At 72.3% G+C, this 57175-nt stretch carries 48 protein-coding genes and 1 tRNA gene (2 of these 49 only partly in view); 17 read left to right on the forward strand and 32 right to left on the reverse strand.

Translation table 11 applies throughout. From position 1 onward, the window contains the following. Positions 1 to 657: the 5' portion of a rhomboid family intramembrane serine protease gene (locus tag ACIBAG_RS32495; RefSeq protein WP_399110000.1), read on the reverse strand. 162 nt of this gene lie to the left of the window's left edge; 657 of the gene's 819 nt are visible here — the first part of the coding sequence; its start codon is at positions 655 to 657; the stop codon falls past the left edge of the window. 125 nt (positions 658 to 782) lie between these two features. Here ACIBAG_RS32495 and ACIBAG_RS32500 point away from each other — a divergent pair, with 125 nt between their 5' ends. Beyond that, the gene (locus tag ACIBAG_RS32500) at positions 783 to 1112 is read left to right on the forward strand and encodes a hypothetical protein (RefSeq protein ID WP_399110002.1); all 330 of its coding nucleotides are present in this window, start codon (positions 783 to 785) and stop codon (positions 1110 to 1112) included. 119 nt (positions 1113 to 1231) lie between these two features. Here the strand turns inward: ACIBAG_RS32500 and ACIBAG_RS32505 are convergent, their stop codons facing one another. After that, complete coding sequence (locus ACIBAG_RS32505) at positions 1232 to 2653, reverse strand: FAD-dependent oxidoreductase (protein ID WP_399110003.1); 1422 nt, start codon at positions 2651 to 2653, stop codon at positions 1232 to 1234. Positions 2654 to 2680: 27 nt separating this feature from the next. Next, on the reverse strand, positions 2681 to 3715 hold the full coding sequence (locus ACIBAG_RS32510; protein ID WP_399110005.1) for a DUF4349 domain-containing protein: 1035 nt from the start codon (positions 3713 to 3715) through the stop codon (positions 2681 to 2683). 187 nt (positions 3716 to 3902) lie between these two features. Between ACIBAG_RS32510 and hemG the strand changes: the two genes are divergently transcribed. Both hemG and hemQ read left to right on the forward strand, forming a co-directional pair. Next, a complete protein-coding gene (hemG, locus tag ACIBAG_RS32515) occupies positions 3903 to 5384 on the forward strand; it encodes a protoporphyrinogen oxidase (protein WP_399110007.1) in 1482 nt (493 codons plus the stop codon). A 5-nt stretch (positions 5385 to 5389) separates the two neighbouring features. Beyond that, a complete protein-coding gene (gene hemQ / locus ACIBAG_RS32520; RefSeq protein WP_399110009.1) occupies positions 5390 to 6121 on the forward strand; it encodes a hydrogen peroxide-dependent heme synthase in 732 nt (243 codons plus the stop codon). A gap of 322 nt (positions 6122 to 6443) precedes the next feature. Here the strand turns inward: hemQ and ACIBAG_RS32525 are convergent, their stop codons facing one another. The 5 genes from ACIBAG_RS32525 to ACIBAG_RS32545 form a co-directional block, all read right to left on the reverse strand. Then, positions 6444 to 8126 (reverse strand): alpha/beta hydrolase, encoded by a 1683-nt coding sequence (locus ACIBAG_RS32525; protein ID WP_399110011.1) that lies wholly within the window; start codon positions 8124 to 8126, stop codon positions 6444 to 6446. A gap of 122 nt (positions 8127 to 8248) precedes the next feature. Then, a complete protein-coding gene (locus ACIBAG_RS32530) occupies positions 8249 to 9046 on the reverse strand; it encodes a TIGR04222 domain-containing membrane protein (RefSeq protein ID WP_399110013.1) in 798 nt (265 codons plus the stop codon). Positions 9047 to 9148: 102 nt separating this feature from the next. Next, entirely contained in the window at positions 9149 to 9973 is an 825-nt protein-coding gene (locus ACIBAG_RS32535) for a DUF4142 domain-containing protein (RefSeq protein WP_399110014.1), read from the reverse strand. A 423-nt stretch (positions 9974 to 10396) separates the two neighbouring features. Further along, complete coding sequence (locus ACIBAG_RS32540; protein WP_399110016.1) at positions 10397 to 11812, reverse strand: DUF692 domain-containing protein; 1416 nt, start codon at positions 11810 to 11812, stop codon at positions 10397 to 10399. A 421-nt stretch (positions 11813 to 12233) separates the two neighbouring features. Continuing rightward, positions 12234 to 12989, reverse strand: a complete 756-nt coding sequence (locus ACIBAG_RS32545; RefSeq protein WP_399110018.1) for a peptidyl-tRNA hydrolase — start codon at positions 12987 to 12989, stop codon at positions 12234 to 12236. Positions 12990 to 13033: 44 nt separating this feature from the next. Here ACIBAG_RS32545 and ACIBAG_RS32550 point away from each other — a divergent pair, with 44 nt between their 5' ends. Together ACIBAG_RS32550 and ACIBAG_RS32555 are read left to right on the forward strand one after the other, a co-directional pair. Next, positions 13034 to 13960 carry an ATP-binding cassette domain-containing protein gene (locus tag ACIBAG_RS32550; RefSeq protein ID WP_399110020.1) on the forward strand — a complete coding sequence of 309 codons (927 nt, stop codon included), beginning with the start codon at positions 13034 to 13036 and terminating at the stop codon, positions 13958 to 13960. 5 nt (positions 13961 to 13965) lie between these two features. Then, entirely contained in the window at positions 13966 to 14637 is a 672-nt protein-coding gene (locus tag ACIBAG_RS32555; RefSeq protein ID WP_399110223.1) for an ABC transporter, read from the forward strand. Positions 14638 to 14648: 11 nt separating this feature from the next. On the opposite strand, the gene ACIBAG_RS32560 is transcribed toward ACIBAG_RS32555, so the two are convergent. The 9 genes from ACIBAG_RS32560 to zapE all read right to left on the reverse strand — a co-directional run bounded on the left by ACIBAG_RS32560 (position 14649) and on the right by zapE (position 23713). Continuing rightward, entirely contained in the window at positions 14649 to 14828 is a 180-nt protein-coding gene (locus tag ACIBAG_RS32560) for a hypothetical protein (RefSeq protein ID WP_031487047.1), read from the reverse strand. A gap of 39 nt (positions 14829 to 14867) precedes the next feature. Then, entirely contained in the window at positions 14868 to 15731 is an 864-nt protein-coding gene (locus tag ACIBAG_RS32565) for a polysaccharide deacetylase family protein (RefSeq protein ID WP_399110022.1), read from the reverse strand. Positions 15732 to 15821: 90 nt separating this feature from the next. After that, complete coding sequence (locus ACIBAG_RS32570; protein WP_399110024.1) at positions 15822 to 17309, reverse strand: protein kinase; 1488 nt, start codon at positions 17307 to 17309, stop codon at positions 15822 to 15824. 61 nt (positions 17310 to 17370) lie between these two features. Continuing rightward, complete coding sequence (locus ACIBAG_RS32575; RefSeq protein ID WP_399110026.1) at positions 17371 to 18759, reverse strand: PhoX family protein; 1389 nt, start codon at positions 18757 to 18759, stop codon at positions 17371 to 17373. Between the two features lie 90 nt (positions 18760 to 18849). Then, positions 18850 to 19764, reverse strand: a complete 915-nt coding sequence (locus tag ACIBAG_RS32580) for a slipin family protein (RefSeq protein WP_399110225.1) — start codon at positions 19762 to 19764, stop codon at positions 18850 to 18852. Between the two features lie 119 nt (positions 19765 to 19883). Continuing rightward, a complete protein-coding gene (locus ACIBAG_RS32585) occupies positions 19884 to 21341 on the reverse strand; it encodes a SulP family inorganic anion transporter (RefSeq protein WP_399110028.1) in 1458 nt (485 codons plus the stop codon). Between the two features lie 5 nt (positions 21342 to 21346). Beyond that, positions 21347 to 21925 (reverse strand): carbonic anhydrase, encoded by a 579-nt coding sequence (locus ACIBAG_RS32590; RefSeq protein ID WP_399110030.1) that lies wholly within the window; start codon positions 21923 to 21925, stop codon positions 21347 to 21349. Between the two features lie 77 nt (positions 21926 to 22002). Next, on the reverse strand, positions 22003 to 22407 hold the full coding sequence (locus tag ACIBAG_RS32595; protein WP_399110032.1) for a hypothetical protein: 405 nt from the start codon (positions 22405 to 22407) through the stop codon (positions 22003 to 22005). Positions 22408 to 22600: 193 nt separating this feature from the next. Beyond that, positions 22601 to 23713 carry a cell division protein ZapE gene (gene zapE, locus ACIBAG_RS32600; protein ID WP_399110034.1) on the reverse strand — a complete coding sequence of 371 codons (1113 nt, stop codon included), beginning with the start codon at positions 23711 to 23713 and terminating at the stop codon, positions 22601 to 22603. Positions 23714 to 24186: 473 nt separating this feature from the next. Between zapE and ACIBAG_RS32605 the strand changes: the two genes are divergently transcribed. The 5 genes from ACIBAG_RS32605 (at position 24187) to ACIBAG_RS32625 (ending at position 28473) form a co-directional block, all read left to right on the forward strand. Next, the gene (locus tag ACIBAG_RS32605) at positions 24187 to 24927 is read left to right on the forward strand and encodes a pyrimidine reductase family protein (RefSeq protein ID WP_399110227.1); all 741 of its coding nucleotides are present in this window, start codon (positions 24187 to 24189) and stop codon (positions 24925 to 24927) included. A 144-nt stretch (positions 24928 to 25071) separates the two neighbouring features. Beyond that, complete coding sequence (locus ACIBAG_RS32610) at positions 25072 to 25545, forward strand: indole-3-glycerol phosphate synthase (protein WP_399110035.1); 474 nt, start codon at positions 25072 to 25074, stop codon at positions 25543 to 25545. A gap of 228 nt (positions 25546 to 25773) precedes the next feature. Further along, on the forward strand, positions 25774 to 27162 hold the full coding sequence (gene murC / locus ACIBAG_RS32615) for a UDP-N-acetylmuramate--L-alanine ligase (RefSeq protein WP_399110037.1): 1389 nt from the start codon (positions 25774 to 25776) through the stop codon (positions 27160 to 27162). Positions 27163 to 27175: 13 nt separating this feature from the next. Beyond that, complete coding sequence (gene msrB, locus ACIBAG_RS32620; RefSeq protein ID WP_399110039.1) at positions 27176 to 27583, forward strand: peptide-methionine (R)-S-oxide reductase MsrB; 408 nt, start codon at positions 27176 to 27178, stop codon at positions 27581 to 27583. Between the two features lie 143 nt (positions 27584 to 27726). Continuing rightward, positions 27727 to 28473, forward strand: a complete 747-nt coding sequence (locus ACIBAG_RS32625; RefSeq protein ID WP_399110041.1) for a PP2C family protein-serine/threonine phosphatase — start codon at positions 27727 to 27729, stop codon at positions 28471 to 28473. A gap of 47 nt (positions 28474 to 28520) precedes the next feature. Here ACIBAG_RS32625 and ACIBAG_RS32630 read toward each other — a convergent pair whose 3' ends face one another. The 5 genes from ACIBAG_RS32630 to ACIBAG_RS32650 form a co-directional block, all read right to left on the reverse strand. After that, positions 28521 to 29129, reverse strand: coding sequence for a TetR/AcrR family transcriptional regulator (locus tag ACIBAG_RS32630; protein WP_399110228.1), 609 nt, complete (start codon positions 29127 to 29129; stop codon positions 28521 to 28523). A gap of 132 nt (positions 29130 to 29261) precedes the next feature. Then, positions 29262 to 30488 carry an MFS transporter gene (locus tag ACIBAG_RS32635; RefSeq protein WP_399110043.1) on the reverse strand — a complete coding sequence of 409 codons (1227 nt, stop codon included), beginning with the start codon at positions 30486 to 30488 and terminating at the stop codon, positions 29262 to 29264. Positions 30489 to 30667: 179 nt separating this feature from the next. After that, positions 30668 to 31711 (reverse strand): YbhN family protein, encoded by a 1044-nt coding sequence (locus ACIBAG_RS32640; protein ID WP_399110045.1) that lies wholly within the window; start codon positions 31709 to 31711, stop codon positions 30668 to 30670. Between the two features lie 299 nt (positions 31712 to 32010). Beyond that, positions 32011 to 34332, reverse strand: coding sequence for a hypothetical protein (locus ACIBAG_RS32645; RefSeq protein WP_399110047.1), 2322 nt, complete (start codon positions 34330 to 34332; stop codon positions 32011 to 32013). Positions 34333 to 34335: 3 nt separating this feature from the next. Beyond that, a tRNA-Ser gene (locus ACIBAG_RS32650) sits at positions 34336 to 34407 on the reverse strand. On the opposite strand from ACIBAG_RS32650, the gene ACIBAG_RS32655 reads away from it, so the two are divergent. Genes ACIBAG_RS32655 through ACIBAG_RS32665 form a run of 3 tightly spaced genes read left to right on the forward strand, consistent with a single transcriptional unit; the run spans position 34408 to position 36568 of the window. Beyond that, a complete protein-coding gene (locus ACIBAG_RS32655; RefSeq protein WP_399110049.1) occupies positions 34408 to 34722 on the forward strand; it encodes a hypothetical protein in 315 nt (104 codons plus the stop codon). A 16-nt stretch (positions 34723 to 34738) separates the two neighbouring features. Next, the gene (locus ACIBAG_RS32660) at positions 34739 to 35047 is read left to right on the forward strand and encodes an ABC transporter substrate-binding protein (RefSeq protein WP_399110050.1); all 309 of its coding nucleotides are present in this window, start codon (positions 34739 to 34741) and stop codon (positions 35045 to 35047) included. Positions 35048 to 35068: 21 nt separating this feature from the next. Next, complete coding sequence (locus tag ACIBAG_RS32665) at positions 35069 to 36568, forward strand: glycoside hydrolase family 3 N-terminal domain-containing protein (RefSeq protein WP_399110051.1); 1500 nt, start codon at positions 35069 to 35071, stop codon at positions 36566 to 36568. Between the two features lie 27 nt (positions 36569 to 36595). On the opposite strand, the gene ACIBAG_RS32670 is transcribed toward ACIBAG_RS32665, so the two are convergent. Next, positions 36596 to 37888: a glycosyl hydrolase gene (locus ACIBAG_RS32670; protein WP_399110053.1), complete on the reverse strand. Its 1293-nt coding sequence runs from the start codon at positions 37886 to 37888 to the stop codon at positions 36596 to 36598. Between the two features lie 8 nt (positions 37889 to 37896). Between ACIBAG_RS32670 and ACIBAG_RS32675 the strand changes: the two genes are divergently transcribed. Next, positions 37897 to 38922 carry an N-acetylglucosamine kinase gene (locus ACIBAG_RS32675; protein WP_399110055.1) on the forward strand — a complete coding sequence of 342 codons (1026 nt, stop codon included), beginning with the start codon at positions 37897 to 37899 and terminating at the stop codon, positions 38920 to 38922. 198 nt (positions 38923 to 39120) lie between these two features. Beyond that, positions 39121 to 41313 carry a glycoside hydrolase family 3 N-terminal domain-containing protein gene (locus ACIBAG_RS32680; protein WP_399110229.1) on the forward strand — a complete coding sequence of 731 codons (2193 nt, stop codon included), beginning with the start codon at positions 39121 to 39123 and terminating at the stop codon, positions 41311 to 41313. Between the two features lie 6 nt (positions 41314 to 41319). On the opposite strand, the gene ACIBAG_RS32685 is transcribed toward ACIBAG_RS32680, so the two are convergent. The 6 genes from ACIBAG_RS32685 to ACIBAG_RS32710 form a co-directional block, all read right to left on the reverse strand. Next, on the reverse strand, positions 41320 to 42204 hold the full coding sequence (locus tag ACIBAG_RS32685; protein WP_399110057.1) for a carbohydrate ABC transporter permease: 885 nt from the start codon (positions 42202 to 42204) through the stop codon (positions 41320 to 41322). Then, positions 42201 to 43241 carry a carbohydrate ABC transporter permease gene (locus ACIBAG_RS32690; RefSeq protein WP_399110059.1) on the reverse strand — a complete coding sequence of 347 codons (1041 nt, stop codon included), beginning with the start codon at positions 43239 to 43241 and terminating at the stop codon, positions 42201 to 42203. Before ACIBAG_RS32690 ends, ACIBAG_RS32685 begins: the two co-directional genes overlap by 4 nt. Positions 43242 to 43243: 2 nt before the next feature. Then, positions 43244 to 44617, reverse strand: coding sequence for an extracellular solute-binding protein (locus ACIBAG_RS32695; protein ID WP_399110060.1), 1374 nt, complete (start codon positions 44615 to 44617; stop codon positions 43244 to 43246). A gap of 152 nt (positions 44618 to 44769) precedes the next feature. Further along, the gene (locus ACIBAG_RS32700) at positions 44770 to 45381 is read right to left on the reverse strand and encodes a peptidyl-prolyl cis-trans isomerase (protein ID WP_399110231.1); all 612 of its coding nucleotides are present in this window, start codon (positions 45379 to 45381) and stop codon (positions 44770 to 44772) included. A gap of 41 nt (positions 45382 to 45422) precedes the next feature. Next, entirely contained in the window at positions 45423 to 49664 is a 4242-nt protein-coding gene (locus tag ACIBAG_RS32705) for an NEW3 domain-containing protein (RefSeq protein WP_399110063.1), read from the reverse strand. Between the two features lie 120 nt (positions 49665 to 49784). Next, positions 49785 to 50669: a MurR/RpiR family transcriptional regulator gene (locus tag ACIBAG_RS32710; RefSeq protein WP_399110065.1), complete on the reverse strand. Its 885-nt coding sequence runs from the start codon at positions 50667 to 50669 to the stop codon at positions 49785 to 49787. 167 nt (positions 50670 to 50836) lie between these two features. Between ACIBAG_RS32710 and ACIBAG_RS32715 the strand changes: the two genes are divergently transcribed. After that, positions 50837 to 51601 carry a sugar isomerase domain-containing protein gene (locus ACIBAG_RS32715; RefSeq protein WP_399110066.1) on the forward strand — a complete coding sequence of 255 codons (765 nt, stop codon included), beginning with the start codon at positions 50837 to 50839 and terminating at the stop codon, positions 51599 to 51601. Here the strand turns inward: ACIBAG_RS32715 and ACIBAG_RS32720 are convergent, their stop codons facing one another. Then, positions 51602 to 54667 carry a beta-N-acetylglucosaminidase domain-containing protein gene (locus ACIBAG_RS32720; RefSeq protein ID WP_399110233.1) on the reverse strand — a complete coding sequence of 1022 codons (3066 nt, stop codon included), beginning with the start codon at positions 54665 to 54667 and terminating at the stop codon, positions 51602 to 51604. A gap of 182 nt (positions 54668 to 54849) precedes the next feature. On the opposite strand from ACIBAG_RS32720, the gene ACIBAG_RS32725 reads away from it, so the two are divergent. Continuing rightward, complete coding sequence (locus ACIBAG_RS32725; protein WP_399110068.1) at positions 54850 to 55431, forward strand: hypothetical protein; 582 nt, start codon at positions 54850 to 54852, stop codon at positions 55429 to 55431. Between the two features lie 50 nt (positions 55432 to 55481). Here ACIBAG_RS32725 and ACIBAG_RS32730 read toward each other — a convergent pair whose 3' ends face one another. Next, positions 55482 to 56231, reverse strand: coding sequence for a DUF4142 domain-containing protein (locus ACIBAG_RS32730; protein ID WP_399110070.1), 750 nt, complete (start codon positions 56229 to 56231; stop codon positions 55482 to 55484). 122 nt (positions 56232 to 56353) lie between these two features. After that, positions 56354 to 57175, reverse strand: the 3' portion of a protein-coding gene (locus tag ACIBAG_RS32735; protein WP_399110071.1) for an alpha/beta hydrolase family protein. Its footprint extends 297 nt past the window's final position; only the last 822 of its 1119 coding nucleotides appear in the window; the start codon falls outside the window, past its right edge; the stop codon is at positions 56354 to 56356.

The following is a 57175-nucleotide window of genomic DNA, read 5'->3' on the forward strand; positions in this document are numbered from 1 at the left end:
CGAGTACACCGCCTGGAGCCCGAACCAGAAGCCGAGGACCAGCCAGGCCGGCAACCGCAGCGGCAGGAAGATCAGGAACGGGACCAGGACCCAGACCCTGGCCTTCGGGTACAGCACGAGATAGGCGCCCAGGACACCCGCGATCGCCCCGGACGCGCCGATCAGCGGGTCGGCGGAGTCGTCGTTGAGAAGGGCGAAGCCGTAGGACGCCGCATAGCCGCAGACCACGTAGAAGAGGAAGTACCGCACGTGGCCCATGCGGTCCTCGATGTTGTTGCCGAAGATCAGCAGGAAGAGCATGTTGCCGAGCAGGTGCAGCCAGCCGCCGTGCAGGAACATCGCGGTGAACACCGACAGCACGGGGGACTTGGCGTAGTCCGGCGGGCCGATCACACAGCCGGGGCCCTGTGGGCCGACGGCGACGTCGCCCGTGGGGACCGCCCCGGGCAACTGGTCGTGGATCAGCTCCCGGGGCACCGCCGCGTAGTGGTCCAGGAACGCCTGCAGATGGCACAGCTGGGCCAGGCTGGTCTCACCGGCCACGGAGCCGGCTATCCCGGGCGTGGACAGGAAGACGAGGACGTTCGCGGCGATCAGCGCGTAGGTCACCCAGGGGGTGCGGCGGACCGGGTTCACGTCATGGACGGGGATGACCACGAGGGATTTCTGCCCGGGATACGTCCGGCGAATCGGTGAACGCGGCCGCCGTCGCGTGCGTATGTCTCGGCAACCGCCCGCGGCACGGGGAAGGCGGGTCGCGGGGACTACGTGAGGAACAGGCGATGAACGACCGAGTTACTCCTCCGATCCACGCGTTGCCCGACGGTGAGGCCGAACTCGCCGTGGTGCTGCGACTGCCCTGGGAAGACGTGGCCCGACTGGGTCAGGAGGCCGGGCGGCTCGCTTCGCAGATGCAGCGGCCGGTGACGCTGGACGAGGCCGTCAGCCATCGGTTGCGCTCCGCGCGCAGCGCCGCGCACGCGAAGCCGGCGGGGGAGCAGCCGACTGCCGCCGCGATGCCGAGTGTGACTGCGTCCGTGTCGTCGCTGCCGTCCCGGCCGCCGGCTGAGCAGGCTCGGCAGGCGATCGAGAGGATCAACGGCAGCGCGTAAGCGCCGTAGGGGTGTGGGCGGTTCGGCGGCTGCTGGTGCGTTGTGGCTTGTCGCGCCCGCGCGGCGGAGCCGCCCATCGATACGCCCGCAGGCCCTCAAGGCGTTGCCCGCGCCGCCCGCTATGAGCCGCCGGCACCGACTGCTTTCACTGCCTTGCGGGCCGCCACCAGCACCGGGTCCCACACCGGCGAGAACGGGGGCGCATATCCCAGGTCCAGGGACACCATCTGTTCCACGGTCATCCCGGCCGTCAGCGCCACCGCCGCGATGTCGACCCGCTTGCCCGCGCCCTCCCGGCCCACGATCTGCACGCCCAGCAGCCGTCCCGTGCGGCGTTCCGCGAGCATCTTGACCGTCATCAGGGCCGCGCCGGGGTAGTAGCCGGCGCGGCTGGTGGACTCGATCGTCGCCGTCACGAACCGCAGGCCCGCCCTGCGCGCGTCCTTCTCGCGCAGGCCCGTGCGGGCGATCTCCAGGTCGCAGACCTTGCTGACGGCCGTGCCGACCACACCGGGGAACGTGGCGTAGCCGCCGGCCGCGTTGGTGCCGATGATCTGGCCGTGTTTGTTGGCGTGGGTGCCGAGGGCGATGTGGCGTTCCCGGCCGGAGACCAGGTCGAGGACCTCCACGCAGTCGCCGCCCGCCCAGATGTTCTCGTGGCCGCGCACCCGCATGGCCAGGTCGGTCAGCAGGCCGTCGTGGTCGCCGAGGGGGAGGCCCGCGGCCCGCGCGAGGCCGGTCTCCGGGCGGACACCGATGCCGAGGACGACCACGTCCGCCGGGTACTCGGCGTCCTCCGTCGCCACCGCCCGCACCCGGCCGTCCCCGCCCGTGAGGATCTTGGTGACCTCGGCGTCGTTGACCATCGTGATGCCCAGACCCGTCATGGCCTCGTGCACCAGGCGGCCCATGTCCGGGTCGAGCGTCGACATGGGCTCGCTGCCCCGGTTGACGACCGTCACCTCGTAGCCGCGGTTGATGAGCGCCTCGGCCATCTCCACCCCGATGTAGCCGGCGCCGACGACCACCGCGCGCCGTCCACGCGTGCGTGCCAGCGTGTCGATGAGGGCCTGGCCGTCGTCCAGGGTCTGCACACCGTGCACGCCGGGGGCGTCGACGCCCGGCATGTCGGGGCGGATCGGGCGGGCACCGGTGGCGATCACGAGTTTGTCGTACGACGTCCAGGACTCCGCGCCCGAATCGACGTCACGCGCGCGTACCCGCCCGCCCGCCACGTCGATCTCCGTGACTTCCGTCCGCATGCGCAGATCGATGTCCCGAGCGCGGTGCTCCTCGGCCGTACGGGCGATCAACCGGTCGCGGTCGGGGACGTCGCCGCCCACCCAGTACGGGATGCCGCAGGCCGAGAAGGAGGTGAAGTGGCCGCGTTCGAACGCCACGATCTCCAGCTCCCCGGCGCTCCTCAGCCGCCGCGCCTGCGACGCCGCGGACATCCCTGCGGCGTCGCCCCCGATCACGACCAGCCGCTCCCGCGTACCCGGCACACCCCTCGCAACACCCCGCGCAGCGCTCATGCTCATGCGAACACGCTACGGGCGCCGGGCATTTCAGGCCTGCGGGCCCTCCGGGTCGTCGCCCGCGCGCGTGGGGCTCGGTGCCGGGCGGGCCATCGGCAGCGGGCCCGGCGTGCCAGTCGCGGGCGCCGTGGCCGGGCGGCGCGGCAGCCGGGGCCGCAGCACCTTCAGCCACAGCAGCACGATCAGCGCCGCCACCGCCGCGAAGGGGAGCACGGCGCCGAACGCCACCGCGATCCAGCGCAGCATCGTCACGAACGCGTTCCAGCCGCCCGCGAGCGCGTCCAGGAAGCCGGGGTCGTCGTCCTTCTCGGCGGCCTTCTTCACCGGTGTCTCCGACAGGGTCAGGGTGATGGTGGCCAGGCTGGTGCGGTCCTTCAGGGAGGCCTGCTGGGCGAGCAGCGACTCCAGGTCGGCCTGGCGGCTGCTCAACTCGCCCTCCAGCGTGACCACGTCGCTGAGCTTGGTCGCCTGATCCATCAGCTCACGGATCCGGGCCACGCTGGCGCGCTGCGACTTGATACGGCTCTCCACGTCGACGACCTGGTCGGTGACGTCCTGCGCCTTGGCGCTGCGCTCGATCAGCCTGCCCGTGCCCTCCAGGTCCGCGAGGACCTCGGCGTACCTGTCGACGGGCACCCGCAGGACGACGCGGGTGCGCTCGCGGCCCTTCTCGTCGCGTGTGGTGGTCTCGTTGCCGACGTAGCCGCCCGCGTTCTCGGTGGTGGTGCGGGCCTCGTCCAGGGCCTTCGGCACGTCCTTGACCTGAACGGTCAGTGAGGCCGTACGGATGATGTGGCTCGCGGTGACCTTGGGCGGCGCGGTGGCCTTGTCGGAACCGGAGCCGGAGCCGGAGCCGGAGCCGGAGCCGTAGCCCGGGGCGCCTTCCTTCGCGTCCGCCTGGGACTCCGCAAGGGCGGCCTCGTCGTTGGCGACGCTTCCGCCGCCGCTCGACTCGTCCGCCGCGCCGCTGCAGCCGGTGAGCGCGAGGGCAGTCGCCAGCAGCAGGCCCGCCAAGGCCTGAACAGGTCGTACGGATCGCGTGGACCGTGCGGATCGTGTGCGCATGTGGGCGTACCCCCCGAGGGTCGTCGTGGCGACTGATGCTCCTTCGACGCCCGGGGCCGGCCGAACGTTGGCGGGAAACGGTCCCGATGCGGTCACGGTCGGGACTCGGCCCGGGCACACCGGTCCCGGCGGGACGGGACCGTACGGCCCTGGTGGGAGTGTCAGAGGTGTTTGAGAGAGTGGGATCATGCGCGAGCACAGCGAGAACACACGCACGGGACACGGGCCCGCGGGGCGGGGCAGTGCCGTCGTCATCGGCGGCGGGATCGCCGGTCTCGCGGCCGCCCACCGGCTGCTGGCCGGCGGCAGACGCGTGACCGTCCTCGAGGCTTCGGACCGGGTCGGCGGCAAGCTGCTGCCCGGGGAGATCGCGGGCGTGCGCGTGGACTTCGGCGCCGAGTCGATGCTGGCCCGCCGCCCCGAAGCCGTCGCCCTGGCCCGTGAGGTCGGCCTCGACGAGCACCTCCGGCCGCCCGCCACCGCGACCGCCTCGATCTGGACCCGAGGCGCCCTGCGCCCCATGCCCAAGGGGCATGTCATGGGCGTCCCCGGCACCGCCGCCGCCCTGACCGGCGTCCTGTCCGACGAGGGCCTGGCCCGCATCGAGCGGGACGCCGACCTGCCCCGCACGGAGGTCGGGGACGACATGGCGGTGGGCGAGTACGTCGCGGCACGCCTCGGCCGCGAGGTCGTCGACCGCATGGTCGAGCCCCTGCTGGGCGGCGTCTACGCGGGCGACGCGTACCGCATCTCGATGCGCTCGGCCGTCCCGCAGCTCTTCCAGGCCGCCCGGAACCATGTCTCGATCACCGAGGCCGTCCGCGAGATCCAGGCCAGGGCCGCGGCCGGCGGGCAGACCGGGCCGGTGTTCATGGGCATCGAGGGCGGGGTGGGCCGGCTCCCGCAGGCTGTCGCGGAGTCGGTCCGCGCGCGGGGCGGCGAGATCGTGACCGGGGCGCCGGTGACGGAGCTGCGCCGTGCGGCAGGGGCCGGGTGGCGCGTCGTCACCGGCGACCGGGTGCTGCACGCCGACGCGGTCGTCGTCGCCGTACCGGCACCGGCCGCCGCCGCCCTCCTGCGCGCCGAGGCCCCCGCAGCCGCCACCGAGCTGGACGGCGTCGAGTACGCCTCCATGGCTCTGGTCACCCTCGCCTTCCGCCGCGCCGACACCGCCCTGCCCGCCGGCAGCGGCTTCCTGGTGCCGCCGGTCGACGGGCGCACCATCAAGGCGTCGACCTTCGCCTCCCAGAAGTGGGGCTGGATCGCCGACGAGAACCCGGACGTGGTCGTCCTGCGCACGTCGGTGGGGCGGTACGGCGAGACGGAGATCCTGCAGCGCGCGGACGAGTACCTCGTCGACGTCTCACGGCACGACCTCCAGGCGGCGACCGGCCTCGACGCCACCCCTCTGGAGACCCGCGTCACCCGCTGGACCGACGGCCTGCCCCAATACCCGGTCGGCCACTACGCGCGCGTGGCCCGCGTCCGTGAGCACGTCGCCAAGCTGCCCGGCCTCGCGGTGTGCGGCGCGCAGTACGACGGCGTGGGCATCCCGGCGTGCATCGCGAGCGCCTACGCCGCGGTCGATCAGCTGGAGGGCGATACGAGCGGTGTGGAGGAGCTCACCGCCCACCCGGTGCAGAGTCTGCACGGCGGAGCGGGAGAATAAGGGACATGAGTGACGACGCCCCCACCACCGAGTCCGGCAGGATCCCGAACAAGGGCAAGCTGGCCAAGGACCTCAACGAGGTCATCCGCTACACCCTCTGGTCCGTCTTCAAGCTGAAGGACGTGCTCCCCGAGGACCGCGCGGGCTACGCCGACGAGGTCCAGGAGCTGTTCGACCAGCTCGCCGCCAAGGACGTGAAGATCCGCGGCACCTACGACGTGTCCGGGCTGCGCGCCGACGCCGATCTCATGATCTGGTGGCACGCCGAGACCAGCGACCAGCTGCAGGAGGCGTACAACCTCTTCCGCCGCACCAAGCTGGGCCGCGCGCTCACCCCGGTCTGGTCCAACATGGCGCTGCACCGCCCCGCCGAGTTCAACCGCTCGCACATCCCGGCCTTCCTCGCCGACGAGACGCCGCGCAACTACGTCAGCGTCTACCCCTTCGTGCGCAGCTACGACTGGTACCTCCTCCCCGACGAGGACCGCCGCCGCATGCTCGCCGACCACGGCAAGATGGCCCGCGGCTTCCCGGATGTGCGCGCCAACACGGTCGCCTCGTTCTCGCTGGGCGACTACGAGTGGCTCCTGGCCTTCGAGGCCGACGAGCTCTACCGCATCGTCGACCTCATGCGCCACCTGCGGGCTTCCGAGGCCCGGATGCACGTCCGCGAAGAGGTGCCGTTCTTCACCGGTCGCCGGAAGTCCGTGGCTGAGTTGGTGGGCGGGCTTGCCTGACCGGGTTGTGGTGGGGTGTGGTCGGCCGGGGTCCGGGGGTTGTCCCCTGGGGGTGCGGCACGGGTCGCCGTAAGTCCGTGGCCGAGTTGGTGGCCGGGCTCGCCTGACCGGGTTGCGGTGGGGTGTGGTCGGCCGGGGTCCGGGGGTTGTCCCCCGGGGGTGCGGCACGGGTCGCCGGAAGTCCGTGGCTGAGTTGGTGGGCGGGCTTGCCTGACGGGTTGTGGTGGGCGAGGTCGGCCGGGGTCCGGGGGCTGTCCCGCGGAGGAGGCAGCACCGGCGGCGGAAGGCCGTGGCCGCCGGGCTGGTTGGCGGGCTTGGGTGATCAGTGGGGGAGGCGGGCCGCGGCCTGCTGGGGGCGGCCGCCCGGCTGCGTCTCGGTGTGCTTGGCCGGCTTCTTCGCCTGACGGCCCTCCGGGCGCTCCGGCTTCGGCTCGGGGTGCCCCTCGCACGCCGCCCGGCGCTCCGGGAGGCGCCCGGACAGCAGGTAGGCGTCGATGTAGCCGTTGACGCAGGCGTTCGGGCCGTACGCGATGCCGTGCGTGCCGGCGTCCCGTTCGGTCACCAGGACCGAGCCCGACAGCCTCCGGTGCATCTCCAGCGCCCCTTCGTACGGCGTGGCGGCGTCCCGCTCGGCGGCCAGGATCAGAATCGGCGGCACCTCACCCGGCCCGGTCCGCACGTCGAGCGGCTGCTGCCGGGGCGCCTGCCAGAAGGCGCACGGCAGGTTCATCCACACGTTGTCCCAGGTCTCGAACGGCGCCACGCGCGCGAGCCGCGTGTTGTCCCGGTCCCAGACCGCCCAGTTCGTCGGCCAGGGCGCGTCGTTGCACTCCACGGCCGTGTAGACCGCGTTCGTGTTCTCCTCCTGGACCGCCGCCTCCGCGACCGGCGAGGCCAGCTCGGCGAGCGGCTTCGCGTCGCCCTTCAGATAGGCCGACAGCGCCTGCGCCCGCGCGGGCCAGTAGTCGTCGTAGTACCCGGCCTGCAGATACGCCTCCTGCAACTGCACCTGCCCGACCTTCCCGCCGGCCGGTTCCACGGCCAGCCGCGCCCGCACCTTCTCGTAGTTGCGCAGCACTTCGTCGGCCGTCCTGCCGAGGCCGTACACGGCGTGGTGTTTGGCGACCCACTCCCGGAAGTCCGCCCACCGTCCCTCGAACGCGGCCGACTGCATGAGGTTGCTGCGGTACCAGATCTGCGCCGGGTCCGGGTTCACCGCCGAGTCGAACACCATCCGCCGTACGTGCGAGGGGAAGAGGGTCGCGTACAGCGAGCCGAAGTAGGTGCCGTACGACGCGCCCATGAACGTCAGCTTCTCCTCGCCCAGCGCGGCGCGCAGGACGTCCAGGTCGCGGGCGTTGTTGAGGGAGTTGTAGTGCCGCAGCGCGCTGCCGTTGCGCTCGGCGCAGCCGCGTGCGTAGGCCTTCGCCCGGGCGATGCGCTGCCGCTTGTACGCCTCGGAGGGGTGCGTCGGCGCGAGCATGGGCCCGTTGAAGAACTGCCTGGGGCTCTGGCAGGACACCGGCGCGGACGGCCCCACTCCGCGCGGGGCGTAGCCCACCAGGTCGTACGCCCCCGCCAGCCGCTTCCACGCGGGCAGGACCCCGATCAGCGGGAAGTGCAGGCTGGAGGCGCCCGGCCCGCCCGGGTTGTAGACCAGCGCGCCCTGGCGGGGGACCCGGCGCTTGCTGTTGTGCGGGTCCTTGTGAGTGGCCCGCATCCGGCTGACGGTGAGGCGGATCTGCTTGCCGTAGGGGTCCGCGTAGTCGAGCGGCACGGACACGGTGCCGCACTTGACGTCGGCCGGCAGGTCCAGGTTCTTGGCGCACCTGCCGAAGGCGATCCCTGCCTTCTCGGCGCGCACGGCGGCCACCGCCGTGCCGATCCGTTCGTCCGCGGGCCAGGCCGCACCCGGGGCGGCGGCCGCGGTGCTGCCGGCCGGGGCGTTGGACAGGGCGGTCAGGAGCAGCGCTCCGGCGACCGAGTAGAGGGCGGGAGCTCTCATCGCGTATCCCTTCAGTGCACGGCAGCAACAAAAGGGATATTTCGTTCGTCTGTTGATGAAGGCAAGCACCGTCCTGCCGGTGTCGGCGTCAATGCCCCCGATGCGTCACCGACCGCAGGCCGTCAGTCGCGGCGGTGGAACACGGCGTGGTGCGGCTCGCGGTGCGCGAAGGCCGCGCGCAGCTTCGGCTCGCCGATCGCCCGTACGCCCCGGACCGCGACCGAAGTGAGGAACGTACGGTCGTCCCCGCCTTCCGCGTGCCGGACCAGGGCACTGAGCAGCCGCTGCCCGGCCGGGGAGGCCCACCGCGAGTACGGGCTGATCTCGATCCGGGCGATGGCGAGGCAGCTCAGCGTGAGCACGAAGGGGAGCGCGAACCAGAGGGCGACCAGATGCGCCGGCATGTCCGACCGGACCGGGGCGAGCAGGGCGATCACCCCCAGCGCCACGACGGCCGCCGCGGCGCGCCGCACCTCCCGGATCGCTGCCGCGACGCCGCCACGCGCCCCGTCGGGGACGGCGAGACCGGCGCTGACCAGCCGGTCGCCCAGGCTGCCCACCGCGTCGGCGGCGGCCGCGGCGTCCCGCACCGGCTCGATCCGGGACTGGCCCTCCGGCCCGATGGCCCCTATCACCGAGCGCTCCATCTCGTCGCGCCCGCGCGGATCGACGACCGTCGCCCAGCCGGTGTGCGCGAGCAGCAGCCGCCGCTGGAGCGCCATCGAGACGAGCGTCAGGTCGGCCACCCGCCGGGGTCCGCCGGACAGGAACGCGGCCTCGTACAACGTCAGATCGTGTCCGCGGCCCGCCGTCGCCTCCTTCGTCTCCCTGGCCGCGGCGTGTGCGGCGGCCAGACACAGCCGTGTGCACGCCGTTCCGGCGACGGCCCAGGCCAGCAGCAGAAGAAGCACCCAGAACATGCCGTGTTTCTATGCCAACGGCCCGGAGAACCGCCATGCCCTGTTCACGATCCGGACCGAGAGTTGCCGGGACGTGACGTTCCGGATCCGGCAGCCGGAGCCTCAGGAGCCCGCCGTGTCCTGCGTGTTCTCCGTGCCGTCCGTGTTCTCCGTGGTGTCCGGGCGCGGGCTGGTGGCGGCCGGCGGCAGTGTGTACGTCGGTGACGGGGCCGGGGTCACCGGGACGGCGGGCGCGGGGTCGAGGGTGGGGCCTGGCGGAGCGGGGGAGGGGTTGAGCGGAGGGGTGCTGCCGGCGGCCATGTCCTGGGCCAGGGCGTCGAAGTCGACGTAGCCGGTGGCCTCCAGGACCGTGATGTGGTCGAGGACAGTGGAGTTGGCGTCGTCGGCGAGCGCGCGGACGAGGGAGTTGCGGGTGCCGGCCCGCACCTGGGCGACGACGGAGAACACCTTCCCGTGCGCCAGCCGCAGGATGTTGGCGAACTGGCGGTCGTACTCGACGCCCTGGGCCGAGTCCAGGGTCGCCAGCCACTGACGCTGCTGCTCGGTGGGCTCGTTGGGCAGCTCGAGACCGAGCTTGGCGGCGACGTCACGCACCCGCGCGTCCAGGAACGTGTGCCCCTCGATGAGGTGCTGCCCCGCGGTCCGTACGGCCGGGGTGGTGCCCTTCTGCTGCGCCTGCTGTCCGGCGGGCAGTTCCCACAACCCGGCCAGCCGGACCTTGGTGATGAAATCGCGGTCCAGTCCGGACAACGGCCCGTACCCGGTGGCGACGGTCTCGGCGTTGAGCACGTCCACGCCGGTCCCGGACCGGTCGGCGTACGACCAGATCGGGAAGATCATCGCCAGCAGGGTCGCCGTCAGGCCCGTGATGATGAGCCCGGTGCCGCTGAAGATGCCTCGGCCGTTGATCGGGGGTCGCGGTCGCATGGTGCCTCCTGTTGCAGCACCGCACGTTAGAGCGCTTCGAGGGTTGGGTTGGCATATTACTTCGGGGTACTTGGGCGTCTACGCCAACTGCCGTACAGGAGCGAATGGTTGCAACGGGGGCGGTTACGGGCGAATGGGGGAGTGCGGGTGGGTGACATACAGGGGCAAAGGGGGCGAATGGGGGGAGTGGGCCGCCTTACGGGGCTGAGGTGTTAGTCCCGGCACACTCGGTGGAGTGGCGGCGCCCAGGAGGGGACCGGGAATTGGCGTATGCGGCGTCCTCAGGAGGCTGCGGGGACGAACCTCATCGCGAGCGGGCCGGTCATCGCGAGCGGGCCGGTCACCGACGCGACTCCGCCACGCGGTGCGGCCTGCGGACGCCGTCCGGTACCAACCCCCGTGGCCCGCCGCCCGGCACGCCGCTCACCGCCGCAGCAGCACCCGGCGCGTGGCCCGCGCCAGCCGCACCGCCGGCCGCCGCGACCGAGGCCTCGGCCCCGACCGCTCCAGCCACCACTCCCGCAACTCCGCCCGCACCCGCGCGTCGTCCAGCAGTCCCTCCGCCAGCAGATACCCGGCGAAGTCGAGTGCGTCGCGCCGATAGCCGCCGGTCATCGGATGCCCGTGCGCGTACGCGAGGAAGCCCCGCCGGTACCCCTGCCCGAGAATCACCGGCAACTCCGGCGCGACCTTCGCCACGACATCCGCCCGCTTCCCGGCGAGCGCCCGTGCCTGCACGCCGAGCCGCACCCGGTCGAACCCCTCCGGCACGGGCGTACCGGCGACAAGGGCGGACAGCAGGGCGGCCTGCGCAAGGGCGAGGCGTTGCCGGGCGGGGTCGGTGACGGCCCCCGTCCGTCCCTCCACCGACACCGGCTGCTTCGAGGTCCCCTCCCCGGACGCAGAGCTTCCGGGCCTCTCCTCTACGACGCCCTGGGGTGCCCTGTCCTGCGATGCCCCCTCCGCGAGCGCCGCCGCCCCCGACGCGCTCTGCGCGGAAACCCGCCGCTCGGTGTCCCCCTTCTCCAGAGCCATTCGAATCGACCCCAACTCCCGCTCCAGCTCAGCCGGTTCGGGGAAGTTCTCGTCCCTCTCCAGGAGTACGCCCGGTGGGGACACCCGGGAGGCGAGGTCGGTCAGGATGTCGAGGACCGGTCGCGGGACCGGGTGGGCGTGGCTGTCGTGCCAGACGCCGTCGCGTTCGAAGCCGCCCGCGACATGGACGTACGCGATGGCCTCCACAGGCAGCTCGGCGAGCGCCTTGGCAGGGTCCTCGCCGCGGTTGACGTGGTTGGTGTGCAGGTTGGCCACGTCGATGAGGAGGCGTACGCCGGTGCGGTCGGCGAGCTCCCACAGGAACTGTCCCTCGGTCATCTCCTCGCCCGGCCAGGAGATGAGCGCGGCGATGTTCTCCACGGCGAGCGGCACGGGCAGCGCGTCCTGCGCGATACGGATGTTCTCGCAGAGCACGTCGAGGGCGTCCCGGGTGCGCGGCACGGGCAACAGATGCCCTGCCTCCAGCCGCGGGGACGCGGTCAGCGGGCCGCCCGCCCGTACGAACGCGATGTGCTCGGTGACCAGCGGCGATCCCAGCGCGGCCACCCGTTCGGCGAGCGCGGTCAGCCGGTCGGCGTCGGGTCGCTCCGCGCCGCCGAGGCCCAGCGAGACGCCGTGCGGTATCACGGTCACGCCGCGCTGCCGCAGCCGTACCAGGGACTCCGGAAGGTGTCCGGGACAGACGTTCTCGGCGACCGCCTCGACCCAGTCGATGCCCGGCATGCGCTCCACCGCGTCCGCGATCTCCGGACGCCACCCGATCCCCGTGCCCAGTCGCTCCATCGTCCCCTCCTCGGCCTCTTCCGTACCCGCTGTCCCGTCTCTCGGACGTGCCGGACGTGACGGGGGTATGGCCCCGCGGGCTCCACCCGAACCACGGGGCGGACACCTTCAGAGCAACATTTGAGGTTGCGGACCCGTACGCGCACCCCGCACCGGCACCCCGCACCGTCACCCCGCACCCAGCATCCAGGCCCACCCCGACCCGGCGGCAGCCGCGGTCCGAGCGCACCGCGGCCGGTACACCACGCCCGAGGTCCCGCACCGCGCAACCCCGCGAACGGCCACCGCAGGGTCGTACGCGCGGAACGCGACCGATGTTCAAAACGCGCGGCGTCTCGATTCACGCCTGACCGACCGGCGCCGGCAGGGAGGTTTGGAGGACCCCTGGTCACCAGCGTTCAGGGGCGCCTCGCGGGGCGGCTCAGCGGACGACCAGCGGCCGGCGTACCCCGGGCGGCAGCGATCCCACCCGGTGATGCCCCTCGACCACCAGAGTCGTCCCGGGCGCGATCTCCGTGAACCCGGCGTCCCGCACCAACGGCAGCCCCGCGGCGGTCAGTTCACGCCAGCGCGCCGGCTCCGCGGTCCGCACGGCCAGCGGGAACCCCGCCGCGCGCCAGGCGTCCCGCTCCTCGTCCGACAGCTCCCACCAGGCGATCTGCGCCGCGTGCCCCGCCTGGGCCATCGTCTTGCCGGCCGACATGTCGAGTCCGGGATTCACCCAGAGCACGGGCGCCGAGCGATCCGCGTCCTCCGGCGGCTGCGGATCGTCGAGGTCGGTCCCCGACACCTGGAGCTTCGCCAGTTCCTTCGGCCACCCGTCCAACGGCACGGGCGGAAACACCCGTACCTCGGCCGACTCACCGGTGACGGTGATCCCCGGCAGCCCTTCGGCCCGCCGCCACTCGGCCCCACGGGCCCGCCGCACGACCTTGCGGATACGGGCGTCCTCCCAGTCCCGCATGGCCTGAGCCCACTCACCGTCGTCCACGGACCGCTCGTCGCTGAGCATGATCAGTACGGCGCGGGCGGCGGTCTCCAGCGCGTCGGTACGGGCCGGGGGATCGGCCCGCTCGATGCGCACGACGAGCGGGAGCACGAACTGGGGGGCCTGATCGCGGGTACTGCGTCCGGACCGGAACGGGCTGTCCTGAGTGGCGGGGCTGTCGGAACTCACGGCGCCCAGTCTGCCAGGGCGGGGATCTGCGCGAAGATGCTCCCATGCAACGCGATCTTCGTCTGGACAACGTGGGCCGCCGCTACGGCCTGCGCGGCCCATGGGTCTTACGCGGCATCCACCTCACCGTGGCCGCGGGCACCCTCATCCGCATAGAAGGCCCCAACGGCACCGGCAAATCCACCCTCCTCCGCATCCTGGCCCGCATAGACGCCCCTTCGGAAGGCCGCGTCAGCGGAGCCCCCCGTACCGCCTACGTCCCCGAACGCTTCCCCACCGCCCTCCCCTTCACCGCCCTCGGCTACCTCACCCACCTCGGCACGGTCCACGGCCTGTCCCGGCCGGCGGCCACCCGTGCCGCCCTCGAGTGGCTCGACCGCTTCGGCGCGGCCGCGTACGCCCGTACGCCGATGGCCCAGCTGTCGAAGGGCAGCAGCCAGAAGGTCGCCGTCGCCCAGGCGCTGCTCGCGGACCCCGAGTTGCTCGTCCTGGACGAGGCGTGGACCGGGCTCGACGCCGATGCCCGGGCGGAACTGGAGCGTGCCGTCGCCGAGCGGACCGCCGCCGGCACCTCGGTGGTCTTCGTCGACCACGACCCGCGCCGCCTCGCGGGGGCGCCCGACGCGACGTACACCGTGCACGAAGGCGGCCTCAACCGCCGTACGGAAGAGACCGCGTCACCGCACGCCGGCCCGCACACGACGGTCGTCGTCCAGGGCCCGAGCGGCGCGACCCTGCCCGCCGAGGCCCTCCGTATCGTCACCGGAGCGGCCGAGCCCACCCCCGGCACCCACCGCCTCACCGTCCCCGCATCCCACTCGGACGTCGTCCTGCGCGCCCTGCTGGCCACCCGCCCGCCCTGGCACGTGGTGAGCGTGAGCCGGGAGACATCCGCCCCTACCGCAGCCGAAGCCCAAGCCGCAGCCGAACCCCCAGTCCAAGCCGAAGCCCAAGCCGAGAGTCGCCGATGACGTCGATGAGAGCCCTCCTCCGCTACCAGGCCGCCCTTCTCGCCCGATCGCAGCGGTGGCTGCCGCCGTTCATCCTGTACGCCGTCTTCCTCGCCATCGGCGTGCAGGGCGGCCAGCCCGTCCTCGACTCGCTGGGCTACGCGGCCGCGGCACTGCTGCCCGTCGCCGCCTGGCTGGTCCGCATCTGCGTCACCAACGAGCCGCCCGCCGCCCGCAGTTGCGTCTCCGCGGCGGTCGGCCCGGGGCGGGCGCACCTCGCCGCGCTGCTGGTGGCGCTTGCCGCCGCGGCGGCGCTCGGAACGGCGGCGATCGTCGTCGTCACCCTGATCAGCGACCCGGTCGGCGCCGACCACCAGATCCGGGTGCCACGGCTGCCCGCGGCCGCCGCCGGTCTGCTCGCCGCGCTGGCCTGCGCCCTGCTGGGCACGGCCGTCGGCGCGCTCACCGCATGGCCGGTGCTGCGCTCGACCGGCCGTGCGGTCCCCGCGATGCTGCTCGCGGCGCTGCTGTCCGTGGTGGTGACCGGCTCCCCGGCCCACGCGGCGGTCAGCGGCCTGGTCACGGGCTCCCGCTCGGGCACGGTCCCGATGCCCCTGCTGCCGCTGGCGGCAGCGGCCCTGCTCGCGGCGGCCGCGAGCGCCGCCGCCTGCGCGCTCACGTCCCGCAGATCACCCTGACCACCGGCAGCTCACCCCGAACAGGCCGTGCGCTGCGCCTCCTGCCACTCACACACCGGGCAGAGCGTGATCCCCTTGTACGACTCCGGGTACTCCGTCGGCTCCCGGCACAGCACGCACTCCGCATACGGCGGTCCGTCCGCCTTGGGCGGCCTGGTCGCGTCGATCAGGCAGTAGTCGTCGTCGCTCATGCCTTCAGCGTACGAGCCTCGCACCGGCAGCGGACGAGCTCACGCCCGCCCGCCCGAGGCTCCGATCAGCTCGCTCACCTTCACGAACCGGAACCCCTTCGCGCGCAGCTCGGGCACGATGCTCCGGACCACCCGCTCGGTCGTCGGAGCGGCACTGAGCGTGCAGTGCATGACCACCACGGACCCGGCCCGTACCCCGTCGAGCACCCCCTGGGCCACCGCGTCGGCGTTCGTCGCGAAGGCGTCCCCGCTCACCACGTCCCACTGCACGGCCGTGACGCCGGCCGCGCTGAGCGCCCGCAGGGCTCGCCGGTCGTAGCAGCCGCCGGGAAACCTGAAGTACGGCATCGCATCCCGCACGCCCACCTTCTCGAACAGGGCGTACGCCCGCTCGACATCCGCCCGCATCCGGCCCGCGCCGATGGTCGGCAGCCCGTAGCAGTCGTCGGTGAAGGCGTAGTGGCTGTACGAGTGGTTGGCGACCTCGAACAACGGGTCCCGCCCGATGGCCCGGGCCTGCCCGGGATACTCCTCGGCCCACCGCCCCGTCATGAACACGGTCGCCGGCACCTTCAGCTCCCGGAGCGCCGCGACCAGCCCCGGATTGTCGAACCGCTCACCACGCGCCGCCCGCGGCCCCTGGTCGGCGGTCATGTCGGCGTCGAAGGTGAGGGCGACGGTCTTGTCCCCGTTGCGGGGACCGTGCTCGAAGACGGGGGTCAGACCGGCCGGCCCGGGGGCGAGGGTCGGTGGCCCGGTCGCCGTGGCGGCGGGAGAGACGGCGGAGGCGCTGGGCGCGGGGCGGGGAGCGCGGGGCTCATCGGCCGGAGAGCACGCGGCGAGAACGGCGAGCGCCGCGCCCAGGGCGCAGCCGGCGGTGACGCGTCGTACAAGAGTGATCACCGCAGGACGATATGAGGATCAAACGGATTATCCGGTCGTATTGATGGGTGCGCCGAGCCGGCGTCACCCGCCCGGCGGGACCGGCCCCTCTCAGTCGGCGCGGGTGCAGCGGCCCGTCGGGGCGGTGGCCGGAGGGCGGCACTGGAAGGCGAAGTCGGACGCGTTCGTGCTCAGGTAGCGGCCGATGCAGGTGCTCGGAGTGGTCCGGCCGTGCTCGGCGCAGAAGGTCAGGGCGGCGTTGCCGTCGGCGAAGGGGCCGGGGGCGTAGAACACCCAGTAGCCGGGGCGCAGGGAGGGGTAGTCCCCGCTGCGCAGCACGGCCGCCTCCGGCACCGTCCGGCGGATCGTGGCGAGGCGGCTGTCGCGGGCGGCGGTACCCGTGGCGACGGGTTCGGAGTGGAGCTGGGCGATCCAGCGGCCGCCCTGGGCCGGGGTGGGAGTGGGGGTCGGCGATGTGCTCGTGGGGGTGGGCGACGGTGCGGTGGTGATCGGCTTCTGTCTCACCGGGCTGGGGGTGGAGGTCGTGGCTCTCGGGGTGGTCGAGCCGGCGGCCTTGTCGTCGCCCTCGGTGCCGTCTGGGCGCAAGGCGAACACCAGAGCCGTGGCCACGCCGATCACCAGCGCCGCGGTCGCGGCCACCACCAGAGGCGTACGGCGTCGAGCGCCCCGCACCGGCTGCGGAACCGTCGGACGCGGGGTGTCCAGTTGGGTGGGCGTCGGTGAAGTCGGGTGGGCCGCGCCGGCCGTCACCGTCGGCCAGGTCCAGTGCGGTGTCGCCCCCGCCTCGACCTGCGCCAGCATCGCGTCCAGCCGGGCGGCGTCCGGGCGTGCCGCCGGGTCGCGTACCAGAACGGCGTCGAGCACCGGGGCCAGCGGGCCGGAGCGGGTCGGCGGCGGCAGCGGGTCGTCGAGTACGGCGGCCAGGGTGGCCAGCGTGGTGGGGCGGCGCAGTGGGCTGACGCCCTCCACGCAGACGTACAGGACCACGCCCAGCGACCAGAGGTCGGCCGCCGGATCGTCCTCGTGGCCCCGGATCCGTTCGGGGGCCATGTATTCGGGCGAACCGACGAGTTCACCGGTCGCCGTCAGGCCCGTCGTGCCCTGCAGGGCGGCGATGCCGAAGTCGGTGAGGACGGCGTCGCCGTCGGGGCGCAGGAGGATGTTGGCGGGTTTGACGTCCCGGTGGTGGATGCCCGCCGCGTGTGCGGCCCGCAGCGCGGCGAGCACCTGGCGGCCGACGCGGGCCGCCTCCGCCGGGGTCAACGGGCCGTCGCTCAGCCGCTGCTGGAGCGAGACGCCCGGCACGAGCTCCATCACGATCCACGGATGCGGGTCGGCGTCCACGATCTGATGGACCGTCACCACATGGGGATGGCTGAGCCGGGCCAGCGCCCGCGCCTCCCGCATCACCCGCTCGCGCATCACACCGACGGTGTCCGCGTCGGACCGCACCGCCTTGAGCGCGACCTCGCGGTCCAGCACCGTGTCGCGAGCCCGCCACACGGTGCCCATTCCTCCGCTGCCCAGCCGCTCCACCAGCTCGAAACGGCCGTCGACGACATCCCCCGGTTGGTTCATGCCGCAAAGGTTAGATGACGCACCGGAGAGCAAGCTTCCGCCGGGTACGGGGCCACGACGGCTAGCGGCGCCAGGGTCCCGTCACCGCGAACGTCGTGCCCGGTGTGTAGCAGTTCACGTACATCGTCCCGCCGTCGGGTGAGAAGGTGACCCCGGCGAACTCGCCCCACTCCGGCTCCTGAGGGGTGCCTAGGTTCTGGGCGTTGCGCGCCATCGCGTACACCTCGCCGCCTCGCGTCACCCCGTACACGTGCTGGGCGCCGTTGCCGTCCTCGCACACCATCAGCCCGCCGCTGGGGGCGAGGCAGATGTTGTCCGGGGACTCGCCCGGGAGCTGGACGTCCGTGTCCGGGCCGAAGACGATCACGAGGGTCAGGCGCCGCGCGGCGGGGTCGTAGCGCCAGATCTGGCCGTAGTGGTCCGCCGCCGAGCCCTCCGCGCTGCGGGCGAAGGAGGAGACGAAGTAGACGCAGCGGCCGCCCCAGTAGCAGCCCTCCAGCTTCTGCGCGTGGGTGATGCCCTTCGGGCCGAAGTCCTGCAGGCGGATGGGGGTCTGGGCGGCGAGCGGGTCCGGTACGTCGACCCACTCGACGTCCCCGAAGCTCGCGCCGGTCTCCTGGATCGAGGACAGGTCGGGGACGCCCGGCACCCGCATCGCCTGCAGGCGGCCGCCCGCGCGCAGGGAGCCGAAGCCGCCGTGCGGCGCGTGTGGCAGGAAGCGGTAGAAGAGGCCGAACGGCTTCTGGAAGGCGTCCTCGGTCTCGTAGACGATGCCGCGCCGCGGGTCCACGGCGATCGCCTCGTGCTGGAACCGGCCCATCGCGGTCAGCGGGACCGCGGAGGAGCGGTAGGGGTTCGCCGGGTCGACCTCGAAGATGAAGCCGTGGTCCTTGGTGTAGCCGTTGGTGCCCGCCTTGTCCTCGGTCTCCTCGCAGGTCAGCCAGGTGCCCCAAGGAGTCGGCCCGCCCGCGCAGTTGACGGCCGTACCGGCGATGGCGACCCGCTCGGACAGGACGTGGCCCCGCCGGTCGAGCGTCAGGGCCGTGCAGCCGCCCTTGCCCGCCGGGTCGTAGGTGAGGCCCGGGACGGTCGGGACGGGGAACCTCGCGGTGGGGCGGTTCTCGTGGTTGCGGACCAGATGGACGCGGCCGTTTCTGCCGGGCAGGGCGGTCATGCCGTCGTGGTTGGAGGGGACCGGGCCCTCGCCGGAGCGGAGCGGTTCGCCCTCGCGGGACAGGACCCGGTAGCGGAAACCTTCCGGCAGATCGAGCAGGCCCTTGGGGTCGGGGACCAGCGGGCCGTATCCCGTGTGGCCCAGGTTCTGTGCTGCGGCTGTTCCGGCGAAGAGCTCGGTGAGGTTCCCGGCGAAGGCGATCGACACGCCCAACGCGCCGGTTCGGGAAAGGAGTTGACGGCGGGACGGACGACCGGCGGTCGTGTTCTCGGACATGGGGAAACCTTCCTGCTGGCGGACAGGAACTGTGACCCCGCTGTGTTTATCACCTGGTATGAGCCACGGGAACCACGCGCGTAGCGTGTGTCACTTCTCGGTGGCGTCCTCGATGATGTCCTCCACCGTCCGTTCGACGTCCCGTGCGGCCCGCGGCTCGATGGCCGCCTCGCCCTCCTGGCCGGCCGCGCCCTCCAGGGCGTGACCCGGTTCCGGCTCCGGGGCGCGCTTCACGTGGTGCTCGTGGTCCTCGCCCCGCTCCAGGAAGCGCAGCAGTTCGACCGGGATGGGCAGGACCAGCGTGGAGTTCTTCTCCGCCGCTACCGCCATCACCGTCTGGAGCAGCCGCAGCTGGAGTGCGGAGGGGGCGTCGGCCATCTGGTGGGCGGCCTCGGCCAGTTTCTTGGAGGCCTGGAGCTCGGCGTCCGCGTTGATGATGCGGGCCCGCCGCTCGCGGTCCGCCTCGGCCTGCCGGGCCATGGAGCGCTTCATCGACTCCGGCAGTGACACGTCCTTGATCTCGACGCGGTCCACTTGCACGCCCCAGCCGACGGCAGGGCTGTCGATCATCAGCTCCAGGCCCTGGTTGAGCTTCTCGCGGTTGGACAGCAGGTCGTCCAGGTCGCTCTTGCCGATGATCGAGCGCAGTGACGTCTGCGCCATCTGCGAGACCGCGTACTTGTAGTCCTCGACCTTGATGAGCGCGCTCGCGGCGTCGATCACCTTGAAGTACACGACCGCGTCCACGCGCACCGTCACGTTGTCCCGGGTGATGCCCTCCTGGGCCGGCACGGGCATCGTGACGATCTGCATGTTGACCTTGTGCAGCCGGTCCACGATCGGGACGATCAACGTGAATCCGGGTGGCCGTACGTCTCCCACCAGCCGTCCGAGTCGGAGCACCACCCCGCGCTCGTACTGTTTGACGACCCGCGCCGCGGCCGCGACGTACACCAGGCCCGCGGCAGCCACTCCCGCGGCCGCGCCCAGCAGTTCCTCGACCATGACGACCTCCTCGTGCAGAGGCCCGTTCCGCATGCTCCTGTAACGATATGCCGGTGTCTGGTCCGGGGCCATGGACGGCCCCGGACCAGGGTCACGCCTCAGCCGACGTCATACGCCGGTCAGGGCGAGGTGACCCGCACCGGTTCCGTGCCTTCCGCGCTGTGCCGCTCGGCCCAGCTCTCCAGGGCCGTACGGCAGGCATGGTCGAGGTGGTGCAGACCCGACAGGTTCAGCTCCACCGGGCGGTCCTGGGGCAGGGCCTCCAGGCTGTCGAGGATCTTCGGCAGCCTCAGGAAGGTCGCGTTGCCCGAGAGGTACGCCTGGATGGGTCCGGCGCCCTTGTCTATGACCTCCAGCTTCACGTGCGAGGCCTCCCAGGCGGTCTTGGCGACCGACAGGGCCAGACCGATCAGCACGCCCTCGAACATGTTCACCGCGACGATGGAGACGGCGGTGACCACGAGGATGAGCGCCTCGCCCCGGTGGCCGCGCCACAGGGAGACGATGCCCCGGAAGGGGATCAGCTTCCAGCCGGCGTGGACCAGGATGCCGGCCAGCGCGGGTATCGGGATCAGGGCCAGCGTGGCGGGCAGCAGCGCCGCGAACAGCAGCAGCCACACGCCGTGCATGACCCGGGACGCCTTGGTCTTCGCACCTGCCTGGACGTTGGCGGAACTGCGCACGATGACCGCGGTCATCGGCAGCGCGCCGAGCACACCGCAGACGGTGTTGCCCGCGCCCTGCGCCATCAGCTCCTTGTCGTACTCGGTGCGCGGCCCGTCGTGCAGCCGGTCCACGGCCGCCGCGCTGAACAGCGACTCGGCCGACGCGATGAGCGTGAAGGCGACGATCGTGGCGAGCACACCGACGTCCGCCAGTTCGCCGAAGGCGCTCAGGGACGGCGGCTGAACGGATCCCAGCAGGCCCTTGACCTCGACGGTGGCGACCGGCAGCGAGAAGGCCGCGGCGACCAGCGTCGCCAGACCGACCGCGGCGAGCGGACCGGGAACCGTGCGTACCTGGCGCGGCATCCGCTGCCACAGCACGAGCACCGCGACGGTGCCGGCGCCCAGCGCGATCGAGGCCAGCGCCTCGGTGTTCTGCACGGCCTGGACCAGTGCTCCGGGGAGTCCGAATATCTTCTCCAGGCCGGAGGCGGGCGCCTTGGCGTCCGCGACCGAGTAGAGCTGCCCGGCGATGAGGACAAGGCCGATACCGGCCAGCATGCCCTCGACGACGGAGACCGAGATGGCCCGGAACCAGCGCCCCAGCTTCAGGGCGCCCATGAGGAGCTGGAGCAGGCCGGTGGCGAGCACCAGCACGCCGAGGACCGGCAGCCCGAACTCCTGCACGGCCTCGAAGACCAGCACGGTCAGACCGGCGGCGGGTCCGGAGACCTGAAGGCTGCTGCCGCGCATCATGCCGGTGACGATGCCGCCCACGATGCCGGTGACGAGCCCGACCTCGGCCGGGACTCCGGAGGCGACGGCCACGCCGACGCACAGCGGCAGCGCGACGAGGAAGACGACCAACGAGGCGGCGAAGTCCTGCCGCAGGTGAGGGTATTTGGTCATCATGCCGATCACAGTGCCTCGAACGCGTCGGTCTCGGCGCTGTGGGCGCGCACGGCGCCCTTGTGGACCTCGTAGTACCACGCGTGCAGGGTCAGTTGACGCTCCTTCAGCTTCTTCTCGATGAACGGGTACGAGCGCAGCCGCAGGATCTGCGCCAGCACGTGGGCCTGGACGCCCTCGGCGACCTCCGGGTCCTCGACGGCGCCGGTCGGGCGGGGCTCGGCCTGCGCGAGCCAGTCGCGCACGGCCGGTACGGCGTCCAGGTCGTCGCCGCGCACCAGCGCGCCGACGGCCCCGCAGTGGGAGTGGCCGCAGACCACGATGTCGCTGACGCCGAGGACCTCCACGGCGTACTCGATGGTGGCCGCCTCGCTGGTGGGGTGCTCGGAGGCGTACGGCGGAACGATGTTGCCCGCGGTGCGCAGCTCGAAGAGCTCGCCGGGGCGGGCGCCCGTGATCAGGGCCGGAACGACCCGGGAATCGGAGCAGGTGATGAACAGGACCTGCGGGGACTGCCCCGCGGCCAGTTCGGCGAACTCCTCAGGGCGCTGTCCGAACATACGGGCGTTGTCGATGAGGGGCTGCATGTGTGGTGACTCCTCCTGGCGCGCCTCGGTGGCGCGTCGGGGTTTACATGACAGAGGTGGGGGGACTGCTGTGCTTCTCAGCAGCGGAAGACCTGCAGCGCGGCCGGGGTGTGGGACGCCGAGGGTCTCGACGTGCGCTGGTGCGCGGTGCCGGACCCGGCCGGCTCGTGCTTGGCCGCGGGGTCCCGGGTGAGCAGGGGCCGGTAGGGCGCCTCGGGCCCGGAATCGGCGACGCGCAGACGGTCACGGGTGCGCAGTGGACCGGTCGGGTCCCCATCGCCCGACGGTATGCAGAGGTGTGCGGTGAGGGTTTCGTCGCGCAGCGCCTTGCCGGAGAGCTTGATTCCGGGCTGGGCCTTGGCCTCTGCCTGACTGACCGTATGCGCCTTTGCGAAGGACGCGGTGGGTGCGAAGAGCTGGAGGGCGACCAGGACGGCGGCGAGGATCGAAATCGCGGTCCGGGCCGTCGTACCTCGGAACATGCGCCCCCCTCCAGTCAGTCCACACCTCTTGCGCGAGCCAACACTTGGTCAACCGTTGGTCAAGAAACACATTAGCCCGGCAAAGTTGTTTGCAGGGTTAACTTAACGTTTCGACCTGAAGAGAGCCTGAAATGCGAGGGTGAGATGGCTTGAACTCCCCCTTGACCAAGGGGGAGTTGACAAGTCAGGGGCGTCAGGAGGTGACGAGGCCCCTCGCGTCGCGCGCCAGGGCGGTGAGGCGGGAGATGGCGCGGAAGTACTTCTTGCGGTAGCCGCCCTTCAGCATGTCCTCGCTGAAGAGCTTGTCGAAGGGCAGTCCCGAGGCCAGGACGGGGACTTCACGGTCGTAGAGCCGGTCGGCGAGCACGACGAGACGCAGAGCCGTCGACTGGTCGGGGATCGGCCGCACATCGGTCAGGCAGACCGCCCTGAGTCCGTCGGTCAGCGCGCCGTAGCGGCTGGGGTGGACCCGGGCCAGGTGCTCCAGCAGATGCGGGAAGTCGTCGAGCGAGGCGCCCTCGGTGGCGTACGCCGCCCTCGTCACCTGTTCGTCCGAGTACGGCGCCGGCGCCTCGGGCAGACCGCGGTGGCGGTAGTCCTCGCCGTCGATGCGCAGCGTGCGGAAGTGGGCCGACAGGCCCTGGATCTCCCGCAGGAAGTCGGCCGCCGCGAAACGGCCCTCACCGAGCTTGCCGGGCAGCGTGTTGGAGGTGGCGGCGAGCGCGACGCCCGCGTCGACGAGCTTGCCGAGCAGGGTGGAGACGAGGACGGTGTCGCCGGGGTCGTCCAGCTCGAACTCGTCGATGCACAGCAGCCGGTGACCGGAGAGCGTCTGCACCGTCTGCTGGAAGCCGAGGGCGCCGACCAGGTTCGTCAGCTCCACGAAGGTGCCGAAGGCCTTGAGGGACGGCTCGGCCGGGGTGGCGTGCCAGAGGGAGGCGAGCAGATGGGTCTTGCCGACGCCGTAGCCGCCGTCGAGGTAGACGCCGCGGGGGCCGGCCGGGGCCTTGGGCGCCTTGGACCGGCCGAACCCGAGGAAACCGCGCCGGCCGGTCTTCCCGGCCCCGCTCGCGTGCGCCCCGCCGAGCCCGCCCGCGAAGGACTCCAGTACGCCGACCGCCTCGGTCTGGCTGGGCTGGTTCGGGTCCGGGATGTACGTGCTGAACCGGACCGAGTCGAAGCGCGGCGGCGGCACCATCTCGGCGACAAGCCGGTCCGCGGGCACGTGCGGCTCACGGGCGCACAGGGACAGCGGGCTCGCTTCGGCTATCGGGCTCGACTTGGACGCGGCGGAGGAGGACGACACGGTTCACCATGCTAGGGCCTGCCCGGCGGGTCCGACCGGCCTGGGGCATGCGGTTCCTCACAGCGCGGTGAGCCGGGGGTGACGGGGTTGGTGGCCACAAGGCCGCAGATGGGCGTGCCGGGGCCCGTGACCCCGGTCGGGCCTGTCGGGTAGGCCCGGGGTGCCGTGCCACACTCCATGACATGCGACGCCTGTTCCCTGTGACCGACGAATCAGCAGCGAGGGCCTCCGGCGGTTCTGCCGGGGACGACGGGAGTGGAGCTGCCGTAGAGGGGCCTGTGACCGGTGCTCCTGCTGGGGGCGGTGAGGGTGCCGACTCCGGTGGGCCCACGGACCAGCGGGAAGGTGCCGAGGGGGCCGCGGCGGTCCCTGATGGTGGTCACCCGAGCGGCGAGTTCGCTGCCGACGCCTCCGGTGGTGGGCCTGCGGGCAGGGCGGCCGCGGTCGGTGGCCCGGCGAGTCCCGGCGCCGATCTGGTCGACCGGGAGTGGAGCCTCGCCGAGCTCGCCGTCGCCTACGCCTATCCCCGGCCGGCGCCCGGCGGCGGGCAGCCCTGGCTGCGGGCGAACATGGTGTCCACGCTGGACGGCGCCGCCCAGCACGACGGCCGTTCGCAGCCCATCTCCTGCGCGGCCGACATGCGGATCTTCGGCACGCTGCGGGCGCTGGCGGATGTCGTGATCGTGGGTGCCGAAACGGTACGTCAGGAGGGGTACCGTCCGGCACGCGCGCGTGCGGAGTTCGCGGAGGCGCGCCGGGCCGCCGGGCAGGGGCCCGCGCCGGCCATCGCGGTGGTCAGCGCGAGCCTGGAGCTGGACTACACCCTTCCGCTCTTCACCTCGCCCGCCGTGCCCACCCTGATCCTCACGGGCGCCGCCGCGGCCCCGGACCGGATCGCCGCCGCGGAGAAGTCGGGTGGGACGCAGGTGGTGATCGCCGGTGACGGTGTCGGTGTGGATCCCGTCCGTGCCGTCCAGGCCCTCGCCGAGCTCGGCCACACCCGGCTGCTGACCGAGGGCGGGCCTCGGCTGCTCGGCCAGCTGGTCGCCGCCGGTGTGCTCGACGAACTCTGTCTGACGATCTCCCCGATGCTCACCGCGGGTGATGCCCAGCGCATCGCCGGCGGGCCCTCGGTGGCGGTCCCCGAACGGTTCGAGCTGGCGTCCCTGCTGGAGGAGGAGGGCTTTCTGTTCGGCCGGTACCGGCGGAGGTGAGGTGGCCGGACAGGGGTTTCCGTCGTCGCCGTGGTCCTGAAAACGTCGGAATCCACCGTTCCGCTTAGCTCCTGCCGGGCACACTAAAAATCGCAGCCCCCGTGCGAGCACGGGGCAGGATGGTTTCCTCAGAAGGGGCGCCCGGTGTTCACAAGCGTTTTGATGATCGAGAAGGCCCTGACCTCCGCCGACGTGGAGTTCGTCACCACCTTGCACGGGGACGAGGAAGTCTCCTTCCACGTGCTGCTCCAGCCGCGCGGCGAGCAGGCCGACAGGCTGTTGCGCGCCATCGACGACATCGCGCTCGGCGAGCTCGACGAGGCCGTCCGGGAGGGGAGGACGCCGGAGGGCGAGGAGGCGATGAGCACGGGGGAGCGGGCGCTGGAGGTGTCGCTCACGGCCCTCCGAGGGGCGGGGGCCGAGGCCGAGGGGCGGCTTCTGGAGGACCATCCGCTGGATGCGCTGAAGGCTGTCGTGGACGAGGTCGGTGCGGACGAGGTGATCGTGTTGACCGACCCCCATTACGTGGAGGAGTTCTTCCACCGGGACTGGGCCTCGAGGGCTCGGCACAAGGTGGGGGTGCCGGTGCTGAAGCTGTTCTCGCACAGCAAGGCGTAGCGCTGCCGCTGGGCGGGGCCGTGGGCGCCGGAGGCGTCGGGCGGGTTGGTCGTTCGTGTGGCCTTGCGGGGCCGGTCGCGCCCGCGCGGCGGAGCCGCACATCGACACAGCCCCGCGCCCCGTGGGTGGTACAGGTCCCGGCGTCCCATGGGCGAGGTCGGCCTCCGTACCCAATAGGCTGAGGGCTCACCGTCGTATCGCACGTACCGCACTCTGGGGAGAACACGCATGGCACCCGGCATTCCCACCGCCATGGACCGACCGCACTTCATCGGCATCGGCGGCGCCGGGATGTCGGGGATCGCGAAGATTCTCGCGCAGCGTGGTGCCGAGGTGGCCGGCAGCGACGCCAAGGAGTCCGGGACCGCCGAGGCGCTGCGGGCGCTGGGCGTGACGGTGCACATCGGGCACGCGGCGGAGCACCTCGCCGACGACGCCAGCTGTGTCGTGGTGTCGTCGGCCATCCGGCAGGACAACCCGGAGCTGGCCCGCGCCGCCGAGCTGGGCATCCCGGTGGTGCACCGCTCCGACGCGCTCGCCGCGCTGATGGACGGGCTGCGCCCGATCGCCGTCGCCGGCACGCACGGCAAGACGACCACGACGTCGATGCTGGCGGTCTCCCTCACCGAGCTGGGCCTGAAGCCGTCCTACGCCATCGGCGGCGACCTGGACGCCCCCGGCTCGAACGCCCTGCACGGCGACGGCGAGATCTTCGTCGCCGAGGCGGACGAATCGGACCGCAGCTTCCACAAGTACGCCCCCGAGGTGGCCATCGTCCTCAACGTCGAGCTCGACCACCACGCCAACTACGCGTCGATGGACGAGATCTACGAGTCCTTCGTGACGTTCGCCGATCGCATCGTCGACGGCGGCACTCTGGTGATCTCGGCCGACCAGGACGGGGCGCGGGAGCTGACCCGGCGCGTGGCCGGGAGCGTCCGGACGGTGACGTACGGCGAGGCGGCGGACGCCGACGTACGCGTCCTGTCGGTCGTGGCGCAGGGGCTGAAGAGCCAGGTCACCGTCCTGCTGGACGGCCAGGAGCTCACCTTCGCGGTCTCCGTCCCCGGCCGCCACTACGCGCTCAACGCGGTGGCCGCCCTCGCGGCGGGCGCGGCGCTGGGCGTCCCGGCCGCCGAGCTGGCCCCGGCGCTGGCGGCCTACACGGGCGTGAAGCGGCGGCTCCAGCTGAAGGGCGAGGCCGCCGGCGTCCAGGTCATCGACTCCTACGCCCACCACCCGACCGAGATGACGGCCGACCTGGAGGCCATGCGCGCGGCCGCCGGCGACGCCCGGATCCTGGTCGCCTACCAGCCCCACCTCTTCTCCCGCACCCAGGAACTGGGCAAGGAGATGGGCGACGCCCTCGCCCTCGCGGACTCCTCGCTGGTGCTGGACATCTACCCGGCCCGCGAGGACCCGATCCCCGGCGTCACCAGCGACCTGGTCATCGAGGCGGCCCGGGCGGCCGGCGCCGAGGTGACGGCGGTGCACGACAAGAGCGAGGTGCCCTCGCTCATCGCGGGAATGGCCAAGCCCGGTGATCTCGTTCTCACCATGGGCGCGGGCGATGTCACCGACCTCGGCCCGCTCATCCTGGACCGCCTGTCGAAGTGAGGGACGAAGACCCATGTCGTACGACGTCGAGAAGCCGGACGAGCAGTGGCGCGCGGAGCTGACCCCGTCCGAGTACGCCGTCCTCCGCCAGGCCGCCACGGAACCCGCCTTCACCGGTGAGTACACCGGCACCAAGACGAAGGGCGTCTACTCCTGCCGCGCCTGCGGCGCCGAACTGTTCACCTCCACCACCAAGTTCGAGTCCCACTGCGGCTGGCCGTCCTTCTACGACCCCAAGGACACCGACGCGGTGGAGCTCATCGAGGACCGCTCGCACGGCATGGTGCGGACCGAGGTGCGGTGTGCCCGGTGCGGGTCGCATCTCGGGCATGTCTTCGAGGGCGAGGGCTATCCGACGCCGACCGATCAGCGGTACTGCATCAACAGCATCGCGCTGCGGCTGACGGCGGACGAGGACTGACCGGCCGCCCGGCGGTGGCCCGGCGGGCGCGGCCGGGGCGGGTTCCGGCCGCGCTGGCACCGGGGATCCGGGTGTTCCTAGACTCGTAGGAGATGTCCGGCCCCGGCGGTCGGTCCTGCGGTGCGGGAAGGCGGTGTCGGTGTATGCCGTACGTCGCTGTGAGTGCGATCAGCCATCCCGGGCTGCTGCGTGAGCGCAACGAGGACAGCCTCGTCGTCGGACCGTGGACGCTGTGCGCCACCGTGACCGAGAATCCGCAGACCCTCGTCTTCCCGCTCGGCACGCCCTTGGCCGTCGCCGTGGCCGACGGGCTCGGCGGGCATCCCGGCGGCGATGTGGCCAGCGCTCTGGTCGCCCGGCAGATCGCGTCCCTGGGGCCCGCGCTGAGCAGTGAGGTCGCCGTCCGGGAGGCGCTGAACTTCTGCAACCGCGCCGTGTTCCAGGCCGCCGGTGGTGAGCAGGGAGCCGACCTCGTCGGCATGGGGTCGACGATCGCCGGGGTCGTCGTACAGCCCGGCTCGCTGTTCGTGTTCAACGTGGGCGACAGCCGGGTCATCGCGGCCTCCCGCGACGGGCTGCGCCAGCTGAGCGTCGACGACAGCCCGCCGCACCCGGCCGGGCAGACCACGTCCCTCGTCACCCAGTGCCTGGGCGGCTCGCCCGCCTACCGCGCCGTCCACCCCCATGTCACGTCCGAGACCCTGACGCCCGGCGAGCGCTACCTCATCTGCTCGGACGGCCTGACGGACCCGCTCACCGAGGACGTGCTGGACGAGATCCTGCGCAAGCACGACGACGGCCGCGCGGCCTTCGAACTGTGGAAGGCCGCCATCGAGGCGGGCGGGCCCGACAACATCACGGTGGCGGTCGTGCGGGTCGAGGAGGAGTAGCGGGCGGCTGCGGTTCGGCTGGGCGGCCGGCCACGGTCCGGGGCGCGTCAGGTAGCTGTGGCCTTCGGTGACGCCTCGCGTGCGAGGGCGAGCACGAGCCGGGTCGTGGAGTTCACGAGCTCCGTGTCGACGGGCGTGCCCGGCACGAGCACCCGGTAGAAGAGCGGGCCGAGCAGCAGATCCACCAGCCGGCCGAGGGTCCGGTCGTCGACGGTGAGGTCCGGGTCGCGGGCGAGGAGTTCACGCAGGCCGGCCACGTCCCGTTCGCGCTGCTCCTTCAGGAACCCTTCGCGCAGTGCGGTTGCCGTGTCGCTCTCCAACTGCGCGTGGCCGAGCAGGGCCTGGAGGACCCGGCCGGCCGGCTCCTCGAGGAAGCCGGCCACCCGCCGCAGCTGCGCCGCGAGGTTCTCCTCGATGTCAACGGCGTCGTCGGTGCGCCACTGAAGGGCCTCGCGGGCGTCGTCGGCGAGGGTGTCCAGGAGGATGTCGACCTTCGACTTCCACCAGCGGTAGATGGTCTGCTTGGCCACGCCCGCGCGCTGCGCGATGCCCTCGATGGTCAGTCCCGCGAACCCCTTCTCGACGAGGAGATCGTCCGCCGCGTGCAGGACCGCCAGCCGGACGCTCTCGCTGCGGTGCGGGCCGGTCCGGCTGATGACCGTGGTCCGTTCGCCGGCCTGTCGTGGTTTCCGCGTGGCGCTGATGGTCCCGTCAACCTTTCGAGTCGTCCGTTCGCTGAGATTCTGGCACAGGGGGTGCGCCGTGAACGGCTGTGCTGCGGGCCCCGGTCAGGCGGCCTTCCGGCCCGTTCGCACCAGGCTGAGCAGTACGCCGAGACAGAGCGCGGCGACCACCGCGCTGAACGTCTCGCCGGCCGGGCGCAGGCCGGTCTCGCGGATCAGGACGCCCACGCCGATCGCGGGCACCGCGAGCATCGAGTACAGGATGGCGAAGAAGGTGGACACCGCCGCGCCCCGGTGCTGGGGAGCGCTGCGCGTGGTGATGCCGCCGATGCCGTGGCCGACCGCGATGCCCGTCGCCAGCCCGTTGCCGGCGGCGCCGGCCAGCAGAGGTGCCAGGGTGCCGGTGGCCATCGACAGGGCGATCAGGCCGGCCGCGGCGATCAGCCCCGCGCAGGCCGCGGGCAGGGCGATGGTGGGCCTGAGGACGCGGACCAGGAGCTGACCGAGGGCCGTACAGGCGAAGGCGAGGAAGACCACGAGGCCGGTCAGCGCATGGCTGGACTCGTGCCGGACCGTCCCCAGGAACAGACCGGTGACGGCGGTGAGGACGCCGAGCACCGCGAAGCCCGATCCGGCCGCCATCGCGGAGCGCAGGAAGTCCGAGCGGATCTCCCCGGGAACGTGCAGCGGCTGCAGACGGGGGGAGAAGCCGGACCGGTGCGCGGAGCTCTCCCCGTTCAGCAGGACGCCGAGCACGCCGACTCCGGCAAGGGCGAGCATGACGACCCAGGGCGTGCGCAGCGGGGACGGGGCGACGTCGGCCAGGATGCCGGCCAGCAGCGTGCCGCAGGCCAGGCCACCCATGTTCGCCAGCAGCGCGACGGTGGCGGGCTTCACGCGCGCGTGCGGCCCCAGCCGCTCGGCGAGGGAGGCGGTCGCGGCGCCGGTCACCAGGGCCGCGGAGATGCCGGAGACGACCCGCGCGACGAGCACGGCCCCGACGTTCTCGGCGAACAGGAAGACGGCCGCGGCGCACACCGACAGCAGCGTGGCCGCGATGAGCACCGGGCGGCGTCCCACCTGGTCCGACAGCCGGCCGAAGACCAGCAGCCCGAGGACGACGCCGAGCGCGTACACGGCGAAGACCACGGTCACGGTGAAGGGCGTGAAGCCGAACTGCTCGCCGTAGAGCGGGTAGAGGGGGGTGGGTGCCGTGGTGCCGGCCATGGTGATCCATAAGGCGAAGGCCACGCTGAAGGCGGCGAGTCGGCCGCCCTCGCCCCCCTCGGGCGTGTTGGTCGGATCGATCGTGCGGGTGGTTGGGTTCCCCACGGTTTGTCGCCTCTCATGAGCGGTCGCGGCTGGGTGGCGGACGCGCGGCAACTCCGGGGCAAAGACAAGACTTACCGTTGCGTCTTGTCTGGAGATTAGACCAGACGTTGCGTCTATTCAAAGTAGGGGCTGAAACTGACTGCGGACTTCCTGCGCGGACTTCCTGCTTCCCGCCCGGCTCAGAGCATCTTTCTCTGGACCATGATCGACAGCACCAGCGCGCCCGGCAGCAGCGGAACCCAGACCGTCAGGACGCGGTAGCCGATGACGGTGGCCGCGGCGAGGCCCATCGGGGCGCCGAAGGTGACCATCATGAACACCAGGGCCGCGTCCACGGGGCCGATGCCGCCCGGTGCGGGCACGGCGCCCACGGCGGTGCTGGCGAGGAGGAGGGCGAGGGTCACCTGGGTCCAGGACAGCGGCAGGCCGAGTGCGAAGCCGACCGAGGCGATCACGCTCGCCTGGAGCAGCGGGGTGGCGGCCGCCCCGCCCCACAGGGCCAGGACGCGGGAGGGCCGGGTGTGCAGGATCCGGGCGTCGGTGAGGGCGGTGCGTACGAAGCAGACGAGGGGGCGGCGCAGCGGTCGTACGGCCGCCGCGAGGATGCCCGCCGTGGCCAGGGCCGCTGTCACGCCGACGGCCACCAGGACCAGCGTCCGCCTGTTCGGGACGAGTTCGCCCAGGTGCAGCAGGTCGGGGAAGGCCACGAGGAAACCGAGCAGCACCGCGGTCTTCGCGATCGGCTTGACCAGCGAGTACAGGGCGAGCGAGGCGGTGCCCCGGGCCAGGGATATGCCGTGGTTCTGCAGGAAGCGCAGGGTGACGGCGTGGGCGCCGATGCTCGCCGGCAGCACATGGTTGGCGGCGCCGGCCGCGAACTGCGACGCGAGCAGCGGACCCGGCGGCAGCCGTTCCGGCAGCGCGCCCTGCCGGACGACCGCGGCGACCACCCAGCCCATGCAGGTGAAGAAGAGGCCGGACAGCAGCCACCACGGGTCGGCGGAGGCCAGCTGGGTCGCCCCGTCATGGAAGGTGCGCCAGTCGGCCGCCGCCCAGCCGCCGACCAGCAGGAGCGGGAGCAGGGTCAGGGCGTGGCGGGTGAGACGCGCGGGGGCGAAAGGGGAGCCGGCCGGAGCGCGGGTGGCCGGAGCGGTGGTGGCCGGAGCGGGGGTGGCCGTGGCGGGCAGCGAGCCGGGGAGATCGCTGAGCGGGAGCGAGGACACAGCGCGGTCGTCCTTCCGCGTCCCACCCGCGCGGACGCGGGGCGGACGGCTTGAGGGCGAGGCAGGAGGGGACGACCGAAACGTGCCCGTTCGACGTGACGCCGTGGTGTCCGGAAGCGGAAGCGGCGTCGGCGGGCGGGCGACGTGGCCGGGGGCGTTGTCCCGCTGTTACCGGCGGCGTGGTGTGTGTGGTGCGGCTGGGGCGTAGGGCGTGATGGCTTCGTCCGTTGCCTGATGAATTCCGTTTCGGGTGCCGGACTCGCGAACGCGTGTCGCCCCCGCCACACCCGAGCCCGCCCTCACCGCATCCAGTGCCCGTCGGTACTCCACCCCAGAAGACGCCGAGCGCGCCCGCCGTCCGCCGTTCCGTCGGCACCGAACACGCCGCCCTCGGCGACCAGGAGCAGACCCGCAAGCGCGGGAGCCAGCCGGGTCGTGACGTGGGCGCCGTGGCGGGCGGTCTCCTCGGCCAGACCGGCGATGACCCGCCGCTGTTCGGCGGGCGGGCACATGGACAGGTGGAACAGCGTCTGACGCCAGGCGTACGCCGCGTCCTTGATCGTGCCCAGGGGACGCGGGTTGTTGTGCACACGGGCGGTCAGGCGGCACACCGTGCCGAAGCTTCGGCGCGCCAGGTCGGCCCAGCCGGGGCGCGGGGCGATGCCCACCCGGTGGACCAGCGTGGCCAGGTTGTGCGTGGTGAGGATCTGCGCCTGCTCGATCACCGTGCCGTTGGCCGCCACCGACCAGGACCCGGATCCGGCCGCGTTCCCGGCCCGCTCGGCGCACAGCCGTGCGAAACCGGGGGGCGTACGGGCCCCGTGCGGGCGGCTCAGTGCCGCGCCCGTCTCGGCGATCGCCAGGTTGCGGATGCCGTTGTAGTCGATGCCGTAGTAGCGCTCGTAGAGCGTGCCGCCGAGCAGTTCTCCCGCGACCCGTGCCGCCGTGAGGAACTTGGGGCTGAACGTGCCCATGAAGATGTCGGCGGCCAGCTCCTCCACGAACGGGGCGCCCAGATCGCCGTGGCGGGCGAGCAGGCCGAGCTCGCGCACCAGCGGGTTGGGCAGGGTCGTGCCCGGGAAGGCCTGCACGGCCAGCTCGCCGAGCTGCCGCAGCACGGCGAGCGCACCGTCGCCGTCCGGCTTGCCCAGGACCGCGGCGCGCTGCCCGGACACCGCCCGCACCCAGGGCAGTTCCTCGACCCGCACCTGCCGTTCCAGGTTGAGCAGGAGCAGGGAGCGGCGGCCTCGGAACGCCCGGTAGTTCGCGGCCATCAGCGTGCGCAGCGCCTCGTCGCGGAAGGCCTGCGCCGTGGTGGCGGCGACCAGCTGCGGTAGCAGCTCGGCCATCACCTCGGCGGACGGCACGACGCCCCGCTCCACGAGTGTGTCGATCGGCGCGCTCAGGGCGGCCTCCACGACCTGGCGGATCGCGGGCGGTACGGCCGCCCCGGCCGGCAGGCCGGTCTCCCGGCTCTCCTCCCGGGTGACGTCGGCGACGACGGGGCCGACATCGGCGACACCCGTCTCCTGGGGGAGTACGGCGAGCCGGCGCAGTACCACTTGGGCCAGGGCGTGGTGGGAGGGAAGCGCCGCCTGCGCGGCCTGGCTCCGGCGCAGCGCGGTGTGCGGTGCGGAGCCGGGCAGACCGCGCCGCCGCACCATGGACTCGACCGCGTGCCGCAGCAGACCGCGCCGGCGGGCGTCCAGCGGCCGTCCGGCGACGGTCTCCTCCAGCGCGGCGCGCAGAATGCCCAGGTTCTCCTTGGGATTGCGGTGCTTGGTGCAGCGGGTGTGCTCCGCGGCCAGGGCGCGGTAGCGGTCGAGCAGGGCTGCGCCGCGTGCCGACCAGTCGGCGTCCGGGGTGAGTTCGAGCACCCGGCCCTCCCGGGCCGTCTCCAGCCAGTGGACGAGCAGTTCGTCGCCGAACGGCTGCCATACGGCGAGCGCCTCGCGCTGGGTCTCGACGGCCGCGTCGGGCCGCCGTCGCACCAGGGTGTCGACGGCGTCGGAGACGGTGAGCCGGTGGACGGCCGCGCCCGCGTCCGCCGCACCGGCCTGCGGTGCGGGTCCGTCCGCCGGGCGGGGCAGGAAGCGCAGCCGGTCCGCGAATGGCTCCAGTTCCGCCGCGAGGTCCAGCGCCGCGTCCGTCTCCCCGTGCCGCACCAGCCAGGCCATGGTGAGCAGCGCGGCCTCCTCGGGCACCGCGATCTCGTAGCGACCGCTGTCCAGCCGGGCCCACAGCCAGGCGAGTCCGCCCTCGGTCAGGCAGTGGGCGAAGAGTGCCCGCCGCTCGGCCGGCACCCGGAAACTCCGCGCGATCTCGGTCTCGTACGGCTGGAGCGGGCCGCCCGCGCCCGCGGCGCCCGTGGCGAAGCCGCCCCGCATCACCTCGGGCGTGACCCAGGCCGGCAGCCCGGCCACGGGGGTGCGTGAACCGACCGTCAGCCGGCCCGCGGCCATCCCCGCGAGCACCGCCCGCCAGCGCTGCCCCCGTACCTCGGCGCGGCGCCGGGTGTCGGCGTCCTCGTGGGTCAGCGCGGTCGCGAAGGCCTTGGCCAGCTGGGCCGCCGCATAGGACGGGGCCGCGGTGAGGGGCTGCTGCTCAGCGTTGTCGTTCATAAGCCGGCGTGGCAGGTTCCGCCCCTGCGCCCTCCGGGTCTCAAGCCCGGTGCTCTGCTGCTGAGCTACACGCCGATGAGGGCCGACGGTAGACGTCGGGGTGATCATCGGACAACCGGATTTGCGGCGGGTCCGCTGTCGCGGGCCCCTGGTTCAAGGCGACTTAGGCAGGACGAGACGGGCGGGAACGGCGGCGGGCGGTGGTCCTTCAAGGACGACCGGGGGCGTACGGTCACGCTCGGCAAGGCGCCGGAAACCCTCGTCGCCTTCGTCAGCACCGCCGCCGCGCTGTACGACCACGGCGTGGAGTGCGACGGCGTCTTCGGGCCCACCGAGCCCGTCGACGGCAAGCCCAACCCCAGGCCGGAGACCTGGACGTGTCGAAACTGACCGGCCTCGGCACCGAGTGGGGCCAGTTCAACGTCGGGAAGTACGCGGCGCTGCGGCCGCTGCGAACAAGGGGCTGTCCGACGAGTGGGGCTTCTGGGAGTTCCTGAGCTGGGAGAACGCCGACCGGTACCACGCCGACCTCATCATGGTCGACAACCGCTCCACGGCCATGAGCGCCGAGCAGCTCGCCGCGAAGGCGACCTGGCGGCAGCTGCCCGCCGTCAAGGCGGGCCAGACCGTGCCCGTGCCGTACGGACGGCGAGGAAGCCGGCCGCCTGACCCGCTGCTGAATCAGCCATCCATCAGACGGTTGACTTTCGGATGACCGAGCCAGAGCATTGCGGGGGTGAGCCACTTCGAGCATGTCCCCCTCGGGTCGACCACCGCGCTCCCCGCCGACCTGGACGAAGCCGCCCACCGCTGTCTCGTCGCCGGGTTCGACGGGGCCACGAGCGTGCCGGACGCGCTCAAGGAGCTCATCGACCGCGGCCTCGGCGGCGTCATCCTGTTCACCCGCAACGTCCGCGACGCCGAGCAGGTGCGCCGCCTCACGGACGAGCTGCGCGCTGTCCGCCCCGACCTCCTCGTCGCCATCGACAACGAGGGCGGCGGCATCGGCCACCTGGTGCGGGCCGGTGCACCGGAGGTCCCCGGCTCCTACGCCCTGGGCGTCGTCGACGACCCGAACCTCACCGCCCGCTGCGCCGACGCGCTGGCCGGCCACCTCGCCACCCTCGGCATCACCGCCTCCTACGCCCCCGTGGCCGATCTCCAGCACCGGCCGGACAACCCGATCGTGCGCACCCGCTCCTTCGGTGCCGATCCCGAGCGCGCCGCCCGCCATCTGCGCGCCTGGATCACCGCCACCGAGGCCCGCGGCATAGCCTCCTGCGCCAAGCACTTCCCCGGCCACGGCGGCACCGTCACCGACAGCCACCACGGCGTGGCCGTCGACCCGAGGCCGTACGACGAACTGCGCGCCGACCTCGAACCGTTCCGCGCGGCCGTCGCCGCGGGGGTGCCGATGCTGATGAGCGCCCACGTCGTCTTCCCGGAGCTGGACCCGAACCGGCCCGCCACCCTCAGCCGCCGCATCCTCGGCGACCTGCTCCGGCACGACCTCGGCTTCGACGGCGTCCTCGTCAGTGACGCGCTGGAGATGAAGGCCATCGCCGACCGGTACGGCGAGGCGGCCGGCGCGCGCATCGCCCTCGCCGCCGGGGCCGACCAGGTCATCGTCGCCGTGGGGGACCTGGACGTCACGCTCGCCTGCCGGGACGCGGTGCTCGACGGGCTGCGGACCGGAGTGCTGGCCGAGGAGCGGATCGAGGAGGCCGCGGGGCGGGTGCGGCGGCTCGCCGCGCGCTATGCCACCCCGCCCGCCGACGTCGCCGACTGGGACGCCGAGGCCGGCCTCACGGCCGCACGTCGCGCCGTACGCAGCCGCGGAGTACCGACCCCCGTAGGCGGCGCCCATGTCGTCGACCTCTTCCCGCCGCCGCACCCCGCGCTCAACTGGGGAGGCGAGGATCTGCTGACCGAGGTCCGCGCCCTCGACCCCACGGCGACGGGGACGGCGGTGACCGGGGAGTGCGGCGCGGATCCGGACGCCCTCGTCGACGGAATCCTGCGCCGCTGCGGGGCCGCGGCCCTGGTCGTCGCCACCTGTGACGCCGGGCTGCACCCCTGGCAGACGCGGCTGCGGGACGACCTGCTGGCCCGGCGCCCGGACGCGGTCCGGGTCGACACGGGACTGCCCGAGGGCGGTGCGCTGTCCTCGTACGGGCGCGGGCGGGTGAACCTGCGCGCCCTCGCCGAGCTGCTGACGGGCGTCACCGGCGACTGAATGCGGCCCGCCGGCCGGAGGCCGTGCTCAGGACGGCCGTACGACCTCCTTGATTCCGCGAGCCGCCAGGTACTGCGCGTCGTCCGCCCGGTCGGCCAGGACCACCGCCGGCCGGACACCGTCCGTGCGCAGCCCCATCCACGCCTCGAAGTACGCGCCGCCCGGACCTGACACCGACCGCGTGGCCGGCGCGCAGTCCAGGAGGAGGGCCGTGTCGCGGGGCTGGGGCGAGCGGGGCTCGGCGCGCAGGTCGGCGACGGTCTCGGCGAGGGCCTCGGCGATCGGCTTGGGGCGGCCCGCGGGGTCGAACAGGCCCAGCGTGTACTCCAGTTCCGGGAAGTCGGCCAGCGAACGGTCCACGTCGTGCGAGCACCACCAGGTCACGCCCCACAGCCCCGTGCACTCCGCCGCGTTCCGTACGGTGGCGCGCGCGAAGTCGGGTGCGTCGGCGGCCGGGATGTGGGGTTCGGGCGCGCCGGTCTCCTGGACCCAGACGGGGCGGGCGGGGTCGGTGGCGTAGGCCTTGGCCAGTTCGGTGCCGTACTCGGCGAGGTGGCGGACCTGCGGGGAGCGCGGGCCGTAGCGGCCGGCGCAGTCGCCGGAGAACACCCAGGGGTGGACGGTGGTCAGGTCGCCCTTGCGGGCGCAGGCCTCGGGGGTGAAGGGGTGGTCGTCGCCGTACCAGGCGGCGTCGTAGGCGGAGTGCGTGACCAGGCCGCCGTGCGCGCCGAGGCCGTCCCGGGCGGCGGCGAGCAGGGTGTCGAGGTAGTGGTCCACCTCGTCCGCCGTCACGGGGTTGTGCTCGACCAGGTTGTTGAGTTCGTTGCCGAGCTGGAGACCGAGCAGGTTGGGGCGGCCCGCGAGGGCGCGGCCGAGGGTGCGCAGGAGGGTGGCCTGGGCGTCGATGGCATCCGGGTCCGTGAACACGTTGCGGTGGTGCCAGCTGCGGGTCCACTCCGGGTAGAAGTCGAAGCTCGACAGATGGCCCTGAACGCCGTCCACCATGACGTCGAGACCGGCCTCGCCGGCCAGGTCGACGAGGTGCGCCAGCTGGTCGACCGCGCTGGTGCGGACGAGGGTGCGGTTCGGCTGGAGCAGCGGCCAGAGGTGGAAGACGCGGACGTGGTCGAGGCCGAGACCGGCTATCGCGTCCAGGTCGGCACGCGCGCGTGCCGGGTCGAAGTCGTGCCAGGAGTGGAACCAGCCGTGGCGGGGCGTGTAGTTGACGCCGAAGCGGAGCGTACGGATGGGATCCTCCTCGGGCCGGGCCCCCGTGGGGTCGGTGTGGCTCTTGTCCGACGCGAATGTATCAACCACCATGGTCGCCAATGAATAGTGATTTGAACCAAACCTCGCCCGGTGAGGCACGGGCGTACGTCGTCGGCCTGGATGCCGGTGGCACCCGTACGCGCGCCCTGCTCGCGCCCATACGCGGCGGCGATCCCGAGGGCGAGGGCGTCGCCGGACCCGGCAACGCGCTCACCGTCCCCGGGGCGCAGCTCACCGAGCATCTCGCCGACGCCCTCGCGCAGGCCGTGCCGGAAGGGCTGCGCGGGCGGGTCGTGGCAGTGGCGGGCGGCTTCGCGGGCGCCTCGCGGACCGCTCCGGACGAGCCGGGGCGAGTCAAGGCGCACGCGGCCCTGACCGTCGCGATGAGCCGACTGGGCATCGGCGCCACCTCCGTCGAGATCCACAGCGACATCGAGGCCGCGTTCGCCTCCGCGCCCGGCAATCCCGCCGACGGCCTCGCGCTGGTGGCCGGTACCGGCGCGGTCGCGGCGCGCATCACCGCACGCGCGTGCACCACGACCGCCGGCGGCGACGGCTGGCTGCTCGGCGACGACGGCGGCGGCTTCTGGATCGGGCGCGAGGCGGTGCGGGCGGCCCTGCGCATGGCCGACGGGCGGGGCGGGGGGACGGCGCTGGCCGCGTCCGTCGGGCGGGCGCTGGGCGTGCCGGAGGACGTCCTGCCGGGCGAGTCTCCCGGGGCGCGGGAAGCGGGGCCCTGGACGCGGGCCCGGCGCGAGGCCTACCGCATGCACCTGCTCCCCGCCGTCATGGAGCGACCGCCGGTCCGGCTCGCCGAGTTCGCCCCGCTCGTCGCCGAGGCCGCCCGGCACAAGGACGCCGTGGCCGAGGGGATCCTCGACACGGCCGCCGACCACCTCACCGGCTACGTCCGCGCCCTCGACCCCCGGCCCGGCGAGCGGGTCGTCGCCACGGGGGGCCTGCTCGGCCCCGACGGCCCGCTCACGGCGCCGCTCACCACCCGGCTGCGGCCGCTCGGACTCCCCCTCGACTGGGTCGCGGACGGCTCCTGGGGGGCGGTGGCTCTCGCGCGGCTCGCCATCTGAACGCCACTGCCCGAACGAACCCGACGCACGAAAGGGACCGGCCCCATGCCGACTCCGCAACACGGTGCCACCGAGGCCGAGCCCCAGCGTCTCGACGACGGCAACAGCCACGACGAGCACCCGCAAGACGCCCCCGCCCCGCTCTACCGCGACCCCACCACCCCCGTCGACACCCGAGTCCGCGACCTCCTCTCCCGCATGACCCTGCGTGAGAAGGCCGGCCAGCTCAACCAGCGCATGTACGGCTGGAACGCCTACCGCCGCACCCCCGACGGCGGCTTCGAACTCACCGACGCCCTGTACGCCGAGACCGACCGCTTCGAGGGACTCGGCGCCCTCTACGGGCTCCAGCGCGCCGACGCCTGGTCCGGCGTCGACCACGGCAACGGCCCCGCCGCGGAGGACGCCGCGGGCCTCGCCGAGCTGGTGCAGCGGCATGTCGTCGAGCGCAGCCGGCTCGGCATTCCCGCGCTGTTCGTGGAGGAGGTGCCGCACGGGCTCATGGCCCTCGACGGCACCGTCCTGCCGGTCAACCTGGCCGTCGGCGCCACCTGGGACCCGCAGCTGTACGAACACGTCGCCGCCTTCGCCGCGTCCGAACTGCGTGCCCGCGGCGGCCATGTCGCCCTGGTCTCGGCCCTCGACATCGCCCGCGACCCGCGCTGGGGCCGCACCGAGGAGTGCTTCGGTGAGGACCCGTACCTGGCGGCCTGCCTGACGGACGCCCTCGTCCGCGGCATGCAGGGCGACCCGGAGGAGTACTTCGACACCGATCGGGCCCCCGTCGTCCTCAAGCACTTCGCCGGACAGGGCGCCACCGTCGGCGGCCGCAACTCCGCCGAGTCCGAACTGGGGCTCCGGGAACTGCACGAGATCCACCTGCCCGCCGCCCGCGCCGGGATACGCGCAGGGGCCGCCGCCGTCATGGCCGCGTACAACGAGGTCGACGGGATGCCCTGCTCCGGGAACAGGGCCCTGCTCACCGGACTCCTCCGAGAGCGCTGGGGTTTCGACGGGATCGTCATGGCGGATGGGCTCGCCGTGGACCGGCTGGCCCGGATCACCGGCGACAAGGTGTCCGCGGGTGCCCTCGCGCTCAACTCCGGTGTCGATCTGAGCCTTTGGGACGAAGGGTTCACCCACCTCGAAGAGGCGGTGGAGCGCGGACTGGTCGGCGAGGAGACCCTCGACGCCGCCGTCGCCCGCGTCCTGCGGCTCAAGTTCCGGCTGGGGCTGTTCGACCGTCAGGGCACGGCGCCGGCGCTCCGTCCGGCCGACCGCGGCAGATCGGCGAGCACGTCCCTCGCCGGCGCCGCGGTCACCCTCCTCCACAACGACGGCGACGTGCTGCCGATCGCCGCGAACGTCTCCCGTATCGCCGTCCTCGGACCACAGGCCGCCACGGTGGCCCACCAGTCGGGCGACTACACCGCCCCGCAGCGCCCAGGCACCGGTACGAGCCTGCTCGACGGGCTGCGGCGCCTCGCCCCGCCCGGCGTCGACATCCGGCACGCCCGGGGATGCGCCCTCACCGGCGACGACGTCTCAGGCGTCCCCGAGGCGGTCGCCGCGGCCGCCGCTTCGGACCTGGCGGTGCTCGTCCTGGGCGGCTCCAGCGCCCGCACCCCGGACACCGACTTCGCCGCCAACGGTGCCGCGCTCGGCGCCGTCTCCGAGATGACCTGCGGCGAGGGCGTCGACCTCGCGGCGCTGCGGCTCGGGAAGGCCCAGCACGCCCTGCTGGACGCCGTCACCGCGACCGGCACGCCCACGGCCGTCGTCCTGATCCAGGGCCGCCCGCACGCCGTTCCCGAGGCCGCCGACCGCGCGGGCGCCCTGCTCACCGCGTGGTATCCCGGCCCGTGGGGCGGAGAGGCGATCGCCGAGGTCCTCCTGGGGCGGACGGAACCGACCGGCCGCCTCCCCGTCTCCGTGCCGCGCTCGGCGGCCCAGCTCCCCGTGTACTACAACCACAAGGACACCGAGTACGGCGCCTACGTGGACGAGGACGCCGAGCCGCTCTACCCGTTCGGGCACGGGCTCACGTACACGACCTTCGCGTACGGCCCGCCGCGCCTGTACCGCGACACCGTCACGGTCGACGTGACCAACACCGGTTCGCGGTACGGCCGTACGGTCGCCCAGCTCTACATCCGCAGACTGCGGACCACCGTCTGGCCGCGCACCCTCGAACTGCGCGGCTTCCAGCGCGTGGGGCTGCGGCCGGGGGAGCGCCGGGCGGTCGCGTTCAGGATAGGCACCCGCCAACTGGAGCAGGTCGGCGCCGACTTGGAGACCGCCGTCCTGCCCGGGACGCTGGAGATCCGGATCGCCGAGTCGTCCCGGGTCGCACTTGCCGCCGTACCGGTGACGGTGAACGTCCCGGGCTGACCGGCGTCAGAGCTTGACCGCTCCCGACGAGACGCCCCGGTAGAACCACCGCTGCGTGATCACGAACAGCACCAGCACCGGAATCACCGAGATCACCGACCCCGCCATCACCAGCCGCTGGTCGTACCCGAACGACGACGTCTGCAGCCGGGCCAGCCCCAGCGTCAGCGTGAAGTGCTCCTCGGAGCGCAGCACGATCAGCGGCCACAGGAAGTCGTCCCAGGCACTGATGAAGGTGTTGATGGTGACGACCAGGATCGCGCCGTAGGCGGAGGGCAGGTACAGGTGCCGGAATCGCTTCCACTCGCCCGCGCCGTCCAGCATCGCCGCGTCCTCGATCTCGCGCGGGACGGCCAGGAACGCGGCCCGCATGATGAGGACGTTGATGGCCGCGACGAAGCCGGGCAGCCAGACGCCGACGAGGTTGTCGACCAGGCCCAGGTCCCGGACGCTGAGGAACAGCGACACCATGATCGACTCGAACGGGAACATCATGGACGCCATCAGCAGCACCCACACCAGCTTGCGGCCCTTCCAGCCGGGCTTGGACAGCATGTAGCCGGCCATGGTGGAGAAGACGAGCTGGCTGGTGATGGAGATGACCGCGACGAACAGACTGTTCCTGATGTACGTCCACACCGGGACCTGGTCGAAGACCTGCTCGTAGGCCCGCAGGGTCGGGTGGTGGGGGATGAGCGAGGCGCCCGCGCCGAAGACGTCCTCGCCGGCGCCCTTCAGGGACGACAGCACCTGCCACAGCAGCGGGCCGACGGTGATGAACAGGACGAAGACCAACAGCAGGTAGCGGACGACGAGTTCGCGCGGGCGGCCGTAGTCGCGCCAGCGGGGCATCAGGCGTCGGCGCCTGATCGGAGCCGGTGCGGTCGTCATGCCTCGTCCTCCTTAGTCAGGCGCTGGGCGAGCAGCGTGAGGCCCAGGGTCAGTGCGAACAGGGCGACGCTGACCGCCGCGCCGTAGCCGGCGTTGCCGGTGAGCGGGTCCAGGCCGACGTCCCGGATGTAGAACGGGAGCGTGCGGTCGGCGCCGCCGGGGCCGCCGGTGGAGCCGCCGAGCATGTAGATCTCGGTGAAGACGCGCAGTGAGCCGATGCCGGTGAGGGTGCCGACCAGCATCATCGAGGTGCGTACGCCGGGCACGGTGACGTGCCAGAAGCGGCGGACCGCCCCGGCGCCGTCCACGGCCGCCGCCTCGTGCAATTCCCTGGGCACGTTCCCCAGCGCGGCGAGGTAGAAGATCATGTACCAGCCGAGTCCCTTCCACAGCGTCAGGCCCATCGCGGACAGCAGGATCAGCCATGAGTCGGAGAGGAAGGGGATCGCTTCGCGGATGATGTGGGCCTTCTGCAGCCAGGTGTTGACCAGTCCCTGGTCGCTCAGCAGCCACTGCCAGCTCAGGCCCACGACCACGCTGGAGGCGAGGACCGGGGTGTAGAAGGCGGAGCGGAAGAAGCCGATGCCGGGGAGGTTCTTCTCCACCAGGACCGCGAGCAGCAGCGGCAGCAGGACCATCAGCGGGACGACGATCACCGCGTAGAGGATGCTGTTGCGGGTGGCCAGCCAGAAGTCGGAATCCCCGAGCATCCGGGTGTAGTTGTCCAGGCCCACCACGTCGTAGGCGCCGCCGAGCGGCTTGGCGTCGGTGAAGGACACCAGGATCGTGTTGAGGAACGGGAACACCCCGAAGACCGTCGTGCCGACGATCGCCGGGAGCATCCACAGCCAGGGCAGCCACCAGCGGCGGTACAGCGCCGCGCCCCCCGCGTCCGCCGTCGGGCCGGGGGTGACGGTGCGAAGGGCGCGGCGCAGGAGCCCCGGCGGAGGTGATCCGGGGGAGGTGCCGGGGCGCGGGGCGCCCGCCCCCGGGGGAGCGGGGACGGGCGCCTTGGCCGGTGCGGTGCGCTGAGCCATCGTCAGCTGCCCTGCTCGATCAGCTCGTTGGCCTTGGACTGGGCCTCGTCGAGGGCGTCCTGCGCGCTCTTCTTGCCCTGCATCGCGAGCTGGATCTGTGCCGAGATGGCGTTCAACTCGCCGGGTGTGAGGGCGATCTCGTCCGCCGTGGCGGTCTGCCGGTCACCGGCGACGATCTTGCGGGCCTCGGCGAACGGGTCGGTGCCCTCGACCTTCTGGAAGAACGGGTCCTTCAACGACTCCGTCGTCGAGGGGAAGATGACGACGTTCGGGTCCTTCGCCCACTCCAGCTGGTTCTGCGCGTTGGTCAGGAACTGCGCGAAGGCGAGCGCGGTCACCGCGTTCTTGCTGGTGGAGGCGGTGCCGATGTACTGCGGGGCGCCTACGGTGTGGCCGAGGTCGTCCAGCATGTAGCGGGCGACGCCCGTCTTCTTGTAGATGGACGGGTTGTTCTGCTGGATGAAACGCAGGAAGTTGGGGTTCGTCGAGCCGTAGACCAGCTTGCCCTGGCCGTACACGTTGGACGGGTCCTGGTTGGAGGACAGGGAGTCCTTCGGCATCGCGCCGGCCTTGTAGAGCTTGGTCATCCCCTCGACCCACTGCACGGTCTTCGGGTCGTCGGCGAAGGTGAACTCCTTGCCGTCGTCGGAGAGGACCTTGATGCCCATCTGCTGCCAGTCGGCCGGGATGCGCAGGGAGGGATTGGCGAGGAAGGCGTAGTACTTGCCGTCGGAGGCCTTCGCTATCTTCTCGGCGTCGGCGAACAGTCCGAGGATGGACGTCGGAGGTTTGGCCGGGTCCAGGCCCGCCTTCTCCAGCAGGTCGGTGTTGAAGGTCTGCACGATGCCGCCGGAGTACCAGGGCAGCACACTGTGCACCTTGGTGCCGTCGGCCTGGGCGTAGGTGCTCGACTCCCACATCGACTCGGTGAACGGCTTGCCCGCGTCGGGCGCCTTCTCGTCGAGGTTGAGCAGGTAGCCGTTCTTGGTCAGCGCCACCGCCGTGTTGACGTTGATGTTGACCACGTCCGGCAGCGTGCAGCCCTGCGCGTCGGCGACCAGACGCTGGGTGAAGGTGGCGTCGCCGGGGTCGTCGATCCACTTCACCTTCGTGCCCGGGTGCTCCTTCTCGAAGGCGGCGATGACGCCGTTGAAGTAGTCGCCGAAGTCCTTCTTCAAGTTGGTCGTCTGGAAGGTGATGTCGCCCTTGATGTCCCCGGTGAGCGCCCCGGCCCCGACGTTCGCCTTGTCGACCTTGCAGCCGCCGGCGGTGGCCTCGCCGTCGTCGGAGCCGCCGCCGGAGAGGCCGCAGCCGGCGGCCGCGAGTGCCAGAGCGAGGAAACATGCCAGGGATCCGGGAAGTCTGCTTGCGCGCATGGGTGCCCTCCTGCGGCCGACCTAGGCGGCTGGTTCGCTGGTGTTCGCCGATAGCGGCTGGTTCAAATCACCAACTTGGACTGTGATTGATGAAAAGGTGGACCAGAATTCATCGGAGGTCAATGGGGTGCCGTGTTGCTTTTACGTTCCGTTCAGTGCCGGTGCTCGTGATCCTGGTGCGTCGGGTCGCCCGGGTGCTCGTGTCCCGGTGCGTACTCGACCCCGGTCCGCACCTGGTCCAGCCAGCCGAAGAACGCCCAACGGCCCGCCGCCTGGCGCAGGTTGCGCTCGATGCCCTCGCGGGCCCGTTCGTACGGCAGGAAGTCCGCCGGCCCGGCCGACGGGCTGTACGGGTCGACGCCTCGCCTGAGGGCCTGTGGGGTGAGGTAGCGGTCCCGGTTGCGGTCGTAGTAGTCGCGTACGGCCTCTTCGGGGATGTGCTGCTCGTTCTCCAGCGTGGTGAGGAGGAGGCGTGCGGCGGGGGAGTGGGCGAGGGCTGCGGCGACGATGCTGCCGAGGTCGGCGACGTCGGCTTCGGGGACGGTGAGCATGGCCGCCGGGGACACGTCCGGCGGGACCGGCAATCCGCGCTCCGCGCAGGTGCGTCGGGCCAGTTCGTCGATGAGCACGACCTGGGTGGCCCATCGCCTTCGCTGTCGGTCTGCTCGAGCCAAACGGTCCTTGGTGAGTGCCGGGATGTGTCGTCTTCCGTCTGCGGGTGCGTTGTGGCTTGTCGCGCTCAAGAAGGCGTCCACGCGCTCCATGGGCACTGCTTCGCCGTGCACGCGTGCCGCCTGTTCCCCCGTCACGGCGTCACCTCCAGTTCCACCGCCGCCGTGTACGCCACGCACCCGTGCCAGCCGACCTTCGCCATCAGCCAGTACGAACCCGGCGGCACCGCCCCGCCGTCCACCTCGATCACGTACTCCCGCTGCTCCCCGCCCGGCACGGTGAAGCCCTGGCAGCCCGGCGTCACGCCCGCCCAGGTTCCCCAGGAGGAGACGGCCCAGAGGGTGCCGTTGACCGGCCCCCGGGTGGGGTTGTGCAGGGTCACGGGGACGCTGGCCCGTTCTCCACGGCGTACGACGACCCGCTCGACTCCCAGCCTCGTCACCAGCGTCGGGCCCCGGTGTCCGCCGCCCGTATCCAGTGCCACGACGTCCTCGTACGTCTGCCCGCCGTACGCCAGCCGGGCGGCGAGCCAGTGCCGGCCGGGCTCGGGGTCGGGCGGCGGTGTCACCGTGACCTCCGCGACCGTGAAGCCGCCGGGTCCCAGCGCGTACGGCAGTTCGGCCGGCTCGACCGACCAGCCGGGCGGGACGTGCAGGCCGACCGTGCCCGACACCGGCGCGTCGGTCAGTTCCGAGCCGACCCGGACCGTTGCCGTGACGGGGCCGTCGGCGACGGTCAGCGTGGTGGGGGAGACGTACACCGCGACCGGCATGTTGCCGCGCGGGGCGGGGCCGGAGTTGTGCAGCCAGTAACGGGTGGGGACGGGCTGGGCGGGCTCATGGGCGGCGATGCCGGGCCCCGGTGATGTCTCACCGGGGGAGGTGGCCAGGATGGTGGCCACCTCGAAACCGGTCAGGTCGAGTTCGAGGGCCCCCTGATCGCCGGGCGTCAGGGGATCCCCACGCCTCTCCAGTACGTCCGCCCGCGCACCCCGCGTCCACTCCCGCGGCCCGCGCACCCGCGCCCGCACCTGCCGGCCGTTCACCTCGTGCACCCGTACGACGACCCCACCGGCCGGATCAGCGGCTGCCACACTCCCGCGCGCCAGCGGCGACCCGGCCGCCTTGAGCGCGTCGAGCAGCACCTCGCCCGCCGGCTCGAGGCCCAACAGCTCGGCCTTCCTGGGCAGTACGGCGCCCTGCGTCGCCGTTCGCCGCAACCGTGCCGTCAGCGGATGGTTGAACGCATGCCCGGCCTGCGGCAGTCGCAGCTCACGCCAGTCGCCCGGGCCCGCGACCACGGCGTACTCGAAGGTGTGGGACCAGCGCTGGAGCTGGAAGGCGGAGCCGTCCGGCGCCGTGCGCCTGGGCGGGTCGACCCAGATGCCGGAGGGCCAGCCGGTGCAGGAGCGCATCAGCGACATGTAGAGGTCGCCGGACGAGGTCACCACGCATCCGGGCGTTCCGCGGTTCAGGACCGCGAAGCTACGGCCGTCCCAGGCGTCCCCGGGCGGCAGCGCCTCCCCGCCGCCCGCCGCCGTGGCCCGCAGGACCGCGTCGTCCAGGTCGGCGATCAGCGCGTCCACGGCCTTGGCGTCGTCCTCGGGCCGGGCGCCCGCCACCACGAGCAGCGGCAGCCGCTCCAGGTCGCGCAGGTCGGCGCCGGGCACCCACTCCTCGCGCAGCGAGGCGCGCGGTGCGACCCACACGGCGGCCACGCCCCGCTCGGCGAGCTGCCGGCGCAGCTCCCGCCCGGCCGCCGGGTCCCAGCCGAGGGCCTCGGCGGCCACGGAGTTGCGCTCGGGCGCGCCGACCGCGATCCGGATGTCGGGCAGGTTGGAGTCGACCTCCAGGTCGCCGTAGCGCGGGCCCCCGGCGATCGTCGAGGTCGCCGTCACGCCGACGCGGACGAGGGCCGCCGCGAGCGGGGTGCCCAGTTCACCGGCCTCGTCCCAGGAGGAGTACACCAACTCGGCGACACCGATGGACCGTTCGCCGAGGGGCCGGCCGGAGCCGTCGACCACCGCTACCCGGGCGGTGGAACCCAGCCCGAACCACGTGTTGGCGGGGTTGTCCAGCGTCCACGGGAACTGCTCGCTGTCGACTTCCACAAACCCGAACCCGCGCCCGATCACCGCGTCCGCCACCTCGTGCACCGGCAGCCCGCCGCGTACGTCGGAGGGCCAGCGGACCCGGATGAGACGGTCGGCGCCGTCGTAGCCGTCGATGGTGGTCGTGAGGTCGAGGCGGTCGACGCCCTTCCAGAGGGTCAGGCGCTGGGTGCAGCGGAACAGGCCCAGGTCGGCGCGGACGGTGATCCGTGATCCGGCGGGGGAGTGCTCGACCTCGACATCGGCCGTGACGTCGCGGCTGCGGGCGGCCGTCGTGCCGGTCGGCGTGAGGTGCCAGGGGCCCTCGCCGAAGCGCGGGTGCCTGGAGTACTCCTCCTGCACGACCAACTCGTTGCCGATGTCGCCGGGGCGCAGCAGTTCCCGGCCGTCCTCGGCCAGGGCCCGCAGGCTGCTGACGCAGCCGCCGCGCGCGGGATCGACCGTCACCTCGTAGAACTCGTTGCGGATGGTGGCGCCCTCGCCGGGTGTCCACCCGGGGACCGTCCCCTCGGCCAGGGGGAGCGCCTTGAGGCCCATGCCGGGCACCTCCGGTACGACGACCCGGAGTTCGCCGTCCTCCCGTACGGCGGGCAGCGGCAGTCCGGTGTCGTCGAGCGGGACGAGCCCGGGGTCCTCGACCGCCAGTACGTCGCGTCGTTCCCAGGTCGCCGCGTTGAAAACCACCAAGTCCGGTGCGCCGCCCGGTAGTCGAGCCACCTTGTCCGCGAGGGCGTCGGTCGCGTCGGCGTGCACTGCCTCGGCCAGGTCGTACAGCTCCCGCCAGCCGGTGAGCAGGTCGATGTAGACCTGGTCGGACTCCGAGCCGGTGATGGCGTCGTGGTGGGCGCCGTAGACGAGCTGCCGCCAGGCCTTGTCCAGCGCCGCGTCCGGGTAGGGGTGCCCGGTGACCAGCGAGGCGAGTGTCGCCCAGGCCTCCGCGTCCGCGAGCAGCGTCTCGCCGTGGCGCTGGGCCTGCTTGGTGTCGATGTAGGAGACGTCCTTGCCGGTGTAGACCGGGTTCATGTCCCGGGTCTGCGGGGACGCCTTGCGGCCTTGCGCGTCCAACTCCGCGCGCACGGCGGCGAAGAAGTCCCTCGGGATCCCGCTGATGAAGCGCGGCCATACGTACCGGGCGTTCCAGTCCCGGTGGATGGCCATCACCCAGCGGCACGGCGGCGCGTAGTCACCGCCGACCGGCAGCAGGACGTTGCGGGTGAGCGCCACCTGCTTCAAGCCCTTGAACAGCTTGAGCGCGGCCGCCTCCGCCTCGGGGAGCGTGGGCGCGTTGTCGATCGCCCAGCCGGCGCCGTAGTGGTTGACCATGTAGGCGGTGAGGATCCCGCGCCCCGAGGGGGCGATCCAGTCGAACTCCGCCGGGAACTGCATCCGGTTCGGATCCCGGGGCTCCTCGCCGAACACGGACAGGGTCGGCCCCCACTGGTGGAACGGTCCGCGCGCCCAGGAGCTGGAGCTCACCCCCGCGTCCGCCATCAGCCCGGGGAACTGCGGATCGTGCCCGAACGCGTCCAACTGCCAGGCCGTCTCCGGGCAAGCCCCGATGATCCCGCGCTGGAAGCCGTCGCCGTACAATGCGTTGCGTACGGTCGCCTCGGCGCCGGTGAGGTTGGTGTTCGGCTCGTTGTAGGTGCCGCCCATGATCTCGACCCGGCCGGTGCGGATCAGCTGGCGCAGGAAGGCCCGCTCCTCCGGGAAGGCGTCCCAGTAGGGCTTGAGGTAGTCGACCTCGGCGAGCACGAAGGTGTACGCCGGGTCGCGCCGCGCCAGATCGCAGTGGGCGCGCACGAGACTCATCCCGGACTGGCCGCGCGAGTCGAAGGTGCGGGCGGGCAGGCCGGTCGTGGCGGGGTCGTCGGCGACGTCCCAGGTCTCGGTGTAGGCGCCCTGGGTGTTCCACCAGACGGGGTCGTAGTGGAAGTGGCTGACCATGAACATGGTCCAGCCGGGTTCGGCGGCCGTGAACGCGGCGGAGTGCTCCGCGGTGCGCGCCGGGTCGTCGGCGTCCTCGGCCGTGACCCTGACGTGCGTGCGGTCGCCGGGGGCGAGGTCGGTCGTCACCGGTATCTCGGCGCGTGCCGTGCCGTCGTCTCCGGTGACCGTCCCGGCGGTGCCGTGGACGCCCGGCCCCTCGACGGTGAGGCGGACCGTCCGGCCCGGGGTGTGTCCGATCTCGACGGCCACCACTTGGTGCGGATCGTCCTCGGTACCGACGAACAGTTCGGTCGACTCGACAGAGATGACGCGCATGGGGCTCCTACGAGTGCTCGTGGGGAGCCCCATCCTGGCACCGAGGAGATGATTCAAACAACCATTCTTGAGGTTCCTTGGTGGTTCATCCATGCAGTCCCGGACGGGAGGCGGATGGGCTCAGCGCGTCCGGCGGGACTTCACCGCGTGCTGCGGGGTGATGTGGTCGGTCAGTGCGAGGGAGGCGCTGGCGCGCTGGTAGGAGACCTGACCGACCCGGACGTAGAGGCAGTCGACGATCATCAGGACGGAGTGCCGGCCGCCGATGCTGCCGGTGCGGAAGCTGGTCTCCGAGGTCGCCGAGATGAGCCGGATGTCGGCGGCCTTGGCCAGTGGTGAGCGTGGGTCGGTGGTGATGGCGATGGTGGTGGCGCCCCGCTCCTTGGCCATCTCGAACGGTTCGAGGGTCTCGCGCGTGGCGCCGGAGTGGGAGATGCCTATGGCCACGTCGGCCGGGGTGAGCAGGGCCGCGGAGGTGGCCGCGCCGTGCACCTCGGTCCAGCCGCGCACCTGGCAGCCGATGCGGAACAGCCGCGTCTCCGTCTCCTGGGCCACCGCGCCGCTGCCGCCGACGCCGTAGACGTCGATGCGGCGGGCGCGGGCCAGGGCCTGGGCCGCGCGCTCCAGCGCGTCCAGGTCGATCCGGTCGATGGTCTGCTGGATCGCGCGCAGATCCGCGCTGCCGACCACCTGGACGACCCGCTCGAGGCTGTCGTCGGGTGAGATGTCCGGGCCGATCTCGGCGGTGCCCCAGTCGGAGACCTCGCCGCGGCCGCGCTCCTGGGCGAGCTCGATCAGCAGATGCTGGTAGGAGTCGAGGCCGATGGCCCGGCAGAAGCGGGTCACCGTCGCCTGGGAGGTGCCGGTGCGGCGGCCCAGCTCGGCGGCCGAGCAGTGGGTGACGGCGGCCGGATCCTCCAGGATCAGCTCGCCGACCTTCCGCAGGGAGCCGGCCAGCCGGGGCAGCTCGGTTCGGATCAGTGTGGTGACGTCCGTCGGGGGCATGCAGAGAAGGTATCAGCCACCGTTTGTACCGCAGCTTGAATACCAGGACCGGAGCACCGGACCGGCTCGTCGACGGCGGCTCATTGCCCCTGCCGTCCCGTGTGTGATTTATTGATTCATCGATGAAGGAATACAAGGTGGTTCAATCCACCAGTGGGGAGTGACGCGTGTCCGACGACTCCGTGAGCGCCCGGCGCTTCGCACACGAGAGCATGGCCGTCCTCGACCGCCTGACCGAGTCCGCCCGCGACGACGTGATCCGCGCCGCCGACCTGATCGCCGACTGCGTGCGCGCGGACGGCGTGATCCAGGCCTTCGGCACCGGCCACTCCCAGGCCATCGTCCTCGAACTCGCCGGCCGGGCCGGCGGACTCGTGCCGACGAACCGCCTGAGCATCGCCGACCTCGTCCTGTACGGCGGTGACTCCCCGAGCGTCCTCGACGACCCGCTGCTGGAGCGGCAGGCCGGGGTCGCGGCCCGCATCTACGACCTCGCCGCACCGCGTCCCCAGGACCTCTTCGTCGTGATCTCCAACTCGGGGGTCAACAACGTGGTCGTGGAGATGGCCCTGCACGCCAAGCAGCACGGTCACCGCCTCCTCGCGATCACCTCCCTCACCCACACCCGCGCCGTGCCCGCCGGACACCCGAGCGGCAAGAAGCTCGCCGACCTCGCCGACGTCGTCCTCGACAACGCCGCACCGCGCGGCGACGCGCTGCTCGAGCTCCCGGACGGCGGGGCCGTGTGCGCCCTGTCCACGCTGACCGGCGTGATGCTCGTCCAGATGGCCGTGGCCGAGGCCTCCGCCCAGCTCCTCGCCGCCGGGGAACGTCCGCCGGTGTACGTCTCGGCCAATGTGCCGGGCGGCTTCGAGGGCAACCTGGAACTGGAGAAGCGGTACGCCGGACGGATCCGGCGTACCGCGAGCTGATCACTCCACGGGTACCGGCGTCAGTGCCACGGCCAGCGGATAGGCCCCGGTCCGCAACGGCTCCCCGGCCGCGCCCGACGCCGTGTCGACCGGCACGAGGGCGTTGCCGTCGGCCGTCGCGACGTAGGCCCTGGCGCCGTTCCAGTCCAGGCCGACGTCGAAGGCGGACCGCCCGACCGTCACCTGCGCGCCGGGCGCGCCGGTCACGGTGTCGACCGGTGTGACGTAGTCCCCGGTGCTGGGGCTCACCCACAGCGTCCGCCCGTCCGGCGACAGACCGAGCCCGTAGGCCTGGCCGGAGACCAGCAGCGTCGGCTCGGTGTCGTTCGTGGCCGTGTCGATCGGGGTCACCGTGGAGCCACCGGAGTTGGACACGTACACCGTCCTCCCGTCCGGCACGGCGACGACGTTGAAGGGGCGCGGGCCGACGGGGATCGCCTTACCGGCGCTGGCGGTGGTGAGGTCGACGGGGCTGACCGTGTTGTCGTGGATGTTGGCCACGTACAGCGTCCTGCCGTCCGGCGTGACCGCCATGTTCTCCGGCCCCGAACCCACCGCGACCGGCGTCCCCGCCTTCAGCGTCGCCGTGTCCACGGGCTGGACCGTGCCGTCCGTGTAGTTGGCGACCCAGAGCGTGCCGCCGTCCGGGGTGAGGGCGAGCCCGGCCGGGACCCGGCCCACGGCGACCGTGGCGGTGACCGTGCCGCGCGCCACGTCGATCACGCTGACCGTGTTCGAGCCCTGGTTGGCGGCATAGGCGGTGCGCCCGTCCGCGCTGACCACGACCTCGCCCGGGTTGTTCCCGACGGCGATGTCCGTGCTAGTACCCGAGCCGAGGTCGATCGAACTCACCGAAGCCCCGCTGAAGTTGGCCGTCAGGGCACGGGATGTCCCGGTGCCGTCCGTGACCCGGACCGGGATCGCGCGGGTGAGCAGACCGTCTCCCGACACCACGACGGAGTGCACGCCGGGCGCGGTCGCGGTCAACGCGACGGTGACCGACGCGCTGCCCCCGGCCGGGACGGTCGCACTGCCCTGCCCCGGCGAGGCCGTGACCCCGTCGGGCACGTCGAGCTTCCAGGTGACCGTCCTGGCGGTGGTGGACCGCTCGTCGGACAGTTCGAGGGTCACCGTCTGCGAGGAACCCGGCTTCAGCGAAAGTGAGTCGGGCGCGAAGGAGGCGTCGACGCCGGGGTCGGGGGCGCTCTCCAGCAGCGTGGTGTAGAGGAACTGGTCCATCACTCCCGGGGACACCTGCTGGGGGATGGCGTCCAGTTCCCTGCGCTCGCCCCGGAGCCGCTTCCAGTACGTCGACACGGCCTCCGTGTCCCCGCGCTTGTCCGCGAGCAGCAGCTCCACCGCCGTCCCGCCCGCGCTTCCGTAGCGGCCCAGCTTGTCCAGCCAGGCCGAGGTCTCCGCCAGGAACCCCGGGTTGTCGAGGCGGGCGCGCAGCTCGGCCGGGGTGGCGGCCATGTCGGTGAAGTACGACCTCAGCCGCGCCGCCGCCCGCTCGAGACCGCTGTCGCTCCCATAGGCCTTGCGGAAGGCGGCGATGAGGGCGGTGAGCGTGGGGGACTCGGTCGGGTCGAGCTGGGAGGAGTAGTTGTTCTCGGCGAAGATCCGCAGCCACTTCGCGGCGCCGGGTCCGGCCAGGTCCCGTACCGAGGCGAGGAACGCGGCCCGTGGGTCGTAGGCGTCCGGGTTCCAGAGGTACGCGGCCGAGGTGAACAGCGCGATCCGGCTCGCCTCGCCCTGCACCATCGGGTTGGCGGTCACCCCGGTCGCGGCGCTCGCCACGCCCGGCTCGCGGCCGGTGTAGGGGCCGAGCAGGAGACGGCTGGTGACGTAGTCGTTGACCGGGTAGTTGTCCCAGATCAGGATCGGATGGCCGTACACCTCACGCGCCCGCGCCACCTGCTCGGCGGTGATGGCCGGCGCGATCACACCGACACCGGTCCACTCGACCACCACCGACGGGTCGAGCTTCTCCCGCAGCGCCTTCTTGTACGGGGAGTCGGCGAGGTCGGAGTATTCGGTCGGGACCATCTCCAGCGGCTGCAGGTCCGGGTGGCCGGCGGTGAACTTTCGCCACACCGTGTTGAGCAGCTGGGCCTGCGCGGTACCCGCCGCGCCCCCGCCCGTGCCGAACTCCGCCTCGTCGGCGGCGCAGTTCCACCTGGTGTAGCTGATGTCGTCGAGCGGGATCGCGAAGGAGCGCACGCCGATGTCGTACAGCGAGTCGAACTTGGCGGTGAGCGCCTTGATGTCGGCGTCGGAGGAGTAGCAGACGGACAGCCCGGGGGAGAGGGCGTAGGTGAAGCGGACGTGGTTGGCGCGGGCGCGGTCGACCAGTTCCCTCAGCTTCGCCAGTTCGGCGGGCGGGTACTCGTCGCGCCAGCGGGCGCGGAGATAGTCGTCGTCCTTGGGGGAGTAGACGTAGACGTTCTGCTTCGTACGGCCGTAGAAGTCCAGCTGGTCGAGGCGTTCGGTGTGCGACCAGGGGGTGCCGTAGAAGCCCTCGATGACTCCGCGCAGGGCGGCGGTGGGCCAGTCGCGCACGGTCACCATGGGGACGCGGTCCTGGCTGAGGAGTTGGCGCAGGGTCTGGGTCGCGTAGAAGGTGCCGGTGGTGTCGGCGCCGGAGAGGGCGACGAGGGCGCGGCCGTGGGAGCGGCCGGTGGCGAGGACGTAGCCGCCGGAGGGCAGTCCTGCCGGGGACTCGGCGCCGAGCCGGTCCAGCGCCCGCCCGGTGGCGGGGTTCTCGGTGGGGCCGCCCAGGTAGACGGTGAGGGCGGAGGCGGGCGGTTTCCCGCTCGCCGGCACGGTGACGATGTGCCGGGCGCCCGCGTCGCGCAGGACCGATTCGACGAGGCGCCGGGCGGATGGGTCGGTGTCCGGGCCGATGACCTCGACGACCTTGTCGGGGACGGTGAGACGGCCCGGGCCGGTGTGCATGCTTTTGGGCGTCGGCCAGACCTGCGGAGGTTGGGCCCGGGGTGCGGGCGCGGCTGCGGTGGCCGGTGCGGTGAGGCCGAGGGTCAGGAGCAGGGCGGCGGCGAGCGATATGAGCGGGCGCCGTGGAGGTCTGACACGAAGGGATGGCGGCACGAATCCTCCCGGGATGAATGTATCCACCGGAGGATGCTAGGGATGCTGAATGTTTCATTCAATGGGGCGTTCGGGAGGCAGCCCGCCGCAGGGAGCGCACACTGGATGTAAGAGCTGTCGGTGCCAAAGGGGGTGTCGGCATGGCTGCGTCGGAGTGCCCGAGGGTGCGGCTGTGGCGGTGGCGGCGCAGCCCGCTGAGGCGGCGCAGCGACCTGGTCGAGGCCTGGGTCGTGCTATGCGCATGGGTGTTCGCGCTGGTCGGCGCCCTGTTCGCGGGACTGGTGGCGGCGGACGCGGTCACCCGGTCCGCTCAGGACATGCGGGCCCGGAGTCAGCAGGTGACGGCCGTGCTGGTGAAGGACACGGAGGATCCGGGGGCCTCGCGGGTCACCACCGACCATCTCGTGTGGGGCACCGTCCGCTGGACCGACCCCGACGGCACCAGCCGCACGGACGAGGCGCGGGTGCCGCCCAACGTGAAGGCCGGCAGCAAGGTCGAGGTGTGGACGGACCGCAACGGCGCCGTCGTCAACGAGCCGCTGTCCGAGACCGAGATCCTGATGCACTCGATCGCCGGCGGTGTCCTGGCCGCCGGGGCGACCGGCGGCCTCGTGCTCGGCTGCTCCTGGATGGTACGGCTGGGGCTGGAGCGGCGGCGGCTGGAGCAGTGGGCCGCGGAGTGGGAGCGGATGGACACGCCGTGGGGGTGGAAGACGGGCTGATACGGCCGCCGCCGCACACCACCACGGTCAGCGGCGGCCCACTGCGTTCGTCACCTCACGTCCGCGCTGGGCAGTGCCGACGGGGAGGCGGTGTTCAGGTCCTCCAGGCCCTTGGGAATGGCGAGCGTGACGACCGGTGCGCCGGGCTGGGGCGCGGGCGGGGTCATCTGGTCCTTGGGGAGCTTCGGGGGCGTGGTCTGCTGGAAGTTGTTCGCGTCGAAGTTGACCAGGCCCGTCTTCTCCAGGACCGTCATGTGGTCGAGCACGGTGTCGTTCGCCAGGTCGGCCAGCTGACGGACCAAGGTGTTCTGCGTGGTGCCCCGGATCTTGGCGATGGCCGGGAAGATCTGCCCGTGCGTCACCCGCATGATGGCGACACCCGTGGCGTCGAACTCCTTGCCGGTCTTGGAGTCCACGGTCGCCACGAACTGCTGCTGCTGCGGGCTGGCCTGGTTGGGCAGCGTGATGTTCAGCTCGGAGGCGAGCTTGCGACAGGCGAGGTCGAGCCGGGCGTGTCCGACGACCAGGTGTTCGCCGGCCTCCTTCATCTCCGGGGTGGTGCCCCGCTCCATCGCCATCAGGCCCAGCGGGTGCTCCCACAGTCCGGCCGCGCGGACCTTGACCACGAAGTCCCGGTCGGCCTCGGTCAGCGGTCCGTACTGGGTGTTGGCGATGACGCGGTCCTGGTTGGCGGAGGTGGTCTCCACGCCCAGCATGGCGGGATATGCGAGGGCGGAGAGGGTGAGGACGAGGGCGCCTCCCACGAAGACGGTGCCAACCATGCGGCGCGAGACGGGCATCGTGCCTCCTGTTCGTGAACGGCTCGGTACGCCAGGAGGTACGGACGCAACCCGCGAAACAATCACCACCGCGGGAAAAAACTTGCGATCCGCTGTGCGTCGTCCATCACACCGGCCGTCGATCAGCGCAGCCGGCGTTCGAAGAAGGCCATGGTCGCGTCCATCGAGTCCGGCCACCGCGGCCCGAACGTGTGCCCCTCGCCCGCGTACGTCCGCAGCTCCACGTCCTTGCCCGCCGCCTCGAACGCGGCGACGGTCGCCCTGGTCCAGCTCAGGGGGCAGGTGTCGTCGGCGGTGCCGTGGTGGATCAGCAGGGGTTCGGTGACCCGGTCGACGTAGGTGACCGGCGAGACCTGCCGCCAGAACTCCGGGTTCTCCTCGGGCGTGCCGTGCGCGGCCTCGATCTCCTCGACGATCGGATCGCCCTCGGGCCGCTGGAAGCGGTCGATGTTCTCCTCAGGGCGCGAGCTGACCGGCGCGAAGACGACGGCGGCGTCGACCAGCCCCGGCGCCACGACCAGCGTGTTGTACACGACCCCGCCGCCCATCGACCGCCCCAGCAGACCGATCCGCTCGTCGTCGACGTCCGGCCGGGCGGCGGAGCGCAGCGCGAGGACGGCGGCGATGACGTCCTCGGTGTAGCCGAGCCGCAGGTTGACGTCGTTGTCGGGGTCGTCGTCGGAACCCGCGTGGTTGCGGTAGTCGGTGTGCAGGACGACGTAGCCGTTACGGGCGAGAAGGTCCTGCTCCCGGGCCAGCCCCCGGCCGGTCGTGTAGACGTCCGGGTCGATGTAGCCGTGCGCCAGGACGAGCGCCGGGAACGGGCCCTCGCCGCGCGGGACGTTCATGATGCCCGAGATCGTCAGGTCGTTCGCCCGGTACGTGACGGCGTACTGGGTGTAGGCGTCGGTGCGCAGGCGTACGGCACCGAGGCGGAGGTCGGA

It is taken from the genome of Streptomyces sp. NPDC051243, from assembly GCF_044455405.1.
Lineage (GTDB): Bacteria > Actinomycetota > Actinomycetes > Streptomycetales > Streptomycetaceae > Streptomyces.

Coding starts and splice junctions, on each gene's coding strand:
- hemQ (WP_399110009.1), top strand. CDS start 5,390: ATGAGTGACGACGCCCCCACCACCGAGTCCGGCAGGATCCCGAACAAG.
- ACIBAG_RS32645 (WP_399110047.1), bottom strand. CDS start 34,332: ATGAACGACAACGCTGAGCAGCAGCCCCTCACCGCGGCCCCGTCCTAT.
- ACIBAG_RS32625 (WP_399110041.1), top strand. CDS start 27,727: ATGCCGTACGTCGCTGTGAGTGCGATCAGCCATCCCGGGCTGCTGCGT.
- ACIBAG_RS32675 (WP_399110055.1), top strand. CDS start 37,897: ATGAATAGTGATTTGAACCAAACCTCGCCCGGTGAGGCACGGGCGTAC.
- ACIBAG_RS32530 (WP_399110013.1), bottom strand. CDS start 9,046: ATGTTCTGGGTGCTTCTTCTGCTGCTGGCCTGGGCCGTCGCCGGAACG.
- ACIBAG_RS32555 (WP_399110223.1), top strand. CDS start 13,966: ATGAGAGCCCTCCTCCGCTACCAGGCCGCCCTTCTCGCCCGATCGCAG.
- ACIBAG_RS32730 (WP_399110070.1), bottom strand. CDS start 56,231: ATGCCCGTCTCGCGCCGCATGGTTGGCACCGTCTTCGTGGGAGGCGCC.
- ACIBAG_RS32570 (WP_399110024.1), bottom strand. CDS start 17,309: ATGAACCAACCGGGGGATGTCGTCGACGGCCGTTTCGAGCTGGTGGAG.
- ACIBAG_RS32695 (WP_399110060.1), bottom strand. CDS start 44,617: ATGCGCGCAAGCAGACTTCCCGGATCCCTGGCATGTTTCCTCGCTCTG.
- ACIBAG_RS32680 (WP_399110229.1), top strand. CDS start 39,121: ATGACCCTGCGTGAGAAGGCCGGCCAGCTCAACCAGCGCATGTACGGC.
- ACIBAG_RS32560 (WP_031487047.1), bottom strand. CDS start 14,828: ATGAGCGACGACGACTACTGCCTGATCGACGCGACCAGGCCGCCCAAG.
- ACIBAG_RS32525 (WP_399110011.1), bottom strand. CDS start 8,126: ATGAGAGCTCCCGCCCTCTACTCGGTCGCCGGAGCGCTGCTCCTGACC.
- ACIBAG_RS32590 (WP_399110030.1), bottom strand. CDS start 21,925: ATGCAGCCCCTCATCGACAACGCCCGTATGTTCGGACAGCGCCCTGAG.
- ACIBAG_RS32700 (WP_399110231.1), bottom strand. CDS start 45,381: ATGGAGCGCGTGGACGCCTTCTTGAGCGCGACAAGCCACAACGCACCC.
- hemG (WP_399110007.1), top strand. CDS start 3,903: ATGCGCGAGCACAGCGAGAACACACGCACGGGACACGGGCCCGCGGGG.
- ACIBAG_RS32595 (WP_399110032.1), bottom strand. CDS start 22,407: ATGTTCCGAGGTACGACGGCCCGGACCGCGATTTCGATCCTCGCCGCC.
- ACIBAG_RS32510 (WP_399110005.1), bottom strand. CDS start 3,715: ATGCGCACACGATCCGCACGGTCCACGCGATCCGTACGACCTGTTCAG.
- ACIBAG_RS32670 (WP_399110053.1), bottom strand. CDS start 37,888: ATGGTGGTTGATACATTCGCGTCGGACAAGAGCCACACCGACCCCACG.
- ACIBAG_RS32685 (WP_399110057.1), bottom strand. CDS start 42,204: ATGACGACCGCACCGGCTCCGATCAGGCGCCGACGCCTGATGCCCCGC.
- ACIBAG_RS32535 (WP_399110014.1), bottom strand. CDS start 9,973: ATGCGACCGCGACCCCCGATCAACGGCCGAGGCATCTTCAGCGGCACC.
- ACIBAG_RS32580 (WP_399110225.1), bottom strand. CDS start 19,764: ATGGTCGAGGAACTGCTGGGCGCGGCCGCGGGAGTGGCTGCCGCGGGC.
- ACIBAG_RS32690 (WP_399110059.1), bottom strand. CDS start 43,241: ATGGCTCAGCGCACCGCACCGGCCAAGGCGCCCGTCCCCGCTCCCCCG.
- ACIBAG_RS32710 (WP_399110065.1), bottom strand. CDS start 50,669: ATGCCCCCGACGGACGTCACCACACTGATCCGAACCGAGCTGCCCCGG.
- ACIBAG_RS32500 (WP_399110002.1), top strand. CDS start 783: ATGAACGACCGAGTTACTCCTCCGATCCACGCGTTGCCCGACGGTGAG.
- msrB (WP_399110039.1), top strand. CDS start 27,176: ATGTCGTACGACGTCGAGAAGCCGGACGAGCAGTGGCGCGCGGAGCTG.
- murC (WP_399110037.1), top strand. CDS start 25,774: ATGGCACCCGGCATTCCCACCGCCATGGACCGACCGCACTTCATCGGC.
- ACIBAG_RS32575 (WP_399110026.1), bottom strand. CDS start 18,759: ATGTCCGAGAACACGACCGCCGGTCGTCCGTCCCGCCGTCAACTCCTT.
- ACIBAG_RS32550 (WP_399110020.1), top strand. CDS start 13,034: ATGCAACGCGATCTTCGTCTGGACAACGTGGGCCGCCGCTACGGCCTG.
- ACIBAG_RS32655 (WP_399110049.1), top strand. CDS start 34,408: ATGAGGGCCGACGGTAGACGTCGGGGTGATCATCGGACAACCGGATTT.
- ACIBAG_RS32540 (WP_399110016.1), bottom strand. CDS start 11,812: ATGGAGCGACTGGGCACGGGGATCGGGTGGCGTCCGGAGATCGCGGAC.
- ACIBAG_RS32705 (WP_399110063.1), bottom strand. CDS start 49,664: ATGCGCGTCATCTCTGTCGAGTCGACCGAACTGTTCGTCGGTACCGAG.
- ACIBAG_RS32505 (WP_399110003.1), bottom strand. CDS start 2,653: ATGAGCATGAGCGCTGCGCGGGGTGTTGCGAGGGGTGTGCCGGGTACG.
- ACIBAG_RS32585 (WP_399110028.1), bottom strand. CDS start 21,341: ATGATGACCAAATACCCTCACCTGCGGCAGGACTTCGCCGCCTCGTTG.
- ACIBAG_RS32725 (WP_399110068.1), top strand. CDS start 54,850: ATGGCTGCGTCGGAGTGCCCGAGGGTGCGGCTGTGGCGGTGGCGGCGC.